Source organism: Oceanobacillus piezotolerans, assembly GCF_003665065.1.
Lineage (GTDB): Bacteria > Bacillota > Bacilli > Bacillales > Amphibacillaceae > Oceanobacillus > Oceanobacillus piezotolerans.
Genome location: NZ_RCHR01000007.1, coordinates 115,344 through 173,014 on the forward strand (window position 1 = coordinate 115,344; position 57,671 = coordinate 173,014).

Below are 57,671 nucleotides of genomic sequence, written 5' to 3' on the forward strand. Positions count from 1 at the left end.
AACAAGGTTTTTACAGAGGAAGAAGTTAAACAAATAAATCAATTAGAAAATCAAGTTACAACAGTCCTAAGTGGCAATCATTTGGTCGTATCCAGGTTTGAGGAACCAGTTTCCGTTTCTGAGAAGACAGATTCGGAAGGTTTGAATCAATTTGTACAAGCATCTGTACTTTATGGGGACCAATACACATTCTGGGAATGGAATAAGGAATTAAATGTGATTGTGTTCTTCCAAAAGTATGGGGAACGTCCTGTTTACTATAACGAAAATGGTATCTTACTGCTGTATCTAAACAATCGCAATGAAATTACTCATTATAGTCAAACTATGTTGACAGAGGCAGAGCCACAAGGGAATAGCCCTAAAAGTATCATTCAGCCATTACAAGCAATTGATCTGTTAGCAGATGAGGATCATGTATTGTCTAATGATAACATCTCAGAGGTCGAAATGGGATACTATTCAAGACTTGCTGGAATGGAGGAAGAGCAAATCTTTGCTCCAACCTGGAGGGTAACCGTAGATAATGAGAGAAACTATTTTGTCAATGCAATTGAAGGATTAACTTATTCGGATCATGATTTAACGTTTATTAAAGAAGTCATGGAAGGGGTTAAGACATCCATGCAGACCATAAGTGATGAGGAAGAGATCAAGGAACCGTTTATGGATATCCTTGATCAAAAGTTAGAGACAAATAAAACGGAGTGAAAAAAGAAAATGACATTACGCTTTAGTGTATTAGCATCTGGGAGTACAGGAAACGCGTTTTATATAGAGTCAGATCAGCAAAGGATATTGGTGGATGCTGGATTAAGTGGGAAAAAATTAGATAATCTGTTCGCAAAAATACATGTTAATCCAGCCAACCTGTCCGGTATATTGGTGACGCATGAACATAGTGATCATATTAAGGGATTAGGTATTTTTGCTCGCAAATATAATCTACCAATCTATGCAAATGAGAAGACATGGAAGGCAATGGACGGACAAATTGGGAAGCTGTCGATTGACCAGAAATTCCAATTTAATATGGGAGAGGTCAAAACCCTTGGAGACATTGATGTTGAATCATTTGGTGTGTCCCATGATGCAGCGGAGCCCATGTTTTATACTTTCCGAAAAAGTGATAAAAAGGTGGCTTTAGTAACCGATTTGGGCTATGTTTCGGATCGAATTAAGAAAACGGTAGAGGATGCGGATGCTTATATTTTTGAATCGAATCATGACGTTGAAATGCTCCGAATGGGAAGATATCCGTGGAGTGTCAAACGTCGTATCTTAGGTGATTCTGGCCACGTTTCGAATGAAGATTGTGGACTAGCCCTAGCAGACATCATAAGCAATCGAACGAAACGAATTTATTTAGCCCATTTAAGTCTCGACAATAACATGAAAGACTTAGCAAGAATGTCGGTAAAAAATGTGCTCACGGAAAGAGGAATAGAAATAGACTTGTTCGATACCGATCCGGAAGAACCAACAGCTTTATATGAAGTGATTTAAAATGTAAGAAATATATAAGCGGACGAATAATAGCAGAAGGAATTCAGTAGAATTCCTTCTGCTATTATTTTTGTTTTTATTCTTTAGAGAAGAAAACATCTTAAATATGCTATAGGACAGAGTAAGGAATAACACCCAAAAAATCCCATATGGAAAAATCCCTCTGCTCGAAGTATGATTTCATTCATTAATTTTATGAAGAAAGGTCATACTATCATAAAAATGATAGAGGATAAGGGGAATGAAAAATGGGTTATTATAATCAAAGACCAAATCAAAGAAAGCGTCGTTCATGGGCTATTCCCTTGATTGTTGTTTTTCTAGTTGGCATATTTCTTGTAGCAGAAGTAATTCCTAGTTTTAATGCCAATGGAACAGGTGATGACTCTAAAACGGTTCGAAATAATACTGCTGATTCTATTCATGGCGATAAAGCACAGATTATTAATACTTCCGTTAATGTGGATGTATCGACGCAAATTACAGAAGTGGTGGATGAGGTTACTCCTGCTGTAGTAGGTGTATCCAATATCCAACAGCAGACCAATTATTGGCATCAAGAAGAAGGCTATGAAGCGGGTACTGGATCTGGTGTCATTTATAAAATAGAAGATGGGACCGCTTTTGTTGTAACCAATCATCATGTGATCGCTGGAGCCGACACGGTGGAGGTTGTCTTATACAATGAACAAGCGGTTCCTGCTGAATTAGTTGGCAGCGATATATTTACGGATTTAGCCGTTTTAACGATGGATGCCAGCCAAGTTGAAAATGCAATCAGCATTGGCTCGTCAGATAATGTAAAGGTTGGTGAACCCGCCATAGCAATAGGAAGTCCGTTGGGACATATGTTTTCCAGCACGGTAACTCAGGGAGTAATAAGTGGAACTAACCGCACGATTCCTCAAGACTTTGATCAAGATGGCCGTGCAGATTGGCAAGCAGAAGTAATTCAAACAGATGCAGCAATCAATCCGGGAAACAGTGGTGGTGCATTAATTAATATTTATGGTCAGTTGATTGGTATTAATTCCATGAAAATTAATCAGGAATCTGTTGAAGGGATTGGTTTTTCTATTCCTATCGATTACGCTTTACCGGTGATAGCAGAGCTGGAAGCTACTGGAGAAATGAGCCGTCCTTATTTGGGATTAGAGATCTATTCATTGGAAGAAGTACCGAAGATCGAGTGGACCAATACTTTGCAGCTGCCGAGTGAAGTAACTGGCGGTGTATATGTATGGAGCGTAGAGCCTCTTTCCCCAGCAGATCAAGTAGGCTTTAAAAAATTGGATGTGATTACAGAGTTGGATGGTGTGCCGGTTATGAATATGATTGATCTTCGTAAGATTTTATATCAGGAGAAAAAAATAGGGGAAGAAGTAGGAATTACGTATTATCGAGATGGCAAACGGTATGAGACGTCATTGAAACTAGGGGCACAATAGGTTAATATCCACAAAAGTTATCAACAGCTGTTAATAAAGTTGTAGATAACCTCCATATATAGTATAGAAAGTATGTTCGCCAACTATATATCTGCGAACACTTGTGCATATGTTGATAACTTTGTGGATAAACCTGAAAACCTCCTAATTCTGATTAAGACAAGACTCTATTATTTCTCCAGATGATTAATAATAAAATAAGCATGACAATATCTAATCTAGCTTCAAAAGCAAAAGAAAGCAGGCCTCCATTCGAAAGGATAGGAAGTTTAGTAAGGAAGATCGCCCCAAGCATAATGAGAATAAGTGGAGGAGCAGCTTGTTTAATATACATTCTTGCTGTAATTAACATACCACAAGCAATCTCTATAAAAGCAATCAGAAATAAGGTGAGTTCAGGAAAAGGTAATCCTAGATTTGTAAAGATCGTTTTAAAATCACTAACAATTAATTTAATAATTCCAGAGGTAAGAAAAACAAAACCAATACTAAAACAAACCCAACGCTCCATTTGAGTATACATGAAATATGCCTCCAACTTCCTTAATATTTGTAAGTCCCTTACTTGAAGAATGATGAGTGAGGGATAGGCATCAGCAAAAGCTTGGTTAGTTCAGGGACTCCAGGCGATGCTTTTAATCAGTGGACAAAAAAGAAACCTCTATAGATTCACTTAATTATACATATGCAACAAAATGGACAACCTTGACAACTATCTGTAGGTTAACTGGCTGTAAGGCCCTTAATGAATAGAACTTCAGAAGAATAATAGTACATTAAGTAGGGAAGTGCTCCTTGTCGAACGCCCGGTTCGTTCTGTGGTCTGTGGGTCTCTACTTTTGGCACTAATCCAGTGTGGGATGAAGGAAAATCTCCACTTAGTAAAGTTCCACTTTATGCTTTGATAAAGATAAACAAAGTAAGTAACTTTCACTCCGGAAAATTCTAACCGAAAGATATCCACAAATTGTGTATAAACTGTTAGTATCTTTTAAAATTTTATAATAAGTGTAATTATTTGCAAAATTTGTCGATAAATACAATGATATTTATCATTTTTCGACAAGGAATTGTCGTTATTACCCGGGAAATGATTTATTAGCGAAAAACATGAATGTTTTATTTTTAAACTCTATCTTTCAACACTACCATCTATTTCTAAATTAAATCAGAAATGGAAAGAAGAAGGGAAATAATAAAAAGGGGGTTATCATTCCTATCTAAAAGCTAAATTGATTATAACCCTTATCTTTATCTATAAAGCTATAGTAATGATAAAAGGAGAATAAATTGCCATATGTAGTACATTCTAATAATTATAAAGGAGGTCGTGGATATGAATAAATGGATGGTAAGTTTAGGAATTGCTTTTATAACTCTTTTGATATATTCCCCTGTTTTTGGTCAGGAGCAAGATGTACCTTCCTATGCAAAATGGAGCAAGATTGCCATGCAGGAGGTAAAAGGAAAATATCCGAATGATAAAATCGTGGACTTTTTGCATATTGAAAGAGAAACAAAGGGAGAACAAACAACGGAGAAATTTAAACTGTGGTTAAGAGGTGAAGTAAAGGAATTTGGTGTTTTGGTTGATATAACGTTTAATACAGAAACAGAAGAAGTACAAACTATTACACTTAGGAAAACGGAAAGATAACCCTTGCAATACAAAAAATGCTTAGAATAATCTCCCATGTCAATGAATTCAAAGGGACCCTATTCTAAACATTATTGATCGGAGCTGTTCATATAACAGTCTTTCCTAATTTCCACTACAAATAGATCTGCTGATTCTTTATATTTATTTTGTCCATTCAGATTGAAGCATGCCATAAACAATATGATCAACATAGTGGTCATAAAGCCATTCTGCCTGTCTTATCTGTCCTTCTTTTGTAAATCCCAGTCTTTCTGGTATTGCTCTGCTTTTCTTATTTTCATATGCAGCCCGAATATCGACGCGATTTAATTGGAGATCTTGAAAGGCATAATCTATTAGAGCACGAACACTATTTGTCATGATACCTTTCCCTTGAAATTCGTCTGCTAACCAATAGCCAATATAAGCAACCTTATTCGACCAGTCAATCAAATTATAGCTTAAGGACCCCGCTAAGTTTCCTTGATAATAAACCCCTAGTGTCAGTCCCTTGTTTTCTTCATATAATTTTTGTACGTGTTGGATAAATTGAAGAGAATCTTCTATCTTCACCGTACTATCTACCCATGGTAACCATTCACGTAAATACAAGCGGGAACGGTCTGTTAATTGAAATAAGGATTCCGCATCCTCCTCTATTAATGGTTTAAGCACAATACGGTCATCTACTTCATATGGAAACAAATATACTCACCCTCTGCAAAATAAGTATCCTTACTATACCATGAACAGACAAAATCTATCGTTATTTTTTGTATATTTAATATTTATAAAAATATAATCTAGATAATAATCAAAGTCTACGAATGGCCAAAGCGGTAACAATGGATAGTATATTTGAGAAAAGGGGTGACTATAAATGTATCCGTTTAATAAAATGTACGTCTTTATTTTTGTCTTCCTCACTTCATTATTAATAAGTGCACTCATTATCCAGATAAACGATGAACCTTCTATCCATAAGACTGAGGACAAGACCGTAACCAGCATAGTGAATACTGAGGAAAATAAGACACTTTCTTTGGATGAACGAATGAGCCGGATTCTAAAGGATGAGCGATTGAATGGATCCTTAATGGGTATTAGCATTAGAAAGGCTGATACAGGTGAAGAGATTTACTCACACCAAGGTCAAATAAATCTGCACCCTGCTTCGAATATGAAAATATTAACAGCAGCTGCAGCACTTGAGATACTTGGAGAGGATTATCAGTTTAAAACAGAAATTCTAACAGATGGGAAAATCAAAGGTACCACTTTACAGGGAAATCTTTTTATAAAAGGAATGGGAGATCCAACGCTTTTAAAAAAGGACTTAGATACATTTGCAATGAAGTTAAAGCAAGAAGGAGTAGAACAAATTGAAGGAGATGTGATTGGAGATGACAGCTGGTATGATGATATTCGACTTTCCCAAGACTTAAATTGGTCTGACGAGCCATCTCATACAGGTGCTCAGGTTTCCGCGCTGACCTTATCGCCAAATGAAGATTATGATGCTGGAACAATCATAGTAGACGTATTTCCTGGGAATTCGATAGGTGAAAAAGCTCAAATTCATACCACTCCAGAAACAGATTATGTCAAGATCGTTAACAACGTAAAAATGGTAGATGCAAAAGGTGAGAAGGATATTACAATCCAACGCATGCATGGGACCAATTCCATTGTAGCAGAGGGAACGATGCCATTAGATGGTACTTCTGAGCGTGCTTGGTCTTCCATCTGGGAGCCCACTGGATATGTGGTAGATGTTTTTCATCAAGTATTAGAGGAGAATGGAATAAGGATAAAAGGAGATAAGAGAGTTGGTATAACACCGGATGCTGCAAAAATGTTAGCAGAGAAAGAGTCCATGCCATTAAGGGAACTGTTAATCCCATTTATGAAGCTGAGTAATAATGGTCACGGAGAAGTGCTTGTGAAAGAGATGGGAAGAGTCATTCATGGGGAAGGCAGCTGGGAGCATGGTATTAGTGTAATAGAGAAGACAATTATACAATTAGGGGCAAATCCGGAGACAATACAAATCCGGGATGGTTCAGGTATGTCTCATAAAAATTATATACCTGCCAGTGAACTAACAAAAATATTATATGAAGCTCAAAAGAGAGGATGGTTTCCATCTTTTGAAGCATCTCTTCCTGTTGCAGGAGCTTCAGAGAGAATGGTTGGGGGGACACTGCGCAATCGAATGGCCACAGGAACTGGGTTAGAACAGGTGAAAGCGAAAACAGGAACGTTATCAGGGGTTCTTACTTTATCTGGCTATGCTACGACTAAGGAAGGAGAAACACTTATCTTCTCCATTTTAAACAATAACTATCTTACAGATCAGTATGAGATTGCTGCTATTCAAGATGAAATTATTTCTGTCATTATCTCTTATCCGTAGAAATATTCCTGAGTTAAGGATTTTAACATTCTTTTTTCAACGTAAATGGTTTAGAATGAAAGTAAGCTTTTTCAAGATTGGCAGTTATTGTAAAAGGATGGTACGGTTATGACGGAAGAGAATATAACTAGGTTACATATAAACGAAAAGGAAATCATATTGATAGGAACGGCACACGTATCTAAAGATAGCGCGGAGCAGGTAAAGCGAGTGATTGAGTCAGAGAATCCAGATGCCGTTTGTATCGAACTGGATGAACAACGCTATAAATCGATAACAGACGGAAACAAGTGGAAGGACATGGATATTTTTAAGGTCATTAAGGAAAAGAAAGCAACCTTATTATTAATGAACCTCGCCATTTCCTCGTTCCAGAAGCGGATGGCCAGTCAGTTTGGCATTAATGCTGGACAAGAAATGATTCAAGGGATTGAGTCAGCAAAAGAGATAGACGCAGAGCTTGTACTTGCTGATAGAAATATCCAAATTACCTTCTCAAGAATATGGGGAAACTTAGGCTTGAAGGGGAAAACCTTGCTGCTTACGCAGATTGTTGCCAGTATCTTTAGCAAAGAGACCATTACAGAAGAAGAATTAGAAAAAATGAAGCAGCAGGATACAATCAATGCGATGCTTCAGGAGTTTACAGAGCATTTTCCTAGATTGAAGAAGCCATTAATAGATGAACGTGATCAATACTTATCGCAAAAAATTAAAAATGCACCGGGAGATAAGGTAGTTGCAGTATTAGGCGCGGCACATGTTCCAGGTATAACGAAGCAAATCCAAAAGGATCATGATTTGAAGGCATTGACTAAATTGCCGAAGAAATCGAATACACCTAAGATTATTGGTTGGTCCATACCGATTCTTATTTTAGCCATGATTGCATATACATTTATTACAAATCCATCAGTGGGAATGCAGCAAGCGTTATCCTGGCTATTCTGGCATGGTGGTTTATCTGCACTTGGAACGCTTCTTGCCTTCGGACATCCATTGGCTGTGCTGACTTCACTTGTTGCGGCACCTATTACATCATTAAATCCCTTGCTTGCTTCAGGCTGGTTTGCAGGGATTGTACAGGCTTATTTCAGCAGACCTACTGTTCGAGACTTTGAAACGATTGCAGAGGATGTTACCAGTGTGAAGGGTTTCTGGGGGAATAAGGTAACAAGAGTACTCTTAGTTGTAATGCTTTCGAATCTTGGCAGCTCGATTGGTACCTTTATTGGGGGAGCAGATGTCATCCGCCTGTTTATTTCTAATTTCTTCTAAGACATCAAGAGTCAGACAAAAGGGTTTGACTCTATTTGATTTTGGAAACGATAACATATAGAAAGTCTAAACCCTTTAATATAGATAGAAAGTAAATTATAATAAGGGAAATCATTATCAGCTATTTATCTGAATCAGGGAGGAACGCTTGTGATCATTGCGATCATTTTTTTACTATTTGTATCTTTTTTCTTTTCTCTGAGTGAAACGGCACTAACCGCCACGAACAAAATGAAACTGCAAACGAGAGCAAAAAATGACGATAAGAAATCAGAGAGATTATTTGAGCTTATCTCTAACCCAAGTAAGTATAGTACTTCTATTTTAATTGGGAAAAAAATAGCTAATATTTTGCTTGCTACATTGGCTACGATGATGGCCATAGCTTACGAATTTAATGTTGCTGTGGCAATTGCCATTTTGACCGTTATCATTATTATTTTTTCGGAGGTAGTGCCAAAGTCAACTGCAGCTGCATTGCCAGATAAGATTGCCTATGTGGTATACCCTATTATACGTGCTGTGGTTGTGGTACTAAAGCCGATTACTATTATGGTTAATGCTTTAATCGGATTCATTACTAAATCATTATCAAAGGGACAAGTAGATACGGTATCTATTTCAAAAGAGGAATTCCGTGCGATGATTGATATTGCCGATTTAGAAGGGACGTTTGAGAAGGATGAATCCTTTCGTATCAAAGGGGTACTAGATTTTGAGGATTTAAATGTAAAGGATGTATTGAAAACGCCCAGGGTAGAGATTGTGTCTTTGCCGAGTACTGCAAACTATGAAGAAGTACGGGATATTGTCATCGATAGTCCGTTTACAAGATACCCAGTTTTTGAAGAAGATATAGATAATATCGTTGGTGTCTTTCACTCGAAGTATTTAATTCATTGGTCAACAGAGCCGGAAACGTCCCTGAAGTCATTTAGTGATACAGATCCGTTAATTGTCTATGAATTTCATTCCCTTGAGTGGGTCTTTCGTAAAATGACGAAAGAGAAGAAGCACATGGCGATTGTGCTGGATGAATATGGTGGGACAGAAGGAATTCTGACCCACGAGGACGTGATTGAGGCGATGATTGGTCTTGATATTGAGGATGAAATGGACGTCGATATTGATCCTATGGTAGAGAAATTAACAGAAACGGAAATTATTTGTGACGGGAAAATCACCTTACATAGATTAAATACCATTTTCCATACCGAGATTCCCGAGGAAGAGGACGTCCTCGCTGGGTATTTATTAAAGGAGTTTAATGATTTTCCAGAAGAGGGAGCAGTTATCGAACGCATTGACCTGACTTTTCGGGTAGTAGAAATGGAAGATAGATCGATTCGGAAGGTACAAATTATTAAATAAAGGATGGTACGCCTCACCTATTGGTAGGGTTTATTGTTATTCGAAGGAGTTTGCTGCAATGAAAATTACAATCGTATCTGTTGGTAAGTTAAAGGAAAAGTATTTAAAACAAGGAATTCAAGAATACTTAAAACGTTTATCTGCTTATGCCAAGGTAGACATAGTGGAGGTTGCCGATGAAAAGGCACCAGAAAACATGAGCGAAGCGGAAATGGAAGAGGTAAAACGCAAGGAAGGCGAGCGCATTTTATCCCATATCGGCCCCGATACATATGTGATAACACTTGAAATCAATGGGAAAATGCTGAGTTCTGAACAGCTTGCGAAGAAGATGGACGAGCTGGCGACATATGGGAAGAGTAAGATCGCTTTTGTGATTGGTGGATCGCTTGGGATTAGTGATGAAGTTATGAAACGCAGCGATATGGCTTTGTCTTTTTCTAAGATGACGTTTCCTCATCAATTGATGCGGTTGGTTTTGTTAGAGCAGGTTTATCGGGGGTTTCGGATTAATAGGGGGGAACCTTATCATAAGTAAATGAGGTTTTATATTACTATTAAAGCTTTTCCATACCACAGATAGATGAGAATAATTTTTCAAAGGGGAGATATTTATGAGTAGGATAGACATATATAAAAAGCCCATCTTATTGCGCACTTTGGTTACTTTTGAAGATGAAGATATAGATGGAGATTATACAACATATTCAGATATTAAAAATAACATACAAATAAATACAGAAAAATATAAGGAAGATCCTGAGTTTTATGAGATTGTCAGAGAAATGATTTTTGATATTGATAAAAAAGGCAGGCCTTTTCTCCATATAATCTGTTATACGTTTAATAGCTCCTATAATAGTCTTGAAGTCACTGCTTTAATGACAACTTCAGTTGAAGATTCAAAGGGAGAAATAGATAAAGCTATACTATATAATTTAGCTATGTCAATCATTTATAATATACCTGTTTTTCCTAATAGCAATAGCATTGAACAAGAGCTTATTGAATATTACAATCAGTTATTTGAATATGGTTTCGAATTATTAGATGAAAATGATGAACTAAAAACTTATAAACTTACAAATTCTCTTATTCCAAATTTCGAAAAAGAAGAATTCGATTTTGAGAATAATCCATTACCAAGGATTTATTCATTTAGTGAAGTTAATATTTATAAAAATAAATTAATGGAGAAATTAAAGCAACTTGATAATGCCCAATATGTTATAAATAATTTGAAAGAAGCTATTAATAAACTATCATTGCTACTAAATGGTTCTGTGAGAAACGAGAATAGTCTTCAGGAGATTTTGACAAATTATCCGATTTTATTCGGTACTGAATATATTGAAGTGTTAGATAAACATAGTTTTGGTTCAGAATACGAAGCAGATTATGTTTTAAAAAGATATAATGGTCTTTATGATGTTGTTGAAATTGAAGCAAGCACATTAAATATTTATACTAAACAAGGTAATCCATCTAGCCAACTGGTGCATGCAGAGCAACAAATAATGGATTGGTTAGAGTGGATTGAACATAATAGTTCATACGCACGAGAAAAAATTAAGAAATTATACTCACCAAAGGGCTATGTTGTCATTGGAAGGTCGAATACTTTAACAGAAAATAATAAAGAAAAACTAAGAAGAAGAAATTTAGTTTTTAGAGATAAAATCGAAATAATTACATATGACGACTTATTAGATAACGCTAGATTATTATTAGATTTTTTAAGTGGCAATAAAAAGGAAAATGATTAAAGATTTATTGGACCTAATGTCATAATATATTTCAGTGTATTGTAGCAATAGACAAAGGAGTTAGAACTTCGACTGTAAAGGATGGACATGAGCTCTTCGAGGGAGAAATTGATAATACTCCAGATAAAGTGTTTCAATATCGCTTACGAATTTTGATTGAGCAATATCTAATTGTATAAATAATGAAAAATCCCATTTAGACACAATACGGAGAACCGTACCATAAGTAAATAGGTTTTTTATAAACAATCTCATTTAGAACGAATCAGATTGCTTTGTTTTTTGAATTAGTGTTAATCTTTAGTTTCTCCTCATATATTTATATACCAAAATGATTTGATTAAGGAGGAGAATTCTATAAAGGAAAAGGTATTTATTACTCATAAAAATCCAGATAGAAAATACGAAGGACTAATTACATATGGAGATAGAGATATTTTGTTGCCTAAAGATGCACTTATTTCTATAACCTTAGGTGAAAAATTTTCCGTATGGAGAACCATTGTTAATGGTATTGTTAGTCAATTTGTAATGAAACAAATGAAAAAATCACCCAAATTACTTTATGCTGAAATGAAGGGTAATATAAAGGAAGGCTACGGACTTACCATGACAGTATGGGAGTCTAATTCAATGAAGCAATTTAGAGATAATGGTGCACACAAATTTGCAATGCGATTTTTTAGCTGGATTTTTTATCGTGGAAATGCCCATGCTTACTTTTTATCATACAAAAATAATGGTTCTATACCAACAAGCGCCGAAGCCTTTGACTTAGTAAAAAAGTATGGGAGATTTTATGACAATGGAAATTTAATTCGGCATAGTAGGGCTCCAAAATTTAATGTAGAGGTTTAAATACGTTCGTAATTATAATTGCTTGATACTAGGAAATTAATAAATTGAAAATCCCTACTTTACTATTTTAAAGATACTTTGTTTCCACATTTAATTTACTGAAGCCCTGCAGTTAGAAGGTTTGGGCTTTTTTTATATAAAATTATCTTCCTTAAAATTCAAAAATAGAGTGTTTTTTTAGGTTGAAATCTCACTTAGATTCGTTACGGTGAACCTTTGTTGTATGAATGGTTGTATTTGCTTTTGCAGCGAATTGAAATCCTCCACATGAATTTTTGCTTACTTTAATATTTCTTCTCTACTAAAAAACGGGCCGCTAATTGTTATTCACTTATCTATACTCATTTAGAGTCATTTAAACTCCGAAAGTCATTTTCATAGCTCTCTTAGTTAATAGCTAAATGATTTAGAACCATTAAAGGAATTCAAACATAATATAACCAATAACTACGAATACTTTATTGTAAAGTTAGGGATGAACAAAATTGAATTGTAAAGGAACCATCAATCAGTTTCAGTTAAGCCAAATATCTGTAAATACGATTGATACTGCCTCTGGGATTTTCATAGGTACTAATTATGCCCAGAATTGGTCCTCGCACAGAAAAAATAATTATGGTTTTGGGTCGGTAAGTCATTCGCAAGTTATAAACAATACTAGTTACGTAATTGATGAGGATTGGATAGATACCCCAATCGAAAATAACCCCTCCATTTTATTGGATAGAAATAGTGAGGGAAGCCAAAATGAAATTGATATTGGTGAAGTCAATGTGAATGTTTTAGATACATGTGCTGCCGTTTCGGTAGGGGAAAATGACTTAAATGCATGGAGTGCTCACAGTAAGCGTAACGCTGGCCAAGGAAGATTTGCTGGGCAAATAAAAAATACACAAAACTCTTCTCTTATTTTGGATGATGACGCAATAGACAGTCAAATGAATGATTTTAAAGGGCTATTCTAAAACAAAAAGGAGGAGGATTTATGTGGCTGTTGCTTTTACATTAGGCGCAATCAATATAAATTCTATAAATACCAATGCAGTCGTTACGGTAGGGGAAAATCAATTACCGGCATGGGCTGCCCATAGGAAGGTGAATAATGGGATTGGTTTCTTTGCAGGAAATGTATTAAATGCGGGGAATTTTGCTTCTACTGTAGATCCTGACGGTGTGGACGGAATGATGAATAACCAAAATATTTCTCCAAGTGTTCAAGGTCAAGCTCTTTAATGATAGGGCTTGATTTCTTTTTGGGAAACAACAGAATGAAAGTCACCAGTTCTATAGTAAATTCCTAAGCATAAGAAACTATTAGATACATATAGTTAAATAAAGACTTAAAAATGATGAAAAAAGAATACCGGTCCATTCATGAGGGAGGTCGTAAATGAGTTGGTAAAGCCTCATTTTCACTCTAATATAAAAAAGACGTTAGGAAAGGACTTCAACACACTATTATATGAAATTTCCCCCTATATGGAACCTAGGATGGATATCTACGAATCAGATGTTCATTTGATTATTTCTTTAGATTTGGCTGGAGCACGTAAAGAGGATCTCTCTTTGAGATGGATTAACAACATTCTGGTAATTGAGGGGCTGATTCGTAATGAATATACAGAAGCTTATTATAAGAATATTCAAAACGAACGGTTTTATGGTTCTTTTAAAAGAGAGATTTTAATTTCTAAGAACTGTGAAAAAGAACATATACAGGCCAATTTTATAAATGGAATTTTATCGATTATAATTCCTCTTTATAGGGAAAAAATAGGGATGCAAGATGAAGGAGATTACTCATGACTTCAATAAAGTATGGATTTTTAAAAATCGAGCAATTAACAACTTCATCTGGATTATTTATCGGAACAAACATACATAAAGGCAGAAAAAGCCAAACCTCTATCAACGAAGGGTTTGGAACGATAAAAGGAAAACAAAATAAAATTAGGGACAATACCGCGATGATAAAGAAAAATCTTAAAAGGAATTAGAATGATGGATTCCGAAAATATGAACAATAAACTTGAAGAGTTGGTTCAAAAAATCAATCTTCTTGAAAAATCGATTCTTAAACAAAGTAATCCACCGATTATTATAAATGTGGATGTTAAGGACCTTCATCTCAACGAATTAACTTTGGAGGAATTATCCTTTCATCTTGATCAGCTTGATATAAAGGAAATTAGCGGAATGTTAAATCTCGGAAATAACTTTTCTCCCCGTGTCCATCCAAAATCAAAACCAAAACGTAAACACCCACCTACCCAAGAGAAACCAGAACAAAAAGAGGAGGAAAAAAACAATTTGAATGAGATTCAAGTCAAGATCAATGATAAACCGGTGCCATTTACAATAACTAAGGGAAAGGAGGGGTAAATTTGAAACGATTTTCCCCGTCTTTTTTTATTGGCAATATCTCCATTGGAACAGTTGAAGGAGCCTCTTGTGTAAACTTTGGAAATAATCTTCCAAGTGGTTTTGTGAATTATAAAAAACATAATCAAGGATTTGGGTCCATTTCCGGTGACAATAATGATATTTATGATATATTAGCGACTTTAGAAGAAAAGGATATTCATGATACGTTCCATTACGATGGGGTTGAAGACGAAACATACTCGCATATATTGGAAAAAATTGAAAACGAGATGCTGAACACAGAAGTAGAAATTGATGGACAAGAAGAGTCGTTAGATATGAATGATGATTTTAATGACGATGCCCCCTCAAACTAAGGATAGATGAAGGTACAAGTTAAAAGGTATCATGTATCACTCTGACCTTGTGCAGGTATACCTTTTGAACTTAGTCCCATAGGTACGGAGGGGCTTGATATACCCGTTAAGTTAGTTGAAATCGTGATTAGCAGACCGGGGCTGACAACTCTGCTGCTGATGGTTTAGTAATACTTAGGCTGTTTTTCAAAGATTTCTTCTTTGAAGAACGGCTTCTTTTAGTTTTTTTAGAATGACAGTATAAAAGCCTTTGAGTAACAGAAACCTAATGGAAAAGGTTCCTCTGAAAGGAAAAATAATATATGAAAAAAAAGAAAACAACTCAAAACAAAACATCCTTGATTTGGAAAATGGCTATTGCATCTGCTGTTTCTTGGGAAGTAGCAAAACTAGTGGGCTCTGACCACCCATATTTAGCACCTCTATCTGTGATATTATGTTTGCAAACTACCTTAGATCAGTCGATACGATTTTCTTTTCATCGTATTGTGGGTACTGCAATTGGGGTCCTTTTAACTGCCTATCTTGTTAGTCACTTACATATGAATGGTTGGATATTGGGTCTGTTACTGTTAGGTGGGACTTATATTGCAAAGTGGCTAAGATTACATGAAACAGTTTTACATCAAGTAGCCCTCACCATTTTATTAGTATTTACGTTTGAAAGAAAATCTGAAGATTATGCACTAGATCGGATAATCGATACGATTATTGGAGTAATCATTGCTATTCTGGTTCATATGTTAATTTTTCCGCCAGACTTTACAAAAAAGGCAGCGGAATCTTTTCAAAAATTAGCTCATCAGCTTTCTGAAATACTTTTAGAACTTTCCCAATGGGTTGAATTAGAGTGGGAACAAGGAAAAGGGGGCATATTGGAAGGGAAAACGAACAATCTCCTAGAAGAGTTACATACGACAAAAGAAATGTTACAAACGGCCTCCAAGAGCTTAAAATTCAACCCAATCAGTAAAAAGCATAGAATCATACTGTCAAGATATCAAATAGAGATGCAAAAGATGAGTGCAGGATATGAGTATATATCAAATATAGTGAAAACGTTAAAAGAATGGGAAAAAACAGGGACTTTATCTTCCAGCGATAAATTGGAGTTGGGCAATGATTTGAAAGTTTTGAGTAAATTTTTTGGTAATTTAGAAGGAATCCAGCAGGGTGTTATAAACAATTGGATAGAGGATGAACAGGAGAAGTTATTGGAATCTCTTCATTCCAAAATGCTGTTGTATCCACCGCCTAGTCATAAGGTCTATAGAGACTTTTTTTATTTAGAGACAACGGAATTGCTGAAAAAATTATAATATTTTTTTTGAAAAGAGAATATGGATATATAGATGTAAATAGTTAGGTAAAAGTGGAGGAATAAACATGGAGGACATACATCAAGTTTTGGATATCGTCGCCAAATCTAGGAATGAAAAAGTACTGGCTACCATCATTAAAGTAGAGGGGTCCGCTTATAAGAAAGAAGGGGCCTCCATGTTAATTTTAGAGGACAAAACAAGAGTTGGAATGTTATCTGCGGGTTGTCTGGAAGAAGATCTTGTTGAAAGGGCTGAGCAAGTTTGGGCTACAGGAGAGCCGTTGATTGTTCACTTTGATATGAGTGAGGAGGACGATTTATCCTGGGGACAGGGAGTTGGCTGTAATGGTGTTCTGACGGTTTTACTCGAGCCTGTAAACGGGGAATTAGAAAAAAATCTTAGGAAAGTAAAGAAATATTTAGATTTAAAAAAGTCTGTTACTCGAATCAAACGATTCACTGAAATGTTAGAGCCAAGGGAAGATATGTATATAGTTGAAGACGGCACAGTTTTTGGAACAGGGGATTTTTTGGAACAAAGCTGTATTCAAAAACTGAGAAATAAGAATCCCCTTTATAATACGGAAAAGGGAATCAAGAAGGGTGAACATACATCTGATTTATTTTTTATCCACCAGATGGTACCAAAACCTTGTTTATATGTCTTTGGTGCAGGGGGAGATGCTAAGCCATTAGTTTCTTTGGCAGCTAGCATAGGCTTTCATGTGACGGTGATTGACTGGCGTCCTGCTTTATGTCATAACGGCAATTTCCCTAAAGCCAACCATTTGATTGTAGGAGTACTGGAAGAAGTAATGGAGAGTCTAAACATTACGCAAAGAGATTTTATAGTCATTATGACACACAGTTTTCAAAGAGATCAGTTTATTTTACATAAATTAAAAGATGTAAATGTATTTTATAAAGGTGTATTAGGCCCTAGAAGGCGAACGGAACGACTATTCGCTGGGGCTAAGATTCCAGAGGATATTCATTCCCCCATTGGACTTTCCATAGGGGCACAAGGCCCTGAGGAAATTGCTATAAGTATTATTGGCGAGATGATTAAAAAAATGCGGCAACAAAGGTCAACCTCATGAAAACAGTAGCCATTTACCTGGCAGCAGGTACAAGCAGACGAATGGGGGTGGATAAGCGAAATTTACTTCTTAATGGAGTTTCCCTAGGAAGTATTGCTCTTAAAAATGCCCTGTTATCTAAATTAGATCATATTTTCGTTATAACTAGAAAGGGAGATTCATTACATTGGCTTTCGAGTTTCTTCTTTTCTTATCCCATGTCAAATAATTGGATTCAGATAGAATGTGAGCAAGCGAGTAAAGGCCAAAGCCACTCCATACAATGTGGTTTAAAAAGAGCAATAGATTATGAAGCTGATGCCGTTATCATTCTCCTTGCAGATCAGCCATTTGTCACCACAGACATCATCAATACGTTAATTGAATCCTATCAAAAGGATCCCCACTATTCATTTATAGCTGCTGACAATCAACAACTTCCTATGCCCCCTATCTTATTCTCTAATCAGAGTTTTCCAGTATTACATCAGTTAAAGGGAGATCAAGGCGCTCGGTATGTAATACGTGAAAGTATAATAAACAAGGGAAAAATGATCAACTTTCAAGACCCTTTGCTTTTTTATGACGTAGATACAGTTGAAGATTATACTTTACTACTGAAAAATATAGGGGAGTGAATGAGTTGGAGTATATCGGGAAAAGCGTTATTCGAAAAGAGGCCTTTGAAAAAGTAACAGGTAAGGCGAAATATACAAATGATTTTCAAGAAACCGGTACTTTACACGCAAAAATGTTGATTAGTCCATATGCTCATGCCAATATTGCTTCTATTGACTTTTCAGAAGCTTGGAAGATTCCTGGAGTGAAAGCAATATTGGGTGATGAACCTTTTCCGCTTGTAGGTGAAGAAATTAAAGACAGGTCGCCGATTGCTTATAAAAGAGTTAGATACCATGGTGAGCCAGTTGCTGTTGTTGTTGCCGAAGATCCAATTACAGCTAAAAAGGCAGTGGATGCCATCAAGGTGTCCTATGAATCTCTCCCCGTCGTAAATTCCCCCCGTGAGGCATTTCAAGAGAACGCTGTCCTTGTCCATGAAAATTTGGACCGCTATGAGAAGCGGGAGGGTGTATATCCAGTTCCTAAGACGAATATCGCAAATCTAGATAAAATTAGGAAAGGAAATATGGAAGACGGGTTTAGGGAAAGTGATGTAGTAGCAGAGTTCCAAATTTCCTTTAATCCTTCTGATCATGCTGCTATGGAAACAAGATGCTCGATTGCTGAAATTCGAGCGGATGGGGAGGTTATCATTACCACATCCTCTCAAGCTCCTTTTGCCATTAAAAAATTAATGGAGTGGTATTTTGGCATAGAACCTGGAAAGGTTATTGTCAAAACACCTTTAGTAGGAGGGGCATACGGGGGGAAAGCAGCAGTTCAGTTGGAGGTTATTGCCTATTTGGCATCAAAAGCTGTTGCAGGTCAGCCTGTAAAATTATTTAATTCGAGAGAAGAGGATATGATCACATCTCCTGTTCATATAGGATTGGATGCGAGTATAAAATTAGGAGCAACAAAGGATGGATTCTTAAAGGCGGCAGAAATTCAGTTTTTATTTGATGGTGGAGCATACTCTGATAAAGGAGTTGACATCAGTCGAGCTGGAGCGGTTGATTGTACGGGTCCATACGCAATCGATCATATATGGTGTGATTCATATTGTATGTATACGAATCATCCATATGCCAGTGCATATAGAGGCTATAGTCATGCTGAAGTTTTATTTGCCTTTGAGCGAACGATGGATGTATTGGCAGAAAAGCTAAACATGGATCCGTTAGAACTCCGCTATAAAAATGCCATTCGCCCTGGAGATACAACACCTACTCAAGTTCTTCTCAGTTCAAGTACGGTCGGAAATGTACCAAAGTGTATTGAAAGATTGAAAGAATTAATGAATTGGGCTGAGGGGCAAAGAATGGAAATCGATGATCGAAAGATACGGGCTAAGGGGATTAGTTGTATTTGGAAAACTTCAACATTTGATACAAATGCAACATCTGGAGTTATTTTAACCTTTAATCCAGACGGAAGCATTAATTTGATGTCTGGGGTAGTGGAAATTGGAACAGGGACAAAAACAGTATTAGCCCAGATCTTAGCAGAACGTATGAAAATGGATATAAGTAAAATCCACGTAAAAATGCTTGTAGATACACAAACAACACCTGAGCATTGGAAAACGGTAGGAAGTAGAGGAACGTTAATGGGAGGAAGAGCTGTACTAAATGCAGCGGATGAAGCCATTCGAAAGCTTAAAGAAGTGGCATCATGTGTGTTAAGAGTCCCTGTTGAGGAATTAGAAGTTGCTGATGGAAAGGTTTACTTTTTAGATAATCCGAACGTATTTGTTGAAATCAAAGACATTGCTTATGGATATACATTTCCAAATGGAAATACCATTGGTGGCCAAATTATTGCGAGTGGCAACTACACATTAACCCGGATGACTCATTTAGACCGGGAAACAGGAAAAGGAAAGCCAGGACCCGAGTGGGCTGTAGGTGCTCAGGGAATTGAAGTTGAGTTAGATAAACGGGATTATACGTATCGAATTATAAAAGCTTATTCTGTTGTGGATATAGGAACTGTATTGAATGAAAAAGCTGCAAGGGGTCAAGTGATGGGGGCAATGAGTATGGGTATTGCATTTGGAGGAAGAGAAACCTTTGTATTTGATCCATATGGAAGAGTATTAAATCCTCAACTTAGAACCTACAGACCCCTTCACTATGGAGAGCAGCCTGAATATATTATTGAATTTATTGAAACTCCACATATTATTGCGCCTTATGGGGCACGTGGTGGTGGGGAACATGGACTGTTGGGGATGCCAGCAGCATTAGGAAATTGCCTTTCTGCAGCTTTAGGAGTTCAATTGAAGCATCTTCCTCTTATTCCTGAATTATTATGGAGGGCGCAAGAGGGGTGGAAAGATGATATCGTTTGATTTTGAATATTTTAAACCGAAGACAATTCAAGAAACAATCCATTTATTTCACTCACTTGTGACCAAAAAGAAAACACCATTGTATTATTCTGGCGGCACAGAAATTATAACGTTAGGAAGGTTGAATTTAGTATATACGGATGCAGTTATTGATATTAACGCACTTCCAGAATATCATACCATCCGTTTTTCCGAAGGTTATCTAGTAATTGGAGCAGGTGTGTCATTAACAAAAGTGGAGGAAGAAAATCCTTTTCCTTTATTAAGTAAAACAGTAAGTGAAATTGCGGATCGGACGGCTCGAAATAAAATTAGCCTGGGTGGAAATATTTGTGGGGACATCTTTTACCGTGAGGCAGTCCTGCCGTTGTTAATTTCTGATAGTTTGCTAGGGATTGCCGAGATAGATGGGCTTCATTACTATCCTATAAATAAAGTATTTAACAGGGAAATACAGTTACAAAAAGGGGATTTTTTATTTAATATCCTTATAGATCAAACGTATTTAGACTTGCCATTTGTAAGTATGAAAAGAAGACAACAGTGGAATGTTGGATATCCATTGGTGACAATTTGTGCACTAAAAAAAGATGAAGAAGTTAGAATGGCCTTTAGTGGCGTATGTCCATTTCCTTTTCGTTCTGTGGAAATGGAGGATGTGTTTAACGATAAAAGCTACTCATTAGAAGATAGAGTACGCAGGTCTTTACAGTATTTACCCAAGCCTGTTCTTAATGATGTAGAAGGCTCAAGTGAATATCGAATATTTGTCTTACAACATACAATCTTAGATGCCTTACAGAAATTAGAAGGAGGTCCAAATGTCTAATCCTATTACATTAAATATAAATGGTAAGAAAAGACAGATTACTGTCAGACCAGCCGCTACTTTGTTAGATACCCTTCGCCTTCGTCTTGGATTAACTGGTTCGAAGCCAGGTTGCTTAAATGGTGATTGTGGTGCCTGTACAGTATTAATGGATGGGGTACCGATGAAATCTTGCTTAATGCTTGCAGTAGAAGGAGAAGGAAAGGAAATTACTACAATTGAAGGACTTATAAATACGCCAATTCAAAAGGCCTTTATTGAAAAATTTGCGTTTCAATGTGGTTATTGTACACCAGGTTTTCTAATGAATTGTCATGCTTTAGTTTATACGGAGCCGAATGCCAGTGATGAAAGAATAAAAGATTGGCTGGAGTCCAATATTTGCAGATGTACTGGCTATAGGGAAATTGAAGAAGCAGTTATATCTGTCTTAAATACAGTGAAAGGGACTCATTAGCCCACTTTAAAGATGCTTCCCATTCATGATGTTCGGTCCAAGTGAAACAAAAATGGCACAGAAAACGGGTGAATATGTCTACAAAGATTACTACTTTGCTTTCTTCGATATCTATAAAGATTCAATTTTAGGAATGTGGAAATAGAAAAGAATTTATTATTTATAAAGGGATGATTACCATTTTTGGTGGCCATCTCTTTTTGCTTCGGTTCTTCGTCAAATAAGGCTGATGAGAACATCTTACACCGAGAGATTCAATTTCCAAATATCATAGTAACAATGCTAATCATATGAATAAAAGTTATTTTTATTCCGTCATATTTCATTATATTTTGAATAATCCAGTATAATGCTCATTTAAATTTATTTATGTTTTTGTTTATCTTTAAAATTACTGATTGCTACGGCGTTTGAGCACCATTTTAAGGACTTTAGTAGCGTTACTGATTTCGTGTTTTTTATTACGGTTCTGTAATCAAACGTACATGCTAGAGTAATAATTTTCCTCTATACTAATGACCTGTTGATTAGTAGGAGGAGGATAAAACGAAAGTTATTTTAATAGTTTAGATAAATACATAGAATACATAGTAAGGGAGAATTAGAATGATAAAACCAATTAGTTCAATTTTTTTGATAGCAATAATCTTTATGTCTTCATTAGTTCCTGCTAATGCGATGAGCGGTGGAACGGAAGAGAACGGACCTTGGATGAACACCAAGCTTTCTGCCGAGGAGCGTACCGAGCTGCTCCTTAATGAGATGACGATGGAACAGAAAATCCAGCAAATCGCCATTTCGCGATTCAATGAGAACGACACCGGTGAGACGGTTGTCATCAACAAGGGCGGTACTAGCAAGTACCAGAACGGTGAATTCGCGCCCGAGGGTACTTTGCCTGGGTGTGAGTGGCAGGACACTGGCCGTCAAATCCGTGGTATTGAGGAACTGGGTATCCCCACAATCCGTATGACAAACGGCGGTACGGGGGTTAAAGGCGGATCGTGTGGTAATGACCCGATAGCGACGGGACTGCCTTCCACTCCGGCAATGGCCGCAACCTTCAACCGTGAACTGAACTATGAAGCAGGACGTATTCTTGGTGAAGAGACTCGTGCCTTCGCACATCATGTGTTGCTTGGACCGGGCATGAACCTTATTCGTCACCCGTACGGTGGTCGTAACTATGAGTACTTCAGTGAGGATCCATACTTGTCGGGTATCCTGGCTACCGAGCAAACTAAGGGAATCCAGGACCAGGGGGTACAGGCACAGCTTAAGCACTTGGCCGGAAACGAGCAAGAGACTGAGCGATGGACAATGGGTGTTCAAGTTCCTTCAAAGGCCATGAACGAGCTGTATATGCTGCCTTTCGAGATGACCGTCAAGGATGCTGATCCAGCCTCCGTGATGTGCTCATTCCCTGATGTTAATGGCACTTATGCTTGTGATAGCTCTGAATTGCTCCAAGATGCATTAAGGGACAACTGGGGCTTTGATGGTTACGTTATGAGTGACCGTCGCGCAATTCACGACACGGTAGCTGCCATAAAGGCGGGTACTAATGTAGAACTAGACTGGGCACCACAATACTACACTGAGGGGAAAATCCAGGAAGCTCTTGATTCAGGTGAGGTAACCGAGGACGATATCGACAACTTACTTCGTCCGCGTTACATCAAGATGATTGAATATGGTCATATGGATGAGCCTTACGATGAGTTCCTGCCGGAAATTGTCGATCCAATTGCTAACGGTAAAAGCGCACTGAAGATGGCAGAGGAAGGGGCCGTACTGTTAAAGAACGATAACGACTTCCTGCCACTGGACGGTGAGCCGGAGTCAATCGCATTGATTGGCCTAGAGTGGTTTGCAGGTGAGGCAAAGATGTCTCCACGCTCCGTTCGAGACAATAACGAGAACGTAAACGCCCCTTATACGGTCACTCCGAAAGAGGGATTAGAGAATGTTATCGAGGAACTAGGCTATGACACTGAAGTAACATACAACGATGGCCGTGACCCTGAAGCTGCCGCTGAGCTAGCTGCTAAGTCAGACGTCGTATTGCTCATGATCGGTGACAACCCTCATGAGACTGTAGATCGCGATACTCTTGGCTTCCCAGCCATCGATCTTGATAAACACAAGGACCGAGAGGACTGGGTGGAACAAGAGCCGCTAATTGATGCAGTCTTGGAGGCAAATGCAGAGAACACTGCTGTAGTCCTAAAGACTTCTGGTACGGTGCTAATGCCGTGGCTAGATGAGGTACCAGCAGTACTTGAAGCTTGGTTCCCAGGCATGGAGGATGGAAATGCCGTGGCTAACTTGCTTTACGGTAAAGTGAATCCGTCAGGTAAGCTGCCTATGACATTCGGTGCAACCGAGCGTGAAGCTGCCTTCGCGACAGAAGAGCAATTCCCTGGAACACGTCAAGATACTGGCAAGCCAGGCGGACCAGGTCCATACGGTGACGGTTCAGACCAATTAATCGCCAAGTACACTGAAGGCCTAGAGATGGGCTACCGCTGGTATGAAGCAAACAAGGTGAAGCCAGTCTTCCCATTCGGGTACGGTCTATCGTATACGACTTTCGAGTACGATAACCTTAAGGTGAAAAAGGTACGCGGTGAAGGTAATTCGAAAGGCAAAGGCAATAACGGTTCATTATCCGGTATTGACGTGTCCTTCACAATCACGAACACTGGTGACGTTGCCGGAAAAGAATCGGCACAGGTCTATATGACACTTCCAGACGAAGCAGGACAGCCTGCTAAGCGACTTGTCAACTTCGAGAAGGTTGATCTTGAGCCAGGTGAAAGCGAGCGTGTAACTGTACGTATTAACCAGGCTGATTCCAACCACCCTTTCTCTTACTTTATTCCGGAAGAACCAGACAACTTGGCGAACTGGGCTGATGGAGAGTGGGTCACTGCTGACGGAAAATACCGCGTGCATGTCGGTGGTTCCTCGGCAGACACTCCGTTGGAAAAAGACATACCGTTGAACTTCAAACTTGATAAGGACAACGGCAAAAGCAACAAAAAAGGAAACAACAATGGCAACAGCCAATGATAATAGCAATGGCAGGGGTAACTATAATCGACAGGCCCCTAGCCATGGGATGACGTCAGAGACCCGGTAGGGCCGTCGGGTTATCCCGAAGGCGGTGAGCGAGTGTGCTCGCCGCTTTTCTCATTGACTCGATTTGACAATGAGAGGGATACAAAGAGTATAGAAAGGAAGTGAGAAGTATGATAAAGAAATCCATTCAAAACAGCCGGCGAGGTCCGGCGTATTTGTGGTGGGTAGCTCTTGGCCTGGTTATCGTCTTTTTAACCGCATGCACCGTCGAGGAATCAGACGGGCCGAACAAGAGCAATGAAACTGTAAAACTCGGCAGGCACATCGAGAGCGATGAAATTATAGAACCCGACAAGCCGGTTGAAAGCGATGAAACTGTGGAGTCCCACAAGCCGGAAGAGAGCGATAAAGCCGTGGAACCCACTCAGTCCGAAAGCGGCGACTGGCACGCCCCCGGCTTGGTGGACAGGTCCGGAACGCCTATCGAGGTGCCGACGCCAAGTCCGGCCACCGGCAGGACCCTGGACGTTACGCATTTTGGGGCAGATCCGGATCCTGACTCACAAGACGACGCAGCAGCCATCCGGGCTGCCTTGGACGCGGCTGAACCGGGTGACGAAGTTCTGCTGCCGGCCGGCACGTATGATTTGCGTTCCACTGACCCGGACGACGAGTCGGCGAACATTGTCCTGCATAGTGGTGTGGACCTGCGCGGTGAAGGACAGGAGAGCACGGTGCTACTGACCTCTTTGGATGGCGAAGATGACAGCAGGGTAATCCGTGGTTCCGGCATCCACGACGTCATAATAGCTGACTTTACCATTACCTCCCGTTATAAGGGGCCACTCGGCGATGATCCCGACGACGGAGATGCAAGTGGTGGACCGATGTACGGGATCTACCTAGGAGCCCACGATGGGCAGGCTAGCTCCCGGGTTCTTGTAGAGAACCTGAGCATCCGCAGGTTCGAGCGCCACGGTATCTCCGTCAAGGCCAGCCGTGAAGTGACCATCTCTGGAAACTACATCAGTGAGGCAACTGCCGTCGGCCCCGGCGGACAAGGCTATGGGATTGCTATCGAGGGCTCAAGAGATCAGCGTGACCCGGAAGCTGCCAACGATTCCCGACACAACATCGTCATCAACAATACCTTCGATGGCAGGCATCTGCGTCATGCCATTCTGCTGCAGTTCCCCACGCACAACAATCTTGTGGCGGAGAATATCATCGTCGGCAGCCACCTCGATGCCATCGACTTGCACGGCGAGGGTGAATACCTGAACGAGGTCCGAGATAACACGGTTATTGGCGGACAGCGGGCGGGGATCGCGCTTGGCAATTCTGGTGGGTCCAAGAACAAGCACGATGCCTCTGGACCTGGAAACTGGGTGCACTCCAACGACTTAATAGGAAATCGTCAGGGAGTCCTCGTCATCTTGGGAACCCCTGATACCCTCATCGAGGATAATAGGATTACCGCCTGGGAGCATTCGAAGGTCGGTATCGAAGTACGTAATGGGCCGGGCACGGAGTTGAACGGTAACCACATCACTGGAGGGGTTGACGAGTTCTGGGCTATTCGACTCAATGAGGATCGCGGGACTGACGGACGGGGCACAGGAATCCCCTCAGACATCAGGATTGAGGCCAACGTTATTCGACAGGCCGCCAACGGCATCAAAATTGATGCAGGTGAGGCCCTAAACTTGGTGGAAAATGTCATCGATGGCATCGACGGAGCTGAGCTGGAGGTGGCAAAAGGAATCAAGGTAAATCGGTACCCCTAAATTGTTAAGGAGAATTGTATCACAAATAGTGGTAAAACAAAGAGTGGAAATTGTAATTAATAAGGTTCGTAATTTATTGCAATTCATTAATTTCTGGACAGGGAAACCTGTCTTTTTCTTATATGTAAAAAAAACCAAAACCTTCCTAATTCAGTGTGAACTAGGCTATAAGACGACCATCTGATTATTTATTTTGCAGTTTAAAGAAATCATACAAGGACAAGCTTTCCATTATAGAAAGAAGCTCTCAAGATAAATCTCATCTATTTTTTAATTACCTACTTCAAAATTCCTTGCAATACCATCTCCATTGCTACATCCAATACTTCCTTTGGGACCTCTTCCCCTTCCCAATAAACCCATCTCATCCCAAGAAACTGACCGATGCCCATTAAACTATAAGCCAACGCTTCGTGATTTAATTCCTTAAATTCACCAGTTTTATCAGCTTCTTTTAAAACTCTAATATAACCATTTGCTAATTTCTCGTAATACCAGCGATATAAGTCCTTATCAACAATCACTGCCTGTAGAACAATGCTGTATAAGTTCTGGTTTTTACCTACCCACTCAAAAAATGCTTCAAAACCTCTCCGATACATATCGACCTGAGGTGATTTTTCGATCGCCTGTTTAATAAAAAGGCGTAAATCCCGACTCATTTGATGAACTAATTCATCATAAATTGCTTTTTTCGAAGGGAAATACTTATAAAACGTTCCTTGTGCAACATTTGCTTCTTGGGTAATTTCCACAATGGATGCCTCAAAATACCCCTTCGTACCAAAAACTCCCTCAGCTGATTTTAATAGTTTTCTTCGTGTGTTTAACCCCTTTTTTGTTAAATTTCTTTCAGGATCTAGTGACAAGTGAAACACCTCTTATATGCATTTATTTTATCTATAAGATGGTTAAACGAGATAATAAATTTATATAGGAATTTCAAATCTCTTGCTTATTTATTGCAAGTTAACATGTTGTAGGACCATAACGAGAAGAATTCGGGCTGATTGGTTTAAGGGCTTCATAATCAAAAACGTGCGTTGCTAAGACTAATGGTAATGAAAGAGCATCTTTACTAAGTGAATTCATTTTCCTGATAATTATAACAAGTGAATCATCTCTCATTTTAAAGCTGAGTTAAACTTTTGTAAATGAATATTAGAAAAATCGAACAAGTTATTAAAGGATATTTATAGTGTCTTTCATAAACTGTCGAATGTGGTTGTCTTTAATGTTGAATGCTGTTACAAAAAGGAGTATAAATACCTACCAATAAATATTGAAACTTTTTAAAATATTTATTATAATCAGAAATAAAAATAGTGAATCACCTGTCACAAAAATTGCTTAACAATGAAAGGAGTTGATGTCAGAGCGAAACGGAATGGGGGAGAGTACATTATAGGGAAGGAGGTTATTTGGACTTGCCCATGGCTGAGATTAATTCGAAAGTAGACATTGCGAGAAACATTTTATAATTATTTTCCAACGAAAAAGCGATACATGGTAAATGGGTTTATCCAAGAGTTCCAGGTTTCGGCATTTTATTAAACGCTTCGTGAAAGAATTTCAGTAGTTTAAAGGAGAGCAAAAGGCCGGCTACTTCACATGTTTGGTCTCGGTGATTCGGCACAGATACTAAATACAAGGGAGTTGAATTTGATTTGAAAGAACAAGAATTTGTCCTGACAGACGAGCCCTGTGAAACGATTGACATCAATAAGCTGCAAAAGCTGGATGGGGAGACAAGGTATATTGTTAGGTCCGAATTTAGAACCGGGTTATCATTGACCATTATTTATGCCATTTTTATTATTTCGGTTCCGGTGATGAACTGGTACAAACCGGATTGGGCATTTGCCAAACTGTTCGGCGGAATGTCTTCCAGTTGGTTTTTAACATCGATAGTTGCTATGGTCATGGCCTTTGTCATTGCTTATGTTCATACGAAGCTTTATGAAAGATGGGAAAAGAAAGTTCAGACAATCACGCCTTCATCTGAAAATGAAGAAGAGAAGGAGACTGTTGTATGATGGGAATATTCCTCGATCCAAAATATCTTTTTACCATGATTCTGCTAGGAACCATTGTCTATATTACCTATTTATCAAAAAGGAATGATAATGCAAGCGACTTTTTCGTTGGCGGCCGTGTATTCGGATGGTTTACAAATGGTTCAGCAATTGCTGGAGACTATCTCAGTGCTGCTACATTTCTGGGACTTGCAGGTCTTACCTTCTCCATTGGTTATGACGGAGCTTTTTATACATTTAGCTTCTCAATCGGATTAACCCTTTTGGCACTATTTGTTGCTGGTCCATTGCGCCGTCTAGGAGCGTATACCGTAGCCGATTTTGTCGCCTATCGTTTTCATAGCAAACGAGCCAGAGTTATCGCAGTAGTCGTTGTTTTGGCTATTTCCGGTTTTTATGCAGCACCGCAGCTGCTTGGGGCAGCATCCATTTTAAGCATGTTTTTCGGCTCTTCTTATGAATTTGGAATTATCTTCACAACGGTTGTCATGATTTTCTATGTCGGAGTCGGTGGAATGAAAGGAACGACATTAAATCAGGCATTGGAGCTTTGGATCCGCTTAGGTGCTTTTATTGTTATGGTTGCGGCTGCCATTTATGGTGGTTTCCATTATCATCAGATTCTGGCGACAATCAGTGAATTCAGCGGAACAATTATCAACACGGCCGCCTTTACAGAAGACGGAAAAGATATTGTATTTAACGGGGAAACATGGTACCAATCTGGAGCATTTAATCCAAACTTTTGGCACAGCCTTTCCATGGTGATTGGGCTTGCGCTGGGAGTAATCGGGCTGCCTCATATTTTATTGCGTTTTTACACCAATCCAAGTGCGAAAGAAGCACGTAAGTCTGCAGTTATGTCGATTGGAATTGCCAGTTTATTCTTTGGACTTGCCGTGTACCTCGGTGTGGTAGGCCGGGCAATCTTTTTGGAAGGAAATGCAAGTTCAGAAGTTATGAATAATTTGGTTACTGGTGGAGATAACATGGTAATTCCATCTATCGCAACAGCGCTTGGAGGCCAATGGCTTCTCGGACTCGTTATAGCAGGCGCGTTTGCAGCAATTTTCTCAAATCTATCAGGATTGTTTATTGCCAGCTCGGGAGCAATCGCTCATGACTTGTATGCAAAGTTTTCAAAAAAAGAATTAACAGAAAAACAACGTGTTCGTGCCGCAAAATTGGCAATTGTGTTTCTCGGAGTGCTTTACGGGATCCTTGGTATTTTGGTTAAAGAAGCGTCTATCGGTCACCTTGTAGCACTTGCCTTTACTGTCGGGGCAAGCACATTTGCACCTATTTTTATCCTTGGCATATGGTGGCGAGGCATCACTGAAAAGGGAGCAATCGCAGGTCTAGTCATGGGACTTTTAGCTTCCATGTTCATGATCTTTTTCTCATCCGTCCTGCCAGAAGCGTTGCAATTTAGAGTTCCTGGTATTATTACTGTCCCTATTGGCTTCTTATCCGTTATTATCGTTTCAAAACTGGATGGAAAAGTGCCGGCAGACGTGAACTCGTTTATGCGAAAGGTTCATGCGAAAGAAAAAGAAGATGTCGCGTAGTTATTGCACTACTCCTGGCCCCAGCCAAAAGTAGAGGATATTAAAAAGCGGGAATGTTGATTCTGGAAAGGAATTGCCTGATGGTATAAACCTAATGTGATATTAGATTAGATAAGAACCTCGTCAGAATTTGTGTAAGCGCATTCTTTTTTTCTGGCTCTACGGAACTAATTGATGAAATCGCCCAATTATAATCTGTAACTAAATAGATGTCATGTTCAATACTAGGAGGAGACATGATGAATCAAAGTGTTAAACGGTTTGTAAGAATATTGCCCCTCATTCTCATCATATTTTTACTATTTAGTGGATCCGTTAGTGCTCATTCAGTTGTTGACATTTGGGGCAAGGCGAATGAAGGTACTGGGGCAATTTTTAACACCCCGGTAGCGATGGCGAAGGATGCAAATGGAAATATTTATGTAGCTGATATGAGTAATCATCGGATTGTTAAGATGGATCAAGACGGAAAAGTCATTAAAAAGTTCGGAAAGCTCGGAAGCGGGAACGGGGAGTTTAATACGCCATTTGGGGTAGCGATTGACAACGATGGAAATATTTTAGTTAGCGATACAGCAAATAATCGGATCCAAAAGTTTGATTCTAATTTTAATTTTATTAAAGCTTGGGGATCACGTGGTTCAGGAAATGGCCAGTTTGGTCTAGCTAGAGAAATCGCCATTGATAGTAAAAATCGCTATCATGTTACAGATGAATTTCATGATCGTATTCAAGTGTTTGATAAAAATGGAAACTATTTATATCAATATGGTAGTCGAGGAGCGGCAAATGGGCAGTTTCGTTTACCTCAGGGAATTGCGATAAAAAAAGATGCTAATGGTGATAAAGTCTATGTTGTTGACACGTTTAACCATCGAGTTCAAATTTTAGATGTAAACGGTAATTACATTGGACAGATTGGCGCAACTGGTCAAAGTGGAGATAGTGGAAGCAGATTTTTTTATCCTAGAGGAGTTAACATCGATACAAACGGAGATGTCTATATTGTTGATACCACCAATCATAAAATTAAGAAATATAATAGCAGCCACCAATATCAATATTCGACAGACTTAGGTATCTATAATTTGGAGCCTAGTTTTCCTTCTCAAGTATTGCCGCTTGGAAATGGATACTTTATCGTTTCTGATACAGGTAATAGTAGACTAATCAAATTTAGAGGATACTCGACCTATGCTTCTGTTCAATCCTATCTTGGAAATTTACGGAATGCTGATGGCGTGTTTTCGGAGCCTGTAGGAATCGCGGTTGACAATAACGACGACGTTTATATTACGGATACGTTTAATCATCGGGTGCAAAAGTTTAATAACAATGGAACCCTCTTAGGCAAATGGGGTGGCAACAGTGGCAATGGCGGTCCTTCTGCATACGGGATTAACTATTGGCAGTTTATCGCTCCAAAACAGATAACATATAACAAGAAATATGATGAAATCGTTATTGCCGATACAGGAAATTCCCGAATCCAATTATTTAGTAAAGACGGCAGATGGTTATCTAATTTTGGTTATTATCATTTAAGCTTTCCAATGGGAGTAACTACAACGAGCGACGGCAGCTATTATGTAGCTGATACCGGAAATAATCGGGTCGTAAAGTTTAATCCACTTGGAGTCTTTGTGAGTAGCTGGGGCACAGAAGGATTGAAAAATGGCCAGTTCAGACAACCAACTTTTATCACAGTGGACTCTCAAGATAATCTTTACGTTGTTGACAGATACAACAGTCGAATCCAAAAATTCGATAAATCAGGCAACTTTATTACGAAGTGGGGGACAAATGGTGGAAACCCACAAATGGATCCGTTAGACAATTGGGGGGAAGGTAACGGAGATCTATTCTTACCAGTTGGCATTGCTGTTGATAAAAAAGATAATGTTTATGTTGCAGACTCGTCAAATAATCGTGTTCAAATGTTCAGTTCAAATGGAACATATTTGGATACGATTGGGCAATTTGGTGGAGAAGATCATAACTTCTTTTCTCCCCAAGGAATTGCTGTAGGAGCAAATGGTGACATTTATATTGCTGATACGCTTTTGAATCGAGTTGTTAAATTCAGACCATAACATTCCTTCTATCATTCTGTTAGTAGTTTATTATGAAAGTATAAAATGTAAGTTCAACTAAGCAATAAGGAAAAATCGCTTATTGAAGTAGAGTGTGAACAGAGCAGACAATCTAGTAAAGAATGCATTATTTACTAAAGATTGAAAAATATTGTTTAAAATTTTCCGATAATAAATTATTATAAATATAATTAGACATTTCAAAATTCTAACCATTGGAGGAGTTAACATGTACGTACCATTATTATTAACAGATTTTTTAGATCGAGCAGTAAAGCTATATGGAGATAAGACGGCAGTCATTGATGACGAAAAGGTTGTTACTTATTCGGAACTGAATGAAAGAGTAAACAGGCTTTCCCATGGACTGAAAGAACTAAGGGTCGAAAAAGGAGACAAAGTTGCTATCTTGGCACCGAATACGTTGGAAATGTTAGAAGGATTCTACGGAGCATTTCAATTGGGAGCTGTTACTGTCCCATTAAATATTCGTTTAAAACCGAATGATTATTTGTTTATTTTAAACCATAGTGAAACAAAAGTATTATTGGTAGACTATGAATTGTATGATCTAATCGACCCGGTCAGAGATCAGTTAAATGTTGAACAGATTATTGTTCATGGAGGCCATCATATCCAGCTTGAAGATAATGATCTTGACTACGAAACATGGCTGGCCCAATTTCCAGCAAATCCTTACTACCGTGCAGATATAGATGAAAGCGATATTGCCAGTCTGCTTTATACTAGCGGCACGACAGGAGATCCGAAAGGCGTTATGCTTACACACCGAAACAATTACCTCCAAGCTCTTCAAGTGATGCATCATTTACGTGTTAGTGATCAAGATGTAGTACTTCATGTTTTACCTATGTTTCACGTAAATGGATGGGGATCGATATTTTATTATACAGGGAACGGTGCTACCCAGGTCATGTTAAGAAAAACCCGTCCAAATATCATTTTTGAAAAGCTAGAAAAGAATAACGTGACGATTATGCAAATGGCCCCTACCGTACTGAATTCTCTGCTCCAATATTATGATGAAAGCAAATTAGATCTAAATCAAAATGTAAGAATTGTTATTGGCGGTTCCGCACCACCTGTTACGTTTGTGGCTAAAGTGGAGGAAGAATTAGGTTGGGAATTCATACAGATCTACGGAATGACAGAAACGTCTCCGCTTACCTTAACATCAATTATCCGCGCCCAACATGTGGATGAGCCTAAAGAGGTCCAATACCGGATGAAATCAAAGGCGGGCTATCAAATGTTCTTAACGAATGTGAAGGTAGTCAATGAAGAAGGTAATGAGGTTACACCTAATAGTCAGGAAATTGGTGAAATTGTAATCCGGAGCAACGGTGTGATGGAAGGCTATTGGAAAAATGAAAAAGCAACAAACGAAGTTATAAGGAATGGCTGGTTTCATACCGGAGATATGGGAGTCGTCGATAGCGATGGACATATCGAAATTGTCGACAGGAAGAAAGATGTTATTATCAGTGGCGGAGAGAATATTTCTTCTATTGAGGTGGAAAATATCCTGTACGAACATCCAGCGGTAGTGGAAGCGGCTGCGATCGCCATCCCTCACGAAAAATGGGGAGAGACCCCGCATGCCGTTGTGGTTATTCGTGATGGAGAAACGGTAACGGAAGAAGAAATCATTGCTTTTGCAAGAGAACGGCTTGCCCACTATAAGGCCCCTACATCTGTCAGTTTTGTAGAAGAACTGCCAAAAACAGGTTCAGGCAAAATACAAAAGGCACACATACGAAACGAATTTTGGAAAGGCAAGGACAGAATGGTTAATTAAGAAGGTCAGTAGAGCAACGGCCTTCCATTCGTTTCAATTATAAATATAAAAGGCGCCATGATGGTGACACCCTCAAAAGTTGGAGCTCTACTCTAGTTTTGAGGGTGGAGAACTATCTGGATGCCTTTTCTTTTTTTAATATCTCTTTGACTATAATATATCCATTCCCATTTGAATATCCATCAGTGTAATTTCATTGTTTTGTTTTAAGGCACTTTTCAATAATTGTTCAAACTCGTTCAATTGTTTGGGTCTAACACCTTTTATTCCAAAGCTTTCAGCGAGCCGCACAAAGTCAGGGTTCCCAAATGCCGTACCAAAGCTATTATTGAATTTCTCTTGCATCATTTGTTCCTCTAATTTTAACGCTGAATCATTTAAGACAATCATGATAAAGGACAGGCCAAATCGTTTGGCAGTCTCTAATTCGGAAATATTCATTAAAGCCCCGCCGTCCCCCGTAATACAAATAATTGGATCGTCAGGGCAAGCTAATTTAGCACCAATAGACCCGGGTAACGCAATACCCATTGAGGCCAATCCATTCGAAATGATGACTCGACCTGCCTGTTTTGATTGATAGGTACGAGCAATTGAGAGCTTGTGGGCACCCACATCAGAAATCACGATAGTTTTTTCAGTAGCATTTTCTTCAATAACCGTTAAGATATTCTCCATAGTAAGTGAGAGATTTCCTTTCACCTCTAAATCAATTTGATAAGCTGTCTTAATTCGCTCCTTAAGATTTCCAATTGGAACCCATGGTTTAGATGGTATCTCCAGTTCATTAAGTTTCTGGAAAACCTCCTTTAAATCACCAACTAATTCGCCGTTCACAGGGTAATATTCGTCCATTTCAGCTGGAAGTGTATCAATATGTAAAATGGGGTGCATCCTTTTATTCCAATCCTTAGGCGGACTTTCAACAAAATCATAACCAACCACAATTAATAAATCAGATTGCTCTATGACTGGTATTACCTCATCCTTCTTTTTAAAACCAAATGTAAAATAATTTAGTGGATGGTTCTTGGGCAAAACTCCTTTTGCCATAAAACTATGGACAACAGGTGCTTGCAGGTTATCTACAAAAGTCAGGAGCTCATGTATAGCTTTTTGCCTGATTACCCCATTTCCCACTATGACAACTGGCTTTTGGCTCCTGTATATTAATGTACGAGCATCCTCTATAGCTTGTGAAATTGGAGAACTCTTCGGAATAGGCGATACTGATAATGGGCGGGCTGGAGCCATCTGTGATGCTATGTTTTCAGGTAATTCAATTAAAACAGCACCTGGTTTTTCCAATTGTGCTAATCTAAATGCCTTACGAATGATGTTTGGTATGGTTTGTGAATCTTTAATTTGAACGCTCCACTTGGTAGCAGGTTCAAATATTTTAACGATATCTAAATATTGATGAGATTCTTGATGTTGCCTTTCAAAGCTTGCCTGTCCTGTAATGGCTACAACCGGAGAATGGTCCAGATTTGCACTAGATATTCCGGTCAGAAGATTTGTCGCGCCAGGTCCTAAAGTTGCTAAACAAACTCCTACCCTATTTGTTAGTCTAGCATAAACATCTGCCATGAAAGCTGCTCCTTGTTCATGACGAACATTTATGAACTGAATTTTTTTAGACCTAGACAATGAATCAATTAAGTCAAGGGTCTCCTTACCCATGATTCCAAAAATATATTCAATCCCCTCATTTTCTAAGCACTGAACAAGTAAATCTGTTGCTTTCATAATAGTTCGCTCCTCTACAGACTTTATTTCACCTATTTTCCCCCTAAAATTATAAACAAACCGCCTATATTTATTGTTTTGGAATCAACAGATTTATTCTCTTGCCTTTCATATTACAACTTTCCTCTGCCTCAATCTCAAATAGCCCTCCCAACACAAGCAAAACTGCTCTCCACATGGTAAAATAAAAAAATGATTGGAGGCGAAAACATTGGTTACTATAAAAAACATCGCCGAGATGGCAAAAGTCTCAAGAACTACCGTTTCCCGTGTCCTTAATAATTCGGGCTATGTAAGTGAAGATGTCCGAAAACGGGTCGAAAAAGTTATCGAAGAAACAGGATACATACCGAGTCATTATGCAAAATCGCTAAGAACTAAGAAAACAAAAATCGTTGGCGTTATTTTACCAACAATACAGACAGAGACGTCAAGCCGTATCGTAACGGGTATTGGGAAAGAAATATCCCAGCATGGCTATGAAATTCTGCTAGCGAACACGAACTTGAACCAGGAAAAGGAAATAGAATATCTCGAATTGTTAAAAGAGCGCAGAGTCGATGGAATTATTTTAATTGCTACCAATACAGAACCTGCTCTTGTAGAAAAAATAAAAGAAATGAATATTCCGCTTGTGATGATTGGACAGGAGGCTAATGGGATTATGTCGGTCACATTTGACGACTATCATGCTGCACGGGAATTGACTCGTACCTTTATTAAAAAAGGGCATGAGGACATTGCCTTTATTGGTGTAGACGAAACGGATCGGGCGGTAGGTTATCGGCGGAAAAAGGGCTTCTTAGATGAAATGGCTGCCCATGAAATAAATGTAAATGAGGAATGGATCCAGAAGGCCATTTTTGATATTGATTCAGGATACGATACCATGGAAAAAATTCTGTCCAAAACTGGTGCAATTTCAAAAAGGTCAGCCCCTACAGCAGTTATTGCAGTAACAGACAGGCTGGCTATAGGTGCGATCAATTATATGAAAAAACAGGGCATTCGCATCCCGGAAGATGTTGCAATTGCCGGCTTTGGCGCATCGGAAATCACACGCTATCTAGATCCACCGCTTACAACAGTAGATTATCATAATGAAAAAGCAGGCGAGGAAGCAGCAAGACAGCTGTTTAATCGAATGCAAGCACAGACACAAGAAGGTACAGAAAAAGTGGTACTGAACTATAGACTTGTTTTGAGAAAGAGTTTATAATATACATGAAATCGATTTCATATATCAATTTAATCTTTAATCTATTGATTCTATAATGCGTCACCATTTATAATGGAACAGTAGTGGAAGCTTCTATCCACTAGGAGCATCTTTACCATGTGCTTTAGGGGAAGAATGTTCAATGTGGAAAGTTCCATTTATCATTCATTTTAATGTGGAATCGATTCCACATAGCTTTCAGCATGTACAGGTATGTACAAAAATGAATGATATTTTAATAGTTTTCATATACATTTTAATATCAGCTGCGGAATCGATTCCATGATTGCTATAAGCAGTACAGTGAAAATGGTACAAGAGGAATTTTCGAGTCGAAGTTCCAATGCTAAATGAACTCAGTGTGGAATCGATTCCACACGTGTGAAAAAGGGGCGAGAAAGTTGACGGATACAAAACAAAAGAAAAGCAACAAGCAAATTGTCGAGGAGTTATTGGATGCAATAGGGGGAAAGGAAAACGTCGCATCTGTTACCCACTGTGCAACAAGGCTAAGATTTATCATCAATGATGAAGAGAAAATTGATAAGGAACATGTGGAAGAAATTGATAAGGTCAAAGGAGCTTTCTTTCATTCGGGCCAATATCAGGTTATTTTCGGAACAGGAACAGTTAACCAAATGTATGAAGAGGCTGAAAAACTTGGCCTTAATGCCGTAACGAAATCGGAACAAAGTACTGCAGCTGCAAGGAAACAAGGACGCTTGCAGGCGGCAATCCGCACATTCGGTGACGTCTTCGTACCTATTATTCCCGTACTGGTGGCAACAGGTTTATTCATGGGGCTTCGTGGTCTCCTCATGCAGGAAAATATCTTAGCTTTATTTGGCATGACACCTGATGATGTGTCACAGAACTTTATACTATATACCCAAGTATTAACAGATACTGCATTCGCTTTCTTACCAGCACTTGTGGCATGGTCTGCGTTCAGGGTGTTTGGCGGAAGTCCGATTATTGGTGTGGTGTTGGGATTAATGCTAGTAAACCCTGCCTTGCCAAATGCATATGAAGTAGCCAGTCAGACAGTTGAACCATTGATGTTCTTTGGGTTTATTCCTGTTGTAGGTTATCAGGGTTCTGTGCTTCCCGCCTTTATCGCAGGTTTTATCGGTGCAAAGGTGGAACGCTGGGTTCGTAAAAAGACACCAGAAGTATTGGATTTACTTGTCACACCATTTTTAACCCTATTAATTATGAGTATGTTGTCTCTATTCCTGATTGGTCCTGTTTTCCATTCAGTCGAAACGGTATTGCTTGATGCAGTGGTAGCGGTTCTTGGGTTGCCTTTGGGAATTTCAGGGATTATTCTCGGTGGACTGAACCAGCTTATTGTAGTAACTGGAGTACACCATGTCTTTAACTTCCTTGAAATCCAACTGCTTGAGAACTTCGGCAATAACCCGTATAACGCGATTGTAACCTGTGCGGTTGCAGCACAAGGTGGTGCGACATTAGCTGTTGCATTGAAAACAAAATCTGGTAAGTTGAAAGCTTTGGCATTCCCTTCCTCTCTTTCGGCCTTTTTAGGAATTTCAGAACCTGCTATTTTCGGGGTGACACTACGCTATTTCAAGCCATTCCTTATGGCACTGATTGGCGGAGCCGTTGGTGGTTTCTTGTCTTCCATTATGGGGTTAGCCGGAACTGGCATGGCCGTAACCGTTATACCGGGTATGCTTCTATATCTTGATGGACAACTAGTCCAGTATATTATCGCCAATGGAGTCGCTGTTGCAATAGCATTTATCTTAACCTGGTTCTTTGGATTTAGCGATAAGATGCTTAAAGAAGTAAAGCAGCCAGATACACAAACGAAATAGGAGAATTGAAATGAGTATATCAAAAGAAATTATTTTAAAAGCAAATCAGCATGTAAAAACGCATCAATCCTTGGTAGGAAGTGATCCATATCGCCTCCATTACCATTTGATGCCGACAGTCGGGTTGTTGAATGATCCAAATGGATTCGTTTTTTATAAAGGACAATATCACGTTTTCTATCAATGGAATCCATTTGTGACTGCCCATGGACCTAAGTTTTGGGGGCATTATGTTTCAACAGACCTTGTTCATTGGAAAGAAGCCCCTGCTGCTATCGCACCTGGGGACTGGTACGACAAAGATGGCTGTTACTCAGGCAGTGCGGCTGTTTTAGGAGATACCTTGTATTTGTTTTACACCGGCAATGTAAAGGATGAAGAAGGCAACCGTGAATCCTATCAATGCCTGGCAGTATCCAATGACGGGATTCATTTTGAAAAGAAAGGTCCAATCATCCATGTACCAGAGGGGTATACCGCTCATTTCCGTGATCCCAAGGTGTTTTTGAAAGATGAAAAATGGTATATGGTACTTGGAGCACAAACGATAGAAGAGGCAGGCGTAGCGGTTCTATATTCGTCCCCAGATTTAGAGGAATGGACCTTCATGGGTACAATGGCAGGCAGCGGTTATCATGGTCTTGGTGACCTTGGCTACATGTGGGAGTGTCCGGATTTGGTTGAACTCGGTGGGACAGACATTCTGCTAGTCTGTCCACAGGGAATGGAGCCAGAAGGGTTCCAGTATCAAAATATGTTTCAATCTGGCTATATTGCAGGAAAAGTCGACTATATAGCGGGTGAATTTGCTCATGGCCCATTTGTAGAAATGGACCGCGGATTTGATTTTTACGCACCCCAAACGATGGAGGACCCGAATGGAAGAAGGCTTCTGTTTGGCTGGATGGGAAACGCGGTAGAAAGTGACGTTCAGCAGCCGACTACTGCGTTCAATTGGATTCACGCACTTACCCTTCCACGTGAATTACGGTGGGAAAATGGAAAACTGCTTCAAACACCAGTAGAAGAGCTGAAATTACTTCGTGGCCAAGAAACGCTGTACAAAAATGTAAATCTAGATGATGATGAGCAATTAAGATTTCATGGGCAAGTGTTCGAAATGGAAATGTCCATTGATCGAATGGAAGGGCCAAAAGGGGTAACCCTTACTATTCAAATTGGGGAATCGAAACTGATTTACAACCAACGTGAAGGTGTTTTTACATTTGAACGAAAAAGCTATTACATGCCTAATCAGGAATCAAGGCATTGTTATCTGCAGGAGTTAAAGAAAATTCGTCTTTTTAAAGATACGTCTTCCATTGAAATATTCCTGAACGACGGGGAGGAAGTATTCACATCCCGCGTATTTGATGATTTTCTAATGGATGAGGTCGTCTTTGAGACATCAGGCGAGGTCACTATGAATCTGCAAAAATGGGATTTAAATCGCGTTACTTCGTATTAAATTTAGAAAGGAGAAAGAACATGCTTAAAGATCTGTTTAAGAAAAAGGAAGAAGTAAAGAATATTACGCTTGTTGCTCCAGTCAGCGGGGAATTAGTCAGCTTGGAAAAGGTTCCCGACCCCGTTTTTGCGGAAAAAATGATGGGGGATGGCGTAGCTATAGAGCCGGAAAATGGCGACATTGTCTCTCCTGTCGATGGGAAAATTGTTCAGTTGTTTCCAACCAAGCACGCAATCGGCATTCAAGCAGAGAATGGTGCAGAAATTTTGCTTCACATTGGACTAGATACGGTAAACCTAAATGGGGAAGGGTTTACTGCCCATGTGGAAGAAGGCAAGAAAGTGAAGCAAGGGGACTCACTATTGAGTGTTGATTTGGATGTCATTCGTGAAAAAGCAACAGGAACGATTATCCCAATTATTATCACGAACAGTGATGCGATGAGTTCCATTAAAACCAAAGATGTTAAAGAAGTAACGGCAGGAAACGATGAGATATTAATTGTAGAAAAATAGAAACAAGGGGTGGGGCAGCATGCGGATTGGCGGAATAGAAGCCGGTGGTACGAAATTTGTATGTGCCGTGAGTGAAAACGATAGCCAAAATATTATAGATAAAGTCAGCTTTCCTACTGGAGATCCTGAAGAAACCTTAGATGAGGTAAAGGATTTTTTCAAAAAGCATCAGATTGAAGCGGTAGGCGTTGCTTCGTTTGGCCCTGTTGATTTGAATAAAAAAAGCAAAACATATGGCAGCTTTTTAAATACGCCAAAGGAGAAGTGGAAGGACTATCCACTTCTTGACCAATTAAAAACCCTTTTCGATATTCCTGTATTCTTAGATACGGACGTGAATGCAGCCTGTCTTGCGGAGTATAAATATGGTGCGGGCAAGGGGGCAGATACCTGCCTTTACATTACAGTTGGCACCGGTCTGGGTGCGGGACTGGTGCAGAACGGGGAAATCTACCAGGGAAAGAACCATTCGGAAATGGGCCATGTCATAATTAAAAAACATCATGATGATCCTTTTAATGGCTGCTGTCCATATCATGGTTCTTGCATTGAAGGTATGGCTTCAGGGCTGGCGATTGAAAAGCGATATGGAAAGAAAGGCATCGAGTTAACGGAAAATAATCGGGTTTGGGAAATCGAGGCCTATTATCTGGCACAGGCCATTATGAATTACTATGTCGTGCTTATTCCTGAGAAAGTCATTTTAGGCGGTGGGGTCCTGAAGCAGGAGAAATTATACCCACTAATTCGCAGCTATTTTACGAAAGAGATGAATGGCTATTTGGATGTTGGCTCTGTTGATGAACTGATTGTGGCACCCGAGCTGAATGATGAGCAGGGGGTTATTGGAGCAATGGAATTGATAGGTAGGTCTTTATCATAATGAAATATGGCGTGTAGTCCACATCTATTAAGGTGTGGGCTATTTTTGTTTTCGAGCATGTTAATCAACAGTGAGGCAATAGGGGAAACTGCTTGCCTTTTCACGCGGGAGTTTAGTTCCATTTTACCAAGGGAATATTACTATAAAAACAAAAACTGGAGGGACATATTTTGGAAACTATAACGATTAGTGTATTTAAAGTAGAGAGTGAAGCATACGAGGCATTGTCAAAAATGAGAAATCATGCAAGCTACCAGGAAACATTGAAGTTTTCCCAAGTCGCCTTGGTAAAGAAATCCAATGGCAGCGTTCATTGGAAGGATGGGTTTGACACTGGTGTCGTTACCCAAGATGATACATGGAAAGGAACGCTTATTGGCGGACTTGTAGGTGTTTTAGGCGGTCCACTTGGTATATTGCTTGGTATGGGTGTCGGAACGCTTGCCGGTGCGGCAAAAGATTCTTATGATGCAAAAGGAGAAGGCAGTGTTGTGAGGTATGTATCCTCTCGTATGGAGGAAGGGGATGTGGCGATTATTGCTGTTATTGAAGAAGAGAATGAGGTGCTTTTTGATCGGATGTTAGATAAATTTGATGTTGTTACTGTCCGTTATAATCCAGAAGCGGTGGAAAAAGAAGTAGAACATGCAAAAGAAGTGGAGAAAAAACTGCAAAAACAGGCCGAAGAAGAAATGATGAAGTAGAGTTATGTGCAGGTCAAGTGTCAGTCTCCAAATGTACTAGAGTGCTAGAGAAATGGGGACTGGCATTTTCAGCTGCAAATTTCCTCTTGATAACTGTATGAGTCAATTATCCATGAGAAATATTACGGAAGGTTCCCCAATATTCTTGTCTAGCAAACTGAGGATATGTAGAAATAAAGTGAATAATGATAGGAGCTTGCTCTAGAGTAGGCCATTTACGAAATAAAAACCGATCTCCATAACGAATGGCAGTTAATGCTAAAGGTAATTCACGTCTAAATACCTCATTGCGTTTTGCTGATTCACTAAGGTTATATTCTCCTTGATCAATATATAAATAAACATGAAAGTATTGGGAGATGCCGTTTGTTTTCCATTCAGCCACTACTTCATCTCTCATAGGATTGATTTTCTCCCATGCATAATCCATTCCGATCATTAAAAAAAGATCTCCAGTAAGATCAGAGTGGGTTAGGGTGTAATGTCTTTGGGGAACAGGTTTTGTTGGTGTGACACCATCTGAATATTCCACAAACAGTTTGTCAGGATTGAATGTACTCAATCAATCAACTCCAATGTTTTTTACTATCATTATGTTAATCTGAGCTCTTTCATTCCTAAACAGTGGAATCTTAAGATAAAACGGACAGCACCCTTTCATTTAATGAAGGGTGCTGTTATAAGAATATCAAAGGTTTGGAAGCAATGAAGTATTACTGAATTTAATTCATATAACTATTAGTTTTCTGTTCTTTACTTGCTGGTACAGAGGTTTTTGATAGCCCGTAGCCAGTAGAAATGCTTATATAATCAGTATGACAGGACTTTTCCATCCTCTAACTCCTATTGTCTAACAACCGGAATCCACATTTCCCCATATATGCTGCCGTTTCGCTGCCCCATTATAACAGCTGTATTTGGCCCACCAACATAGGCAACATGAGTTGCTTCTCCTAACACTTCACCAAAGGCAATCCCTGTCAGTTTGTTGCTCAACTCTTCTTCTGTATTTGCCTCCCCTGTTACAACGATGTACTCGCCCTTTGGGAATTGAATGATTCTAGATGCTTCTGGTATGGTTTCCTCTGTCATGACCCCAGCATAATGCATCATCTTGTTATTCACCGCTTCGTTCACTACAAAAATATAGTCATTTGCAGCGACAGCTTTTAGTTTCTCAAGTCTTCCGTCTTGATTAACAGCCTGCCAAAAGTCCGCTTTTTCCTTAGTAATGCCAGCAAAATCTGTGTAATCGCTCTTAAGCTCTGTTCCAATACCTAAAACAATAAAGCTGTCTTTTTCTTCTATTGTATAATCTGCCATATCAAAAATTCCTCCTTTTAATGGAAACAAATGATTTGTTTTTTCATTTGATGAGTTTATAATAGCCTTAAAATATGTCAAAAAATGATACTGTTTAGGAGATTCCGATGAAAAAGGTTGAACGAATTAATACCATCATGCGCTATGTTAATAACCGCTCTCGATTTACTATTTCTGAAATCATGCTAGAATTTAACATCTCCCGTTCGACGGCTATTAGAGATATTAAAGAAATCGAGGCCATGGGAATGCCGCTTGTCGCTGAAGTGGGAAGGGACGGTGGTTATTATGTGATGAACAACTCTGTCCTGCCAGCAGTTCGTTTTACCGATAGTGAAATCAAAGCGCTGTTTATTGCTTTTATGGCCACAAGAAATCAGCAACTTCCTTTTTTAAAAAGTCGTCAGTCCTTAGCTGAAAAATTACTGGGGCTTCTCTCAGAGAACCAGCAGGAGACTCTCGTTCATTTAAATCAAATTCTGCTTTTTGAAGGGACCAACCCTAATAATCCCGACTTACTGGACTTGTCAGACTTACCCGACCCGATGTTAGAAAAACTCATTGGAATCCTTCTCTTGGATAGCTACTTATGGATTACAGTAAAGGAAGAGAATATGGTAAAGTCTTATCCAATATATCTCTTGCACCTTTATCATAAAAAAAGCACATGGCTGATTGAGGGCTTTGATATAAAGGAAGAAAGGAAGCGAATAATTCCTGTTGACCATCTCACCAATGTCAAACCCTACCAGGTGAAAAAAAGATTGAGCAGGAAAAAGATTTTAGAAAAACTACATAACCAGGAAGAAAAAATCAACCTTGTCCTTCAACTTGGTCCAAAAGCGATTGCCCAGTTTAAAAAATACCACCCTATAAAAGTTTCTATTTCCTATACTAATCCTTACCAAGCGACAGCCACTTTAAAGACTTTTATTAATGTGAATCATTCAGAGGAACTAAACGAAATAACTAATTGGCTGCTTTTCCTGGGTAGTGATATTAAGGTCGTGGAAATGCCGGAAGAAGTTAAAGAACTTATACAAGATAGATTACTCTTATACTGCCCATAAGTAATAACAGTTAAAACCCCTAAGCATTTTGAGATTAAACTTGATATTGGTATAGTGAATAAACAATTTATAACTATATCTATTAACCTATTAAAATTTATCAATAATTTACAGCCTTGTAATCTAGTTTATATTATCCTCCTCTATAATTAATATTGTGTAAATAAATGTGAACAGGGAGGATAATATGAATCTTATTAAAGGATTTAAAAAAGCAGCAGCTCTACTTATTATTGTTTGTTTAGTATTGAGCAATATTCCGTTTATGGCAGCTGCAGAATCAAAGGATAGCGTTATTTTGCCGTATGATGCTGAATGGAGTTACTCAGATCAAGGAACAGACCTTGGTACAGAATGGCTTTATAATGATTATGATTATTCAAGCTGGAAAACAGGTAAAGCACCATTAGGTTATGGTGATGCTGTTTCAGAAACGAATCCTAATATCCCATTAGGTACAGAAATAGGCTTCGGTGATGATGAAAATAACAAGCATATGACAACTTACTTTAAAACAGAAGTAGATACGCCATCGCTAGAAGGCTATGAAGGACTGGAAGTTTACATTCATGTAGATGATGCAGCAGTCGTTTATATTAATGGGGAAGAAGCATTTAGAAAAGGCATCGATGAAGATGTTGACGTTACTTACGATACACCAGGGAAATTTAAAGTGAAGGAAGAAACATTCTACATTCCAACAGATGCGCTGAAAGAAGGAAAAAACATTATTTCAGCGGAAGTTCATCAGGATGGGGGAGACAGCTCAGATCTTTGGTTTGAAATGTCCATCAAAGCAGTAACAGAAGTACCTGAGATTATTGATTGGACAACTACGCCAATACCAAATCCAGATGTTCCGGTTGGTGAAGTTTCCAGAGTAGTCGTTTCCTTCCATGGAGATACAAAGACTTCAAAAGGATTTACTTGGTATACATCACAAGCCTCTGCTGGCAGTGACTTACAAGTAATTGAAAAAACTTCTGGAGAGCCAAGCTTTGAAAATGCAATGAAGTTTACTGGAGATTATCAAAGATCAACCAATGCTCCTGAATATGTGGTACATAAGGCTGAAGCGACTGGTTTAAAACCAGGTACAGAATATCTGTACAGAGTTGGTGATGCTTCTTTAGATCTTTGGAGTGATGTAGGTTCATTTGTAACCGCGGAAGGTGATGATGAATTTACATTTATTAACCTTACGGATACACAAGCGAAGACAGAAGAAGAGGCAATTCTCTCTTCTGAAACTTTTGCAAAAGCTAGTGAAACGGTAGAGGACTCAGAATTTATTCTTGGTAATGGTGATATTGTAGATACAGGTGCAATCGAAGATCAATGGGGCTGGGTACTTGATCATTCAAAAGAAACCTTGATGAATACAACGTTTGCTTCTTCAGCAGGTAACCATGATGAAGATAAGAACTCCTTCATTGAACATTTTAATGTGGAAACTCCAGAAGGTTCTTCAACAGAAACAGGTGCCTATTATTCTTATGACTATGAAAATGCTCATTTCATTATTTTAAATACGAATGAAGATTCCGAGGAATACCGAAACTTTTCAGCCGAACAAATTGAATGGTTACAAGCGGATATAAAAGCTGCTCAGGAGAATGAAAACATTGACTGGATCATTGCTAATATTCATAAGGGTCCATATACCACTTCCAACCATGCAACCGATAACGATATCATGGGGGAAAATGGTGTGAGAGAGAAAATTCCTCCAATGCTTTATGAGCTTGGTGTTGATTTAGTATTACAGGGACATGACCATATTTATTCCCGTACGAAGCCAATTCAACATGGCAATGCTGTAGAGGTAGATAAAGTAACAGAAGATTATAATGGAATGGACGTGGAGTATTCCGTAAATCCGGATGGAGCCATTTATGTTAATCCGAATACTGCTGGTCCAAAAGTATACTACAAAAATAAAGAAATTGATCCATCTTATTATGATTTATTTGAAGTAGCGGATGAACATAGTGCTGCTAAATATGGGCCAGATCCAACGAATGATTCTCGTCCTGTTAGAAGTCAAGTTCAGAACTTTGTTGAATTTAATGTAGATGGAAACAGGTTAACGGGCATCACGTATGAAATTGATCAAAACATTAATAATGGAGAGCCATTTGTGGTCGATACATTTGGGATCATAAAAGATGAAGACAATAAAACTTATAATCTTAAAGACTCGAAATCGAAAAAACTAATGATAGACAAACCGTATACAACCGTAAATATCGATGAAAAAGCAGCCAATTTTAAAGAGATCTTTGTAAAATCATCCCTTACATTAAAGGGCTCAGGATTAAGCAATAAAACTGTTATCATCAGTCCAACTGAACATAATGCTGTAATTGATTTAAGTGGAGAAGATGTTCAAAAAGTCCGCCTTCAAACGAACAAAATCAAAGAAATTAGAGGCGCTGAGGCCGTGAAATCATGGACGATTCCAAACGGTGTTAACCTCTCTAAAATTAAGTTTTATGATTCAAATGGAGAAGAAATTAAGATTAAGTAGAGTGGAATATTACGAGAAATGGAGATCGAATGATTTTCTGTAAAGCTCTGTAGAGAAATCTACAGAGCTTTTTTATACATATAGTCGAACTGTACCTATGAAAAGCTAAATTTATTTTCCTTATTTGTGTTCCTCATTTAGGTACCTCACAAGGAACCGTATCAGAAGTAGATTTTTTCAGTGAAGGTTACATTGTGAAACGGGATTTTTCAGGGTCTTCCCATTAACAACAACTTTATTTGGACTGACTGTACTAATTAGGAAATCCTCCCCATATATTGTAATTAAAATATAAGGAGGGATAGTATGGAGTTTCATCAATTGTATGACCCAATGGGTAATGCCTTTCTTTCTACTCTGTTAGCTGCAGTACCAATATTGACTTTGCTGTATTTCCTTGCAATACATCCACACAAAGATAAAATGGGAAAAAGACATCATGGTATTGCTGCACCAAAGGCTGCTCTTATTGCGGCGATAGTCACTATCTTGATGGCGATATGGCTTGTCGGCATGCCTGTATCATCCACGTTAGCTGCATTTGGTTATGGATCTTTCTTTGGTTTGATGCCAATAGGCTGGATTATTGTTGCTGCGATGTTTTTGTATACGATTACATTGGTGACTGGTCAATTTGATGTTGTAAAATTCTCCGTTGTATCTTTATCGTCAGACAGGCGTATTCAAACACTTCTTATCGCTTTTGCTTTCGGCGCTTTTATTGAAGGAGCTGCAGGCTTCGGTACTCCAGTAGCCATCGCTGGGGCACTAATGGTAGGAATGGGATTCCGTCCAATGGCAGCGGCTGTATTGTGTTTGATTGCGAATACTGCTCCTGTTGCTTTTGGAGCTGTAGGAACGCCGATTATTACATTGGCCAACGTAACAGGTTTACCCGAAATGGCTTTATCCGCAATGGCTGGACGTCAACTGCCTTTTTTCTCTATTCTCGTTCCATTTTGGCTGATTGCGACAATGGTTTTCATGCATAAAGGGAAGTGGAAGCAAGTAATCGAGATTTGGCCGGCGATATTGGTAACTGGGGCCAGCTTTGCGATTGCGCAATTTGCTGTTTCTAATTTTATTGGTCCGATGCTTGTTGATATTGTAGCTGGTCTTTTCTCTATGCTCGCATTAATTTTACTTCTTAAAGTTTGGCAGCCTAAGAATAAGTTCTATCTCCCGGGTGAGGAAGAAGAAATAAAATCTCTGGAAAAGCAGGAATCTAAGTATAACCGCGGTCAAGTAATAAAAGCTTGGACACCTTGGGCATTCCTTACCTTTTTCGTATTTATGTGGGGGCTGCCTCAGTGGAAGGCATTCTTAAATTCATTGGATTTCTTTGGGTTGAAGTCATTATATAATATCCCTGTCCCATTTTTGGACCAGTTGGTTTTCCGTGGCCCGCCACTTGCTAATGAATCTGTCCCAGAGGCAGCAGTCTATGCATTGAACTGGCTTTCCGCAGCCGGAACAGGTGTCTTTTTTGCTGCTATATTAAGCGGCTTGTTCCTCCGATTAAGCAAAGAACAATGGAAATTGTCTGTCATAAGGACGGCCCAAAGAATGAAAACCCCGTTAATTACGATTGCATTAGTATTAGGCCTAGGATATACGACGCGATATTCCGGGATGGATGCCATTCTAGGTCTCGCATTTACTAAAACCGGTGTTTTCTATCCTTTCTTCGCTGCCATGCTTGGATGGCTTGGAGTATTTCTGACTGGTAGTGATACCTCTTCGAATGCTCTATTTGGGAACATGCAAAAAATTACAGCAGAGCAATTAGGGTTAGATCCGGTGTTAATTGCTGCATCCAACTCAACTGGTGGAGTTATGGGTAAAATGATTGACGCTCAAAGTATAGTCGTAGCAACAGCTGCCTGTTATGAGGATCGAAATGAGGGTGCAAATGCGGTGGGACCAATATTCCGGGCGGTCTTTTTCCATAGTTTAGTTTTAGCCGCTTTAATGGGTATCTTGGTCATGCTGCAAGCGTATGTCTTCCCATGGATGATACCAGCATATTAAACAAATAAAGAGGGGATAAAATTCCTCTCTTTTTGTTTTGGGTAGAAGAGCTATGCTCAATTGTTTCCTTTTATAAAAAAGAAATAATCCAGTCATTTATGGTATTATGTCTACCATAAAAATTGTGAGCAGTAGAAAGCAGGAGTGGCTTTATGTTTTGTCGATTGAGATGCACCTAAGAAGGACCTTTAGTAATAATAACCTTTTGACAGCGTTTACAAACTAATGTATTATTTTGATAAGTTTATAAATTCCATAAAATAGATACATATATTTATAAAAGATAGTCATTCTATCTAAACAACTAATCATATTTAGTATTAGGAGGTTGTGTGTCATGGCATTTCAAGAGGTTTCATTTAAGTCTTTTAATGAAAAAGATACAATTAAGGCATGGATCTACACTCCAATTCGTAAACCTAGGGGGATTGTTCAGGTAGTCCATGGTTTTGGTGAACATTCACGTCGATATTTACATATGATTCTTGCGCTCAATGAAGCAGGTTTTGTAGTTGCGGCAGATGACCATGTTGGTCACGGGAAAACTGCGTATGATTCAGGTAATTGGAGTGATTGGGGCGAAAAGAATTATATGACAATGGCAGAAGACGAACATAAGCTTCGTGAACTGGTTCAAGAACAATATGAAGGACTTCCATATTTTATGTTCGGACATAGTATGGGTTCTATGATTGCGAGAGGTTATGCTACTAAATATGGTGAAGGTCTCTCAGGCCTGATTTTATGTGGAACTTCTGGTATCTTCCCGAATTTAGCGGTTATTTCAAAAGATTTGAAAGGACGTATCGATCAAGGACATGGAGAGGTTGTTGATAAAGAGTATCTAGGACGATTATTTGGCTGGATGACAGAACGTATTAAGAATCCAAATAGTCCAAATGACTGGATAAGCAGTGACCCAGATATTGTCACGGATCATGCAAACGACCCTTTCAACAATTTCACATCCACGCCAAACGTTCGTTCTTTATATTCCTTTGTTCGAATGATGGAGACAATTATTGGTACGGAATGGGCAGAGAAAATCCCTACCTCCATTCCTATCTATAACATTGCTGGTGATGAGGATCCAGTCGGATTATATGGAGAAGGCGTCTATGCAGTATCCAATTGGCTTGCTGAAACAGGTCATCACGTGGAAACTAAATTATACTCAGGATACAGACACGAAATCCATAATTATAGAGATATTCGAGATGAGGTCGAAGCGGGGATAATTAATTTTATAAATGGAGTTATTGCGTAGGGACAAAGAGTTAAGTCTTAAAGTGAAAAGTTGAAAATTTTTCGGGGGAAAGTGGGCTGAACTAATGCTTTCTTCCCCTATAAATAATTACATAACTATATGTGAAGTGAATCACAATAATGTGCTTCACTATATCCATCTTCATAAATTCAAATGATGGATTGATTTTTTAAAAGAACGACTTGGATAGATGAAGGAAAAGTGAACAATAAAAATGCTAAAAAAAGAATCAGCAGAGAATTCTCCCCTACTGATTCCACTATTCCTTTACATGTTCACTGTTTTCTTTCCTTCTGTCACTGTATGATCTTTCCCATCTTTTAAGTAATCCAGCAATTCATCGATTTCTGGAGATACCTCAAGTCCTCTTTTCTTATTAATATAGCCTCCTAAGAAGAAGACAGCTAGTGTGACTAGAAGCGGGAAGGCGGTTGCGATATCAGCTGGAATAATATTAGTTAACTGTGTAACTGCAAATCCCGCTACCCCACTTAAGATAGAAATAATGGCTACTGGTCCGTTACTGTATTTAAACTTAGAGAATTGACCGAAGATTAAAGGTACTGCCATTGGTCCGACTAACGCGGAGAACCATGTGATAATAAGACCGATGACTCCACCGAACTGTTCTTGATTTAGCCCTACAGTAATCGTTAAGATTGTAAATAAAATGGTGAGTAATCTCGCAATAATCAAAGATTGTCTTCCTGTATCATTTTTAATATCTTTAAATTTCTTATTCATGACAGGTAAAATATCTCTTTGCACTACTGCTGTCAATGCGTTAATATCTGATACAGTCATACCCATCGTACTTGCAAATAATGCTGCTAATACGAGTCCAACTAAACCTGCAGGCATAAAGGTAGTCGTCAGCATTGGATACAATTGCTGTGCAGGATCGGTTAAATCAGGGAAGATTAACGGTGCTGCTACCATTGGTAAGAAAATTAATAATGGCCAGACAAAATACAGTACCGCAGATAACCTAGCTGCCTTTTTCGCATCTTCTCCGTTTGGAGTCGAAATAAATCTTGCTGCTAAGTTCCAGTTACCTCCACTGTAATCAAAGAATTTAACAATGATAAATAGGAAAATCCATAGTGGTGTATAAGAGCCATTAAATGGACTGGCATGTCCGTCAGGCAAGTCACCCCACATCGTAATTAAAGAGCTTGGTCCGCCAAGATAGCTGAATACCCCAACAAAAATAACGATACCAGCAATTAATTGCACGAGAAATTGAACAAAGTCTGTTACTAAGTCTGCCCATAATCCGCCAATCGCGACATAAATAAGTGATACGATACCGGATAAGATGATTCCAGTCCAAATTGGCAGTCCTGTGAAACCGCTTAATAAGATACCCATGGAAGCCCACTTTGCACCAATATCGAGCAGTTTAATTAGAACCCCGGTCCAAGCTGTCACTTGTTGTGCAGGGAGTCCAAATCGAATTGCCATATATTCAGTTGGTGATTGAATCCCTAATTTCTCACGAAGCCTTGGCCATCTTGGTGCAACCCATTTTGCTGTTACTAATAATGCAAGCCCGATTGCAACCGCCCACCAGAAGTAAATCGTGATCCCATACGTATAAGCAATCCCAGCGTAAGCTACAAATACTACCCCACTGTGACCAGATACGTGGTGAGATACCCCAGAAAGCCACCAAGGCACTTTTCCGCCCCCAACAAAGAAGTCATCTGAGCTATGATTTTTCTTATAACTATAAATACCGATCCCAATCATGACTAAGAAGAAAAGCCCTACAACTACCCAGTCAAGTGTATGCATTTTAATCTCCCCATTCTTCCATTTTTAACTCACTTTAGGACCAAACAGTCTTAAAGCTCGAAATGGTTCATTACCCTTATTCTGTATTCTATATTTTGCTGCTTTTGCAGGTATGAAAAATTGGTCCCCCACAGTACCTGACAGGTTCGTACTACCTGCTGTAATGTCTGCTGCCCCAGAGATGATGTATAACCCGGAGAATACTCCGTTTCCTGTGATTTCCAGTTCTTTTTCCACTTCAACCACCGTCATTCGAAAATACGGTGTATCCTTATAATCGATTAACACTTCTTCCATAGAGGATTCAGATTCATTTATTATCTTAGATAGAATTTTCCATTTTCTGAGCGTTTCTTCCCGCGTATAGCTATGGTAGTGGAAACATTCAAACATCTTCTCAAAGCCAAGTCCTTGATGACACATATAGTCATCTATTACCAAGCCAGATGGAGATGTTTTTTCTATGCGAATCGTATAGTCTGTTGGTTCTTGGATCTCCACTAACAAGCAACCTGCCCCAATTGCATGAGGAGTGCCACCTTCAATTAAGAAAGTATCTCCTTGTTTCACCTCATATTTATGAAGACAATCTAACATTCCATTAATATCTTGCTCCTCAAAGAGCCTTGTCCATTGTTCTCTTGTAACACCAGGTTTAAATCCAAGATAGACATGTGGCATTTCTCCGTTCACTTCCCTGCCCCCAAGGATATGCCAACACTCTGTCTTTCCAAAGCTGGAATTAAATAATTCCTTTGCTTTGACCCGGTCAGGATGTACCTGAACGGTTAACCGTTCTGCAGCATCAATTACTTTAACAAGCACCCCTGTGTGATTGCTGTATTTTTCTATATGACTTCTTCCCAGAAAATCTATAGGATTATGCTCTAATAAATCTTTTAGATAGATATCTTGCTGAGATGTTTCTATCTTGCTAAGCCCCTCATCCCGAATATGTTCCCTTCCAGTATTTCGAGCGGAAACGACGGACATGATCCAGTCTTCAGGAAAATGATTATCTTCAGGTTGCTCTGCCCCTTGCAACATGTCGATTAATTTTCCCCCTAAGTAAGTACGCCAAACTCTGGTTGATGATAGTTTAATAGGTGAAGCTGCATGAATTTTAGTCCCATTTACCCCAAACTCATCCCCCCAATTGCTGAGTATTTAGCAAATCAATAAAAGAGCGCTTACAGATAGTCGGATAACTATAGTTTAAAGGAATATACAGGATATATTGAATTTTGTTTTCCTGCTAATTTGTTTCAGCTTCTTAATTGATTTGCCAAACAAACTAATGTTCAAATACTATTATATTTGTAAGCGCTTAAATGTTCAAGCACTTTTTTGAGAGTATACGAAAAAAAAGGGCTTTTCGAGTTGTTGAGATTTTCCTTTACCCAATCCGGGAATTCATTCCGATATATCCGTAGTAAAATAGTAAGGTAAATTTGACATTTAGTATGAAATATTTTACCTAATGTATAAAATATTTTACATTTTATATTGAGGAGCTGGTAAAGGTGCCACTGCATAATAGAGTAATTAAAAACAGAATTATAGTTCTTCGGGCCGAACGCCATTTATCGCAAAAGGATGTAGCTGATGGAGTTGGTGTAAGCCGGCAAACGATTATTTCATTGGAAAAGAATAGATATAATCCATCATTAAAATTAGCATTTGATTTGGCGGTCTTTTTTGGAGTGGATATAAATGATGTTTTTCAATACGAAAGGGAGGACGAATGATATTGGATGTATTCATTGCTATATTGCGAGTGCTTTATGTTCTTATTTTTTTCGGAGCAATGTTCATCTCGCTGCGTTTTGAATGGGGAAGAGAAGGTAAAGATGAGCGAGGAAGAGCAATTGCCAACAAATCCTATGGCATTATCTTTCCCCTTTTACCGTTAGGCTGGTTTAGCATTGAACTAATAAATGATTATATACAGCCAATAAGTTATGAAACTTATAAGCTGCTTATTTGGTTTTTATTAACCGGACTTTTTATTTTCCATGCTATTAATCTTATGGTATTAAAAAGAAATTATTAGATGAGAGAATGGATACTTGCTGGATTGGCAGATTGATCTGATACAAGGTTCTTCCATTACTTTTTAATTTGTTTCATTTGGGATACCACTTGCTTTTCGCATCCATAAAATATTTAAGGCGCCCAAGGAAGTTCTTGAGCACCTTTAAGCTATGTTAACCACTGGCTTTTTGCAATTCCCCTTTTGAATTGTTATCCCGTTTGTTAATAAACTGCCATGCTACCATGGCGATAAACGCAGCCAATCCGATTAAATCTGAAAAACCTTCTGGGTAGATTAAGAGAAGTCCTGCGATAACAGCTATAATCCTTTCTATCCAGTTAATCCTTCTGTACCAGTAACCAATCAAACCTGCGCCTATTGCTACCATACCGGTAATGGCGGTAATGAGAATCCATGATACTTCCAGGAAGGTGGTATCAATCATTAATAATTGTGGTTGCATTACAAACATGTACGGGATGATAAACGCTGCAACGGCTAGCTTGGTTGCATTCACTCCTGTCCTAATCGGCTCCCCTCCAGATATCCCGGTTGCAGCAAAGGCCGCTAACGCTACTGGTGGTGTGATGTCTGCTACAATACCAAAGTAGAAGACAAACATATGTCCCGCCAGTACTGGAATAGCTACCTCCAGCTGATCATTTAGAGCTAAAATAGCCGGTAAAGCAATGGTAGAGGTAATTATATAGTTAGCCGTGGTAGGGGATCCCATTCCCAAAATAATCGACGTAACCATGGTAAAGAATAGTGTCAGCATTAACTGAATCTCAGCTGAGCTCGCTATGGTCGCTGCTAAATCTACAAGCCCATTTCCCAGTTTTAAGCCTAATCCTGTTTTGGTAACAACACCTACAATAATCCCGGCACATGCAGTTGCTGCTGCGACCCCTAATGCAGCCCGCGCTCCTTCCGTTAAGGCAAAAAGGAACTTGCCAGGTGTGATTCGCGTATCCTTTCTGAAAAGGCTTACGATGATTGTAAATAAAATCCCATAAAGTGCAGCCCTTTCAATACTGAAGCCTAATGAGAGAAAGATAATAATGGCTAATATTGGAGACAAGAGATATAGTTTCTTAGCTACTTCTCTTTTAGACGGTATGTCTTCCTTTGGCAATCCTAATAAACCTAACCTCTTCGCTTCAAAATGTGTCATTATCCATATACCAGTGAAGTATAGTATTGCTGGTATGACAGCGGCTTTTGCAATTTCCCAATAAGGAACTCCGGCAAATTCAACCATTAGAAATGCTGCCGCTCCCATAACAGGTGGCATGATTTGTCCACCGGTTGACGCGGCCGCTTCTACCGCCCCTGCAAAGTTTTTATGATAACCAAGCCGCTTCATCATTGGAATCGTATAGGAACCCGACTGTACCACATTGGCCACTGAACTCCCAGAGATAGTCCCTTCAAGCGCACTGGAAAAAATCGCAACTTTAGCTGGACCACCGATACGTCTACCTGCAATCGCAATAGCCAAATCGTTAAAATAGTTTCCTACCCCTGTTTGAACGAGAAAGGCACCAAATAATAGAAATAAAAAGATATAAGTAGAGGAAACCTGTAATGGTGTGCCCAATATACCTTCTGTTGTAAAGAACATCGAATCAATTAATTGCTCCAAACTAAGCCCTCTGTGTGCTAGCATTCCTGGCATATATTGTCCGAATAGAGCATATAGCATAAACGCTACGGCAATAATTGTAATTGGCAAACCCACCGCTCGCCTTGACGCCTCTAAAACTAGCAGGATTGCCAACCCCCCAATAATCAACTGAGCGCCGCTAATTCCACCAATTTGCTGCACTAACGTATCATAAAATAATGGCCAGTAACCACAGACAAGAATGGAAAGCGAAACTAGCAGACAATCATACCAAGCGATTTTTCGATTATTCCCTTTTTTCCTAGCAGGGAATAATAAGAAGATAAGCACTAATGCAAATCCTAAGTGAACGGTTCTCTGGATATATGCCGTATATTGACCAAAAGCTCCTGTATAGATTTGAAAGAGTGAAAAAGCAAGCATAATAACAAATACAGTCATTCCAATCTTACCTGTTAAATTTCGCGTCCTTGCCTCAGCGTCATATTTTTGCATGATGGCGTCCTGTTCTTCTGCTGACAACTGATCCTTATCTAATTTTTCAGTCATGAATTCTCGCTCCCTTCATTGTTTGCCATAACGTTAAATTCTCAACCTTAACTGTAAACCATGCTCCTGGGTTAAAATATTCATTGAACCAAACTAAATTCTCCTGGTTCTCCCCCCATACAAGGCGATTCTCTGATACCGTTTTTCCATTTCGAATGTTCATGGATGGAAAGATGTTATCAAGACCTTTTATGTGGTATTTCCCATCCACATATTCAAATTCTTCACCTGCTAACGCATTGGATGGCATCCCTATCCCGAATTCTTCATAGATTATTTCATTCTGCTTAATTTGTAGATCATCGGTTATGATATATTTCTCTACCACATCAGTAAGGTGGATGGAATGAGTAAATATCAACTGAAATCTGTCTCCTTTACTTACTGGCAGGTATGCTTCTATCTGATTTGTATTTTCTTTATAAAAAACTAAAGATGTTCGAATAGGGACGAGTAATATAAGTGCTGCTATTGCAACAGCTGAAACGAGGATGATTTGCTTCCGTTGTAATGTCATTTTTCTCTTCCTTATAAAACAATATTAAAAATGTATAGGCCGGGAGCATCACCTAAAACATAGGTTTAACAACCGGCCTTTTATTAACCAGGTGAGAGATTTTATCGCAGGTTAACTGGCTGTAAGCCCCCCTGAGTGAAGTTTCCCTTTATTCTAAGACACCCTGTTCTTCAAAATACTTTTGTGCTCCAGGATGGAAGTCAATGCTAATCCCCTCCACTGCAGCCTCTACTGAAATAAATTCTGCTTTTGCATGCGAAATGCTATCTACATTATCATAAAGGGCCTTCGTAATATCATAAACAACATCTTCTGAAAGATTGTCAGATACCGCTAACATCGCAAGAACTGCGACTGTAGTGACATCCTCTTCCAGTCCATACGTTCCAGCCGTTACAGTATCAGCTGCATAGTATGGATATTTTTCTATAAGTTCGTCGATTTTCCCTTGTTCAATGGGAACAATCGTAACTCCT

The 57,671-nt window shown here is 39.0% G+C and carries 51 protein-coding genes (2 of these 51 cut by a window edge); 40 read left to right on the plus strand and 11 right to left on the minus strand.

Translation table 11 applies throughout. The annotated features are described in order from the left end of the window. The 3 genes from D8M04_RS16980 to D8M04_RS16990 form a co-directional block, all read left to right on the plus strand. Window positions 1–711: the 3' portion of a two-component system regulatory protein YycI gene (locus D8M04_RS16980; protein WP_121524604.1), read on the plus strand. 216 nt of this gene lie to the left of the window's left edge; only the last 711 of its 927 coding nucleotides appear in the window; its start codon lies beyond the left edge, outside the window; the stop codon is at window positions 709–711. Window positions 712–720: 9 nt separating this feature from the next. Then, window positions 721–1,506: an MBL fold metallo-hydrolase gene (locus D8M04_RS16985; RefSeq protein WP_121524605.1), complete on the plus strand. Its 786-nt coding sequence runs from the start codon at window positions 721–723 to the stop codon at window positions 1,504–1,506. Window positions 1,507–1,754: 248 nt separating this feature from the next. Beyond that, a complete protein-coding gene (locus tag D8M04_RS16990; RefSeq protein ID WP_121524606.1) occupies window positions 1,755–2,954 on the plus strand; it encodes a S1C family serine protease in 1,200 nt (399 codons plus the stop codon). 154 nt (window positions 2,955–3,108) lie between these two features. Here the strand turns inward: D8M04_RS16990 and D8M04_RS16995 are convergent, their stop codons facing one another. Next, window positions 3,109–3,477 carry a DoxX family protein gene (locus D8M04_RS16995; protein ID WP_121524607.1) on the minus strand — a complete coding sequence of 123 codons (369 nt, stop codon included), beginning with the start codon at window positions 3,475–3,477 and terminating at the stop codon, window positions 3,109–3,111. 813 nt (window positions 3,478–4,290) lie between these two features. Between D8M04_RS16995 and D8M04_RS17000 the strand changes: the two genes are divergently transcribed. Beyond that, entirely contained in the window at window positions 4,291–4,611 is a 321-nt protein-coding gene (locus D8M04_RS17000; RefSeq protein WP_121524608.1) for a DUF3889 domain-containing protein, read from the plus strand. A gap of 144 nt (window positions 4,612–4,755) precedes the next feature. On the opposite strand, the gene D8M04_RS17005 is transcribed toward D8M04_RS17000, so the two are convergent. Then, a complete protein-coding gene (locus D8M04_RS17005) occupies window positions 4,756–5,298 on the minus strand; it encodes a GNAT family N-acetyltransferase (protein ID WP_121524609.1) in 543 nt (180 codons plus the stop codon). Window positions 5,299–5,473: 175 nt separating this feature from the next. Here D8M04_RS17005 and dacB point away from each other — a divergent pair, with 175 nt between their 5' ends. The 20 genes from dacB to D8M04_RS17105 all read left to right on the plus strand — a co-directional run bounded on the left by dacB (window position 5,474) and on the right by D8M04_RS17105 (window position 26,554). Next, a complete protein-coding gene (gene dacB, locus D8M04_RS17010) occupies window positions 5,474–7,009 on the plus strand; it encodes a D-alanyl-D-alanine carboxypeptidase/D-alanyl-D-alanine endopeptidase (protein ID WP_246001313.1) in 1,536 nt (511 codons plus the stop codon). A 108-nt stretch (window positions 7,010–7,117) separates the two neighbouring features. Then, window positions 7,118–8,287: a TraB/GumN family protein gene (locus D8M04_RS17015; protein WP_121524610.1), complete on the plus strand. Its 1,170-nt coding sequence runs from the start codon at window positions 7,118–7,120 to the stop codon at window positions 8,285–8,287. A 150-nt stretch (window positions 8,288–8,437) separates the two neighbouring features. Next, window positions 8,438–9,658 (plus strand): hemolysin family protein, encoded by a 1,221-nt coding sequence (locus D8M04_RS17020; protein WP_121524611.1) that lies wholly within the window; start codon window positions 8,438–8,440, stop codon window positions 9,656–9,658. A 58-nt stretch (window positions 9,659–9,716) separates the two neighbouring features. After that, on the plus strand, window positions 9,717–10,196 hold the full coding sequence (gene rlmH, locus D8M04_RS17025) for a 23S rRNA (pseudouridine(1915)-N(3))-methyltransferase RlmH (protein ID WP_121524612.1): 480 nt from the start codon (window positions 9,717–9,719) through the stop codon (window positions 10,194–10,196). A 76-nt stretch (window positions 10,197–10,272) separates the two neighbouring features. Then, on the plus strand, window positions 10,273–11,424 hold the full coding sequence (locus D8M04_RS17030; protein ID WP_121524613.1) for a Shedu anti-phage system protein SduA domain-containing protein: 1,152 nt from the start codon (window positions 10,273–10,275) through the stop codon (window positions 11,422–11,424). Between the two features lie 441 nt (window positions 11,425–11,865). After that, the gene (locus D8M04_RS17035; RefSeq protein ID WP_147436824.1) at window positions 11,866–12,282 is read left to right on the plus strand and encodes a hypothetical protein; all 417 of its coding nucleotides are present in this window, start codon (window positions 11,866–11,868) and stop codon (window positions 12,280–12,282) included. Between the two features lie 485 nt (window positions 12,283–12,767). Next, window positions 12,768–13,247, plus strand: coding sequence for a hypothetical protein (locus D8M04_RS17040; protein WP_121524615.1), 480 nt, complete (start codon window positions 12,768–12,770; stop codon window positions 13,245–13,247). A gap of 22 nt (window positions 13,248–13,269) precedes the next feature. After that, a complete protein-coding gene (locus D8M04_RS17045) occupies window positions 13,270–13,515 on the plus strand; it encodes a hypothetical protein (RefSeq protein WP_121524616.1) in 246 nt (81 codons plus the stop codon). A 162-nt stretch (window positions 13,516–13,677) separates the two neighbouring features. Further along, on the plus strand, window positions 13,678–14,088 hold the full coding sequence (locus tag D8M04_RS17050) for an Hsp20/alpha crystallin family protein (RefSeq protein WP_158595147.1): 411 nt from the start codon (window positions 13,678–13,680) through the stop codon (window positions 14,086–14,088). Beyond that, a complete protein-coding gene (locus tag D8M04_RS17055) occupies window positions 14,085–14,279 on the plus strand; it encodes a hypothetical protein (protein ID WP_121524618.1) in 195 nt (64 codons plus the stop codon). The genes D8M04_RS17050 and D8M04_RS17055 overlap by 4 nt, the downstream gene beginning before the upstream one ends. Window positions 14,280–14,283: 4 nt before the next feature. After that, window positions 14,284–14,664, plus strand: a complete 381-nt coding sequence (locus D8M04_RS17060) for a hypothetical protein (protein ID WP_222928599.1) — start codon at window positions 14,284–14,286, stop codon at window positions 14,662–14,664. 2 nt (window positions 14,665–14,666) lie between these two features. Continuing rightward, the gene (locus D8M04_RS17065) at window positions 14,667–15,023 is read left to right on the plus strand and encodes a hypothetical protein (RefSeq protein ID WP_246001315.1); all 357 of its coding nucleotides are present in this window, start codon (window positions 14,667–14,669) and stop codon (window positions 15,021–15,023) included. A gap of 302 nt (window positions 15,024–15,325) precedes the next feature. Continuing rightward, window positions 15,326–16,342, plus strand: coding sequence for an FUSC family protein (locus D8M04_RS17070; protein ID WP_121524620.1), 1,017 nt, complete (start codon window positions 15,326–15,328; stop codon window positions 16,340–16,342). Between the two features lie 67 nt (window positions 16,343–16,409). Next, a complete protein-coding gene (locus D8M04_RS17075) occupies window positions 16,410–17,444 on the plus strand; it encodes an XdhC family protein (protein WP_121524621.1) in 1,035 nt (344 codons plus the stop codon). Further along, a complete protein-coding gene (locus D8M04_RS17080; RefSeq protein ID WP_121524622.1) occupies window positions 17,441–18,061 on the plus strand; it encodes an NTP transferase domain-containing protein in 621 nt (206 codons plus the stop codon). The genes D8M04_RS17075 and D8M04_RS17080 overlap by 4 nt, the downstream gene beginning before the upstream one ends. Window positions 18,062–18,066: 5 nt before the next feature. Then, entirely contained in the window at window positions 18,067–20,397 is a 2,331-nt protein-coding gene (locus D8M04_RS17085; protein WP_121524623.1) for a xanthine dehydrogenase family protein molybdopterin-binding subunit, read from the plus strand. Beyond that, complete coding sequence (locus tag D8M04_RS17090) at window positions 20,384–21,226, plus strand: FAD binding domain-containing protein (RefSeq protein WP_121524624.1); 843 nt, start codon at window positions 20,384–20,386, stop codon at window positions 21,224–21,226. The genes D8M04_RS17085 and D8M04_RS17090 overlap by 14 nt, the downstream gene beginning before the upstream one ends. Then, complete coding sequence (locus D8M04_RS17095; RefSeq protein WP_121524625.1) at window positions 21,219–21,683, plus strand: (2Fe-2S)-binding protein; 465 nt, start codon at window positions 21,219–21,221, stop codon at window positions 21,681–21,683. Before D8M04_RS17090 ends, D8M04_RS17095 begins: the two co-directional genes overlap by 8 nt. A 606-nt stretch (window positions 21,684–22,289) precedes the next feature. Beyond that, window positions 22,290–24,758, plus strand: a complete 2,469-nt coding sequence (locus D8M04_RS17100) for a beta-glucosidase (RefSeq protein ID WP_121524626.1) — start codon at window positions 22,290–22,292, stop codon at window positions 24,756–24,758. A gap of 179 nt (window positions 24,759–24,937) precedes the next feature. Beyond that, window positions 24,938–26,554 carry a right-handed parallel beta-helix repeat-containing protein gene (locus D8M04_RS17105; protein WP_121524627.1) on the plus strand — a complete coding sequence of 539 codons (1,617 nt, stop codon included), beginning with the start codon at window positions 24,938–24,940 and terminating at the stop codon, window positions 26,552–26,554. 278 nt (window positions 26,555–26,832) lie between these two features. Here the strand turns inward: D8M04_RS17105 and D8M04_RS17110 are convergent, their stop codons facing one another. Then, the gene (locus tag D8M04_RS17110; protein ID WP_121524628.1) at window positions 26,833–27,423 is read right to left on the minus strand and encodes a TetR/AcrR family transcriptional regulator; all 591 of its coding nucleotides are present in this window, start codon (window positions 27,421–27,423) and stop codon (window positions 26,833–26,835) included. A gap of 798 nt (window positions 27,424–28,221) precedes the next feature. Between D8M04_RS17110 and D8M04_RS17115 the strand changes: the two genes are divergently transcribed. The 4 genes from D8M04_RS17115 (at window position 28,222) to D8M04_RS17130 (ending at window position 34,070) form a co-directional block, all read left to right on the plus strand. After that, window positions 28,222–28,590 carry a hypothetical protein gene (locus D8M04_RS17115; RefSeq protein ID WP_121524629.1) on the plus strand — a complete coding sequence of 123 codons (369 nt, stop codon included), beginning with the start codon at window positions 28,222–28,224 and terminating at the stop codon, window positions 28,588–28,590. After that, entirely contained in the window at window positions 28,587–30,158 is a 1,572-nt protein-coding gene (locus tag D8M04_RS17120; RefSeq protein WP_121524630.1) for a sodium/solute symporter, read from the plus strand. The genes D8M04_RS17115 and D8M04_RS17120 overlap by 4 nt, the downstream gene beginning before the upstream one ends. A 239-nt stretch (window positions 30,159–30,397) precedes the next feature. After that, window positions 30,398–32,251 carry an NHL repeat-containing protein gene (locus D8M04_RS17125; protein WP_222928600.1) on the plus strand — a complete coding sequence of 618 codons (1,854 nt, stop codon included), beginning with the start codon at window positions 30,398–30,400 and terminating at the stop codon, window positions 32,249–32,251. Window positions 32,252–32,480: 229 nt separating this feature from the next. Continuing rightward, window positions 32,481–34,070, plus strand: coding sequence for a long-chain-fatty-acid--CoA ligase (locus D8M04_RS17130; RefSeq protein ID WP_121524632.1), 1,590 nt, complete (start codon window positions 32,481–32,483; stop codon window positions 34,068–34,070). A 150-nt stretch (window positions 34,071–34,220) separates the two neighbouring features. Here D8M04_RS17130 and D8M04_RS17135 read toward each other — a convergent pair whose 3' ends face one another. After that, window positions 34,221–35,819 (minus strand): acetolactate synthase large subunit, encoded by a 1,599-nt coding sequence (locus D8M04_RS17135; RefSeq protein WP_121524633.1) that lies wholly within the window; start codon window positions 35,817–35,819, stop codon window positions 34,221–34,223. Between the two features lie 211 nt (window positions 35,820–36,030). Between D8M04_RS17135 and D8M04_RS17140 the strand changes: the two genes are divergently transcribed. From D8M04_RS17140 to D8M04_RS17165, 6 genes are all read left to right on the plus strand, one after another. Beyond that, a complete protein-coding gene (locus D8M04_RS17140) occupies window positions 36,031–37,038 on the plus strand; it encodes a LacI family DNA-binding transcriptional regulator (protein WP_121524634.1) in 1,008 nt (335 codons plus the stop codon). 401 nt (window positions 37,039–37,439) lie between these two features. Further along, the gene (locus D8M04_RS17145) at window positions 37,440–38,879 is read left to right on the plus strand and encodes a sucrose-specific PTS transporter subunit IIBC (protein WP_246001317.1); all 1,440 of its coding nucleotides are present in this window, start codon (window positions 37,440–37,442) and stop codon (window positions 38,877–38,879) included. A 10-nt stretch (window positions 38,880–38,889) separates the two neighbouring features. Continuing rightward, entirely contained in the window at window positions 38,890–40,347 is a 1,458-nt protein-coding gene (locus tag D8M04_RS17150) for a sucrose-6-phosphate hydrolase (protein ID WP_121524636.1), read from the plus strand. A 20-nt stretch (window positions 40,348–40,367) separates the two neighbouring features. After that, complete coding sequence (locus tag D8M04_RS17155; protein WP_121524637.1) at window positions 40,368–40,862, plus strand: PTS sugar transporter subunit IIA; 495 nt, start codon at window positions 40,368–40,370, stop codon at window positions 40,860–40,862. Window positions 40,863–40,881: 19 nt separating this feature from the next. After that, entirely contained in the window at window positions 40,882–41,745 is an 864-nt protein-coding gene (locus tag D8M04_RS17160; protein ID WP_121524638.1) for an ROK family protein, read from the plus strand. Between the two features lie 170 nt (window positions 41,746–41,915). Next, a complete protein-coding gene (locus D8M04_RS17165) occupies window positions 41,916–42,449 on the plus strand; it encodes a DUF1269 domain-containing protein (protein ID WP_121524639.1) in 534 nt (177 codons plus the stop codon). A gap of 106 nt (window positions 42,450–42,555) precedes the next feature. Here the strand turns inward: D8M04_RS17165 and D8M04_RS17170 are convergent, their stop codons facing one another. Further along, on the minus strand, window positions 42,556–43,011 hold the full coding sequence (locus D8M04_RS17170) for a staygreen family protein (protein ID WP_121524640.1): 456 nt from the start codon (window positions 43,009–43,011) through the stop codon (window positions 42,556–42,558). 281 nt (window positions 43,012–43,292) lie between these two features. Then, on the minus strand, window positions 43,293–43,772 hold the full coding sequence (locus D8M04_RS17175) for a GyrI-like domain-containing protein (RefSeq protein ID WP_121524641.1): 480 nt from the start codon (window positions 43,770–43,772) through the stop codon (window positions 43,293–43,295). A gap of 107 nt (window positions 43,773–43,879) precedes the next feature. Here D8M04_RS17175 and D8M04_RS17180 point away from each other — a divergent pair, with 107 nt between their 5' ends. From D8M04_RS17180 to D8M04_RS17195, 4 genes are all read left to right on the plus strand, one after another. After that, complete coding sequence (locus tag D8M04_RS17180; protein ID WP_121524642.1) at window positions 43,880–44,842, plus strand: helix-turn-helix transcriptional regulator; 963 nt, start codon at window positions 43,880–43,882, stop codon at window positions 44,840–44,842. Between the two features lie 187 nt (window positions 44,843–45,029). Then, on the plus strand, window positions 45,030–47,372 hold the full coding sequence (locus D8M04_RS17185) for a purple acid phosphatase family protein (protein ID WP_246001321.1): 2,343 nt from the start codon (window positions 45,030–45,032) through the stop codon (window positions 47,370–47,372). Between the two features lie 306 nt (window positions 47,373–47,678). Further along, the gene (locus tag D8M04_RS17190; RefSeq protein WP_121524643.1) at window positions 47,679–49,403 is read left to right on the plus strand and encodes an L-lactate permease; all 1,725 of its coding nucleotides are present in this window, start codon (window positions 47,679–47,681) and stop codon (window positions 49,401–49,403) included. A gap of 337 nt (window positions 49,404–49,740) precedes the next feature. Beyond that, window positions 49,741–50,670, plus strand: coding sequence for an alpha/beta fold hydrolase (locus D8M04_RS17195; RefSeq protein ID WP_121524644.1), 930 nt, complete (start codon window positions 49,741–49,743; stop codon window positions 50,668–50,670). Between the two features lie 267 nt (window positions 50,671–50,937). On the opposite strand, the gene D8M04_RS17200 is transcribed toward D8M04_RS17195, so the two are convergent. Continuing rightward, window positions 50,938–52,467 (minus strand): sodium:solute symporter family protein, encoded by a 1,530-nt coding sequence (locus D8M04_RS17200; protein ID WP_121524645.1) that lies wholly within the window; start codon window positions 52,465–52,467, stop codon window positions 50,938–50,940. A 24-nt stretch (window positions 52,468–52,491) separates the two neighbouring features. Beyond that, window positions 52,492–53,514, minus strand: coding sequence for a type I phosphomannose isomerase catalytic subunit (locus D8M04_RS17205; protein ID WP_121524646.1), 1,023 nt, complete (start codon window positions 53,512–53,514; stop codon window positions 52,492–52,494). A gap of 476 nt (window positions 53,515–53,990) precedes the next feature. Here D8M04_RS17205 and D8M04_RS17210 point away from each other — a divergent pair, with 476 nt between their 5' ends. Further along, on the plus strand, window positions 53,991–54,215 hold the full coding sequence (locus D8M04_RS17210; RefSeq protein ID WP_425464034.1) for a helix-turn-helix transcriptional regulator: 225 nt from the start codon (window positions 53,991–53,993) through the stop codon (window positions 54,213–54,215). Between the two features lie 2 nt (window positions 54,216–54,217). Beyond that, window positions 54,218–54,520, plus strand: a complete 303-nt coding sequence (locus tag D8M04_RS17215) for a hypothetical protein (protein WP_147436826.1) — start codon at window positions 54,218–54,220, stop codon at window positions 54,518–54,520. A 154-nt stretch (window positions 54,521–54,674) separates the two neighbouring features. Here the strand turns inward: D8M04_RS17215 and D8M04_RS17220 are convergent, their stop codons facing one another. From D8M04_RS17220 to D8M04_RS17230, 3 genes are all read right to left on the minus strand, one after another. Next, the gene (locus tag D8M04_RS17220) at window positions 54,675–56,678 is read right to left on the minus strand and encodes a TRAP transporter permease (RefSeq protein WP_121524648.1); all 2,004 of its coding nucleotides are present in this window, start codon (window positions 56,676–56,678) and stop codon (window positions 54,675–54,677) included. Beyond that, entirely contained in the window at window positions 56,671–57,195 is a 525-nt protein-coding gene (locus D8M04_RS17225; RefSeq protein ID WP_121524649.1) for a DUF1850 domain-containing protein, read from the minus strand. The genes D8M04_RS17220 and D8M04_RS17225 overlap by 8 nt, the downstream gene beginning before the upstream one ends. Before the next feature lie 148 nt (window positions 57,196–57,343). Continuing rightward, a protein-coding gene (locus D8M04_RS17230) for a TAXI family TRAP transporter solute-binding subunit (RefSeq protein ID WP_121524650.1) crosses the window boundary here: on the minus strand, window positions 57,344–57,671 show its final stretch. The gene runs 668 nt beyond the window's last position; the window shows 328 of its 996 coding nt (coding positions 669–996); the start codon falls outside the window, past its right edge; its stop codon occupies window positions 57,344–57,346.

Excerpts from the sequence above, each read along its gene's own strand:
- D8M04_RS16985 (WP_121524605.1), top strand. The coding sequence starts at position 721 with ATGACATTACGCTTTAGTGTATTAGCATCTGGGAGTACAGGAAACGCG.
- D8M04_RS16990 (WP_121524606.1), top strand. The coding sequence starts at position 1,755 with ATGGGTTATTATAATCAAAGACCAAATCAAAGAAAGCGTCGTTCATGG.
- D8M04_RS16995 (WP_121524607.1), bottom strand. The coding sequence starts at position 3,477 with ATGTATACTCAAATGGAGCGTTGGGTTTGTTTTAGTATTGGTTTTGTT.
- D8M04_RS17000 (WP_121524608.1), top strand. The coding sequence starts at position 4,291 with ATGAATAAATGGATGGTAAGTTTAGGAATTGCTTTTATAACTCTTTTG.
- dacB (WP_246001313.1), top strand. The coding sequence starts at position 5,474 with ATGTATCCGTTTAATAAAATGTACGTCTTTATTTTTGTCTTCCTCACT.
- D8M04_RS17015 (WP_121524610.1), top strand. The coding sequence starts at position 7,118 with ATGACGGAAGAGAATATAACTAGGTTACATATAAACGAAAAGGAAATC.
- rlmH (WP_121524612.1), top strand. The coding sequence starts at position 9,717 with ATGAAAATTACAATCGTATCTGTTGGTAAGTTAAAGGAAAAGTATTTA.
- D8M04_RS17030 (WP_121524613.1), top strand. The coding sequence starts at position 10,273 with ATGAGTAGGATAGACATATATAAAAAGCCCATCTTATTGCGCACTTTG.
- D8M04_RS17055 (WP_121524618.1), top strand. The coding sequence starts at position 14,085 with ATGACTTCAATAAAGTATGGATTTTTAAAAATCGAGCAATTAACAACT.
- D8M04_RS17060 (WP_222928599.1), top strand. The coding sequence starts at position 14,284 with ATGGATTCCGAAAATATGAACAATAAACTTGAAGAGTTGGTTCAAAAA.
- D8M04_RS17070 (WP_121524620.1), top strand. The coding sequence starts at position 15,326 with ATGAAAAAAAAGAAAACAACTCAAAACAAAACATCCTTGATTTGGAAA.
- D8M04_RS17075 (WP_121524621.1), top strand. The coding sequence starts at position 16,410 with ATGGAGGACATACATCAAGTTTTGGATATCGTCGCCAAATCTAGGAAT.
- D8M04_RS17080 (WP_121524622.1), top strand. The coding sequence starts at position 17,441 with ATGAAAACAGTAGCCATTTACCTGGCAGCAGGTACAAGCAGACGAATG.
- D8M04_RS17090 (WP_121524624.1), top strand. The coding sequence starts at position 20,384 with ATGATATCGTTTGATTTTGAATATTTTAAACCGAAGACAATTCAAGAA.
- D8M04_RS17095 (WP_121524625.1), top strand. The coding sequence starts at position 21,219 with ATGTCTAATCCTATTACATTAAATATAAATGGTAAGAAAAGACAGATT.
- D8M04_RS17100 (WP_121524626.1), top strand. The coding sequence starts at position 22,290 with ATGATAAAACCAATTAGTTCAATTTTTTTGATAGCAATAATCTTTATG.
- D8M04_RS17105 (WP_121524627.1), top strand. The coding sequence starts at position 24,938 with ATGATAAAGAAATCCATTCAAAACAGCCGGCGAGGTCCGGCGTATTTG.
- D8M04_RS17120 (WP_121524630.1), top strand. The coding sequence starts at position 28,587 with ATGATGGGAATATTCCTCGATCCAAAATATCTTTTTACCATGATTCTG.
- D8M04_RS17125 (WP_222928600.1), top strand. The coding sequence starts at position 30,398 with ATGAATCAAAGTGTTAAACGGTTTGTAAGAATATTGCCCCTCATTCTC.
- D8M04_RS17130 (WP_121524632.1), top strand. The coding sequence starts at position 32,481 with ATGTACGTACCATTATTATTAACAGATTTTTTAGATCGAGCAGTAAAG.
- D8M04_RS17135 (WP_121524633.1), bottom strand. The coding sequence starts at position 35,819 with ATGAAAGCAACAGATTTACTTGTTCAGTGCTTAGAAAATGAGGGGATT.
- D8M04_RS17150 (WP_121524636.1), top strand. The coding sequence starts at position 38,890 with ATGAGTATATCAAAAGAAATTATTTTAAAAGCAAATCAGCATGTAAAA.
- D8M04_RS17155 (WP_121524637.1), top strand. The coding sequence starts at position 40,368 with ATGCTTAAAGATCTGTTTAAGAAAAAGGAAGAAGTAAAGAATATTACG.
- D8M04_RS17160 (WP_121524638.1), top strand. The coding sequence starts at position 40,882 with ATGCGGATTGGCGGAATAGAAGCCGGTGGTACGAAATTTGTATGTGCC.
- D8M04_RS17175 (WP_121524641.1), bottom strand. The coding sequence starts at position 43,772 with ATGGCAGATTATACAATAGAAGAAAAAGACAGCTTTATTGTTTTAGGT.
- D8M04_RS17180 (WP_121524642.1), top strand. The coding sequence starts at position 43,880 with ATGAAAAAGGTTGAACGAATTAATACCATCATGCGCTATGTTAATAAC.
- D8M04_RS17185 (WP_246001321.1), top strand. The coding sequence starts at position 45,030 with ATGAATCTTATTAAAGGATTTAAAAAAGCAGCAGCTCTACTTATTATT.
- D8M04_RS17190 (WP_121524643.1), top strand. The coding sequence starts at position 47,679 with ATGGAGTTTCATCAATTGTATGACCCAATGGGTAATGCCTTTCTTTCT.
- D8M04_RS17195 (WP_121524644.1), top strand. The coding sequence starts at position 49,741 with ATGGCATTTCAAGAGGTTTCATTTAAGTCTTTTAATGAAAAAGATACA.
- D8M04_RS17200 (WP_121524645.1), bottom strand. The coding sequence starts at position 52,467 with ATGCATACACTTGACTGGGTAGTTGTAGGGCTTTTCTTCTTAGTCATG.
- D8M04_RS17205 (WP_121524646.1), bottom strand. The coding sequence starts at position 53,514 with ATGTTGCAAGGGGCAGAGCAACCTGAAGATAATCATTTTCCTGAAGAC.
- D8M04_RS17220 (WP_121524648.1), bottom strand. The coding sequence starts at position 56,678 with ATGACTGAAAAATTAGATAAGGATCAGTTGTCAGCAGAAGAACAGGAC.
- D8M04_RS17225 (WP_121524649.1), bottom strand. The coding sequence starts at position 57,195 with ATGACATTACAACGGAAGCAAATCATCCTCGTTTCAGCTGTTGCAATA.